This is a genomic window from Pseudocitrobacter sp. 2023LY-00077, assembly GCF_055796175.1.
This window is the reverse complement of sequence record NZ_JBSPEI010000005.1, coordinates 1-57671: the sequence shown is the minus strand read 5'-3', so window position 1 is coordinate 57671 and position 57671 is coordinate 1. Positions and strand designations below refer to the sequence as shown.

Here is a 57671-nt window from a genome sequence, read left to right as displayed (position 1 = left end):
CCGGGGCTTTGCCTTCGTGTTTCGCTTTCCAGTCTTCCGCTTCCGGGATGTTTTTACGTAACCACAGCGCAAAGACGATTGGCACGATGCCGATGAAAAACAGCGCGCGCCAGCCCCAGACGGGCACCACCAGGCTGTAAACCTGTGCCGCGATGACAGCACCGACGGAGAAGCCGGAAATCAGGAAGCCGCTGGCTTTATTACGTAGCTGTTTTGGCCAGCTTTCAATGACATAGGTTGCGCTGGAGCCGTATTCCCCCGCCATCCCCATGCCGATCACAAGACGGGCGATAAACAGGGAGGTGTAGCCCGGCGCAAAGCCGCAGGCGAGCGTTCCCGCCGAGAAGAGAATGATACTGGTGACCATTGCCAGGCGGCGACCATAGCGATCCCCCATTGCGCCAAGCATCAGGCCGCCGAACCAGCGAGAGATAAAGGCGGCGGAGATCAGGCTTGCCGCCTGAACCGTGGTTAAACCGAATTCACCCTGCACTTCGGTTAACACCAGGGCGATTAAGACAAAATCAAAACCATCAAGCAAATACCCCAACCAGGCGGCGGAAAATGCCCGCCATTGTGCCCGGTTGAGATGGCGATACCACGGGATGTTCTGGGTTGTTGTACTCATGGTGAGTCTCCCGCGGTGGGCCAGGCCCACGCGCTTTGGTATGAATGTGTTTGTGCCTGTGTCGGATGGCGGCTGGCGCCTTATCCGACCTACGCGACCTTACTGGACGTAGGTCGGATAAGCGTTAGCGCCATCCGACAAAAACTCAGCCCCGCTCCTGCATCAACTGCTGCGCCAGCGCTTTCAGCTCCGGCAGGTATTTCTCGTCCACCGGGGCAAACGGTTTGCGGCACAGTGGTACGGAGACCACATCCATGTAACGCAGCACCGTTTTCAGCCCACGGAAGACGCCGACTTTGATCAGCAGGTCGATAACCTTGTTACACTCGCGCTGCAACCGCTGCGCCTTCGCGATATCGCCCGCTTTCAGCGCCTGCGCGATCCCCATGTAACGCCAGCCCATGATGTTGTAAGTACTGCCGATCCCGCCATCGGCCCCCGCCAGCAGGCCCGAGGCGAAGATTTCGTCATAACCGTTGTAAAGCACCAGATCCGGATGTTCGCGGCGGATCTGCTCCATCTGATACAGATCGCCCGAGGTTTGTTTCAGCGCGCCGACGCCCGGCAACGTGACCAGCGTATTGATTTGATCCAGCGTCAGTTTTACACCACTCAGCGCCGGAATGTTGTAGACCACCATCGGTAATCCATCAGCCGAGTCGATAATTGCGCGATAGTGATCGCAATGTTCTTCAAAGCTGAACGGATAGTAGAACGGCGTCACCGCAGATACCGCATCGAAGCCATAACGTTTTGCCGCTGCCGCCAACTGCTGGCTTTCCGCCGTGCTCACACAGCCGACGTGGGCGATCAGGGTGATTTTCCCTTTCCCCTCTTCCGCCACAATTTCAAGCACTTCTTCACGCTCGGCGAGGCTTTGAATAAACGCTTCTCCGGTTGAGCCACCCACGTAGACGCCATCAATGCCCTGCGCGATGTTAAAACGTACCAGGCGACGCAGGCTCTCTTTATCAATCTTTTGTTGTGCGTCGAAAGGGGTGAGAAGCGCGGGCATTACGCCCCGTAAGTTGCTAGCCATACATACCTCATAGTGATGTTTAATCGGATTAACTATGTACCTTTATACCTGTTATACCAGATCATTTTTACAGCAGCGTAATACAGAAAGCTTATTGTGCGATCGACTTCACTAATTCGATCGCCGGGATGGGATCACTTACGGGATTTTTTGGCTTTGCCGAAGGCGTGCCAGGTGGCAGAGACGCTGTTGAGGTGGGTTTGCAAAGCGCGATCTGCTTCGTCCGGATCGTGCGCGCGGATAGCGTCAACAATGGCGATATGCTGTTGATAACTCACGCTGTTGTGCTCGTGGAGTTCCTGATCCGCGACTTTCGGGCGGGCGGCAATCAGCCAGTCGAGAAGCGCAACATGAATCGCCATGAAGATCGGGTTGCCGGGAATTTCCGCCAATACGCGATGGAAATCAACGTCCGAGCGGATAAACTGCGCGTTGTCATCCAGCGCCTGGCTGTTGATCTCCAGCGCTTTACTCAGTAGCGCAATTTGTTCATCCGTGGCGTGTTCGGCGGCATAGCGCACCAGGCTTGATTCAAAGAACAGACGCAGTTGTTCGAAGTGGGCGATACCGCCTGGGTGCGAGAGAAAATCTTTCGCCATGCCGGAGAGTTCGCCAATGATGGTGTCCGCTGAAGGGCGCGAGACGCGCGCGCGCTCGCCGTTATTAATCTGCACCAGCCCTTTACGTTTCAGCGCGGCCAGCGCTTCCCGCACCGACGGGCGGCCAACGTTGAAGAATGCCATCAGTTCACGTTCAGACGGTAGCTGTTCCCCTTCGCCAAACTCACGGCGGCGGATCATTTGTTCCAGCTCTTCCTCTACCATTTCAGACAGTTTTTTGCGCGCCAGCGGGCGGCGACGCAGGCTGTTGCCGATGGTGTCGGGTGTTTCTTCTGAGTGAGGATCAAATGCGCTCATAAGTACCGTTTTAGACAGTAAGAAGGGGAAAATCAGCGTTTTTTCATCATAACATAAAAAAGAGGCTGGAATGGCAGGTACGGCCAAATGACCCTACCTTGCGAGGAAGTCCAGGCTATAACATATTCAGCACATACTGGAACCGGCAGGTTGAATTTATCGGTTGCTGTGCGGTGGTATCCACATGAACCAGAATATCGTGTAATTGCCGATCGGTAACCGGGTGTGGGGTTGGTGTCACCGTCACTTTGGCATTATCGCAGCCCGAAGCGGTAAAGGTGATCATTTGCGCCACAAAACGACAATAGGCTCCACGCTCGTCTAACTGACTACCATCGCACAGTTTGCCGTCCTTCATCAGGAAGGTGGAGAGCGTTCTTTCGATCACGCCACCCGTGGATTGCAGTTGCAGCTTAGCAGTGCGAACGACTGAGTTCTCATCCCAGGAAACGTCATAAGGCGTCAGCGGTTCCGACGGGCAGGTAGATTGTACGGTTTGCGGCCCCATATAGGTTTCTGAGCTGTGAGTTGTCGTGCTGTACACCCTCGTCGTAACTAACCACGGACATCCACCAGGACTGCCTGTCACCGTAATTTTTAATGGTATGCTCTGACAATTCCAGCCGCTATCCAGGTTTTCAATACCAGGGCAATTGCTATCACTCACTGTGGTCGAAGATCCGGTGGCTTCCAGCGCTGGAGCAGGAAGATTGCCAGGCCCTGACCATGCACGATTTGGAATGGGCTTAATCATCAAAATCTTGCCAGTCTGGTAATACTCACCGTGGTAGACCCCTTCGGTCGTGAGGACATCCAGAAAAAAATCCATCTGGGTAGCCGACCCCATTGCCGCAATATACACATTCAACGAAAATGATTGCGCCTTTGCACTCAGGCTTACGCCCTGAAATAACACAACCAGCAGGCAAAACAGTAATCGTATTTTTTTCATATTAGAGATACTCAAACGTTGCAGTCAGGCTGGCAGTAAAGTCGCCGGTTGTCACATTACGACCGCTTTTCGCCTGCAACCAGGCATTGAAATTGAGGTTGTTGTTACCGTTGTTCAGGGTAAACTTCGCACCCGTGGTATCGTTGATCAGCACCTGCGTGCCATCCGTTTTTTCCATACCAATTCCTACGCCTGTCGCTCCTGATGACGGGTCCAGCGCCAGAAAACCTGGCTGATCGCTGTCTTCCGTTCCAGTTAGGGTAACTTTTACCTCGTACCCGGATGGCCCCTTACAGTCCCGCAACTGAAAAACAACCGGCACACGGTCCGAATGCCCGGCAACCATCAAATCTTTGTTGCTAACAACGGGGAAATGCACTTCTGCCAGGTTTTCTCCCTGAACCACCAGGGTGCAGGATTTGCTCAGCAGATTGCCGTAAAAATGCAGATTATTATCTACAGCACTGAATGCCCCGCGACTTATCAGCATTAGACTGGCTGCCAGCACATACCCTGCAGGATGAATGTTTTTTGTCTTCATTGATAATCCACCCGTAATGTGGCGTAAGCTGAAAACGTTCCGTCACTCAGTACGGCATCACTCGCTTTCACCGGCACTGCTTCCAGCTTCGGCTTTTTGTCAACGTCAATAGGAAGGGGCGTATTCAACTGAAATCGCTGGCCGTCATGCAGAAGCCCAATGCCGAGGCCAGGAACATCAGTCTCGATTGCCGCATTGTCGTAGCTGGTTTCCGTGCCGGTCCAGGTCAGGGTCATTTCCCAGGCATCATCTCTGGCCTGCGAATCACACGTGATTTCGTATGGCACTTCCTTACGGGCATAATCACCGTTAATACTGTCAATAATCACGTCGCGAAACTCAATTTCAATGGTCTTGTCATCACTGATAGTACAAACCGGCGGTGACACCAGCGAGCCATGAAAAGTGATGTCGGGCGTCGCGCCTTGCGCTAACCCACCGCACCCACAGAGTAAGATAAGAGCGAGTCGTTTCATTGGTAATCCACCACCATCGTCATACTGGCGTTAAATTCCGACGCCATAAGCTGCGCCCCGCTCTGTTTAACCGGCACGGCATTGAGTTTCGGCAAACTGTTATAATCGAACGACGTCCAGTTATTTTCACCAACGGCAAACAGTGAATTATCCGCAGCGTTTTCTATGCGTATTCCGAACCCGTCGATACCCGTACTGAGCACCGTTTCACCATTAATGGTGGTAGTGGTCCCTTTCAGTTGCATCCGCAAGTCATCTGCCAGGCGCCCCGAGCAATCCAGTTTGTATCCGGCTTCCTGGCGATAATTACTGCCATCAATTTGTTTGATGATCACCGAGCCGAATTCCACCGCGCTGCCCTCGACGGAGCAAGGTGGTGGCGCATCCACAAATACCTTCAACACTAAGTCGACAGTTTTGCTCTCTCCACCTATGGCAAGGTTATTCGCGACACTGCCGATCAACAGAAATACACCAGCCCCTGCCAGAAAAAGATCTTTCATATGACTCTCCTGGCATCAGCCTTTGCGGCTTTGCTCTTCGTCCACCTGACAGCTATTGCCATTGCATTTGAAAAACAGCGGCATCCGCGCACCGTAGTCGTTGACATAGGTCAGTACCGGCACGCTGTCCATTTTCACGTTCAGCGGCGCAGAGGTTTTAGGCTCCATCACCAGCGGTGTAAAACCCGCTGCCGCATTACCATTTTTCTGCGCACTGGCATTGCTAACAATGACGTAATACGGCGTCGGGTTGTTGACGGTGAAAGTTTGACCGCTGCGGGTCAAAGTCACCTTATGCTGCCACGGATTTTTCATACTGACGTTTTCCAGCGCTTTAGGGCGCCAGAACAACTTGATGCGCGTCTGCAATGCAATTTGCAGCGTGTTAGGTTTATTGGATTTTGGCGGGATCTCACGCACGTTGAAGTAGAACATACTCTCACGATCGGCAGGCAGCTTGTTGATATCCGGCAGTCCCTGCACCTTCACCTGGCCGTTCATCATCGCATCGATACGCTGCACCGGCGGCAGCACCGCCAGCGGCGAGCTGATTTTGTTGCCCTTTGCGTCCTCGATCCAGCTTTGCGCCAGATAAGGTAGTTTCTGATCATTATTGCGCAGCGTGACGCTGATGGATTTGTCGCTTTCGTTAAACACCAGCCGTGTCCTGTCGGGCGTCACCGAGGCGTGGCTGGAGAAACTGACCGCGGTCGCCAGCAGCGCCAGCACCGGGACAACGGTTTTTGCAGTGTTAGTCAGAAAAAACATGGATCATTCCTTAATCACGTTATTGATTTGCTGAAATTGAGGTTGGTGGTTCCGTTGGCGTCACCTGCTGTGTCTGTTCCTGAAGCACAGGTTTGACGTCCAGCGGAGAAACCGGTGCTACCGCGCCTTTTTGCTGGCAGGGCAGTAACAGACCGTTGAACAGATCGGCAGGTAACGGGTCTGGCAGCGAAATTTCGCAGTGTGTCGCACCGTTCCACGAGACGGTCATGTGCTCGCCCGGTTTCACCCCGGCCAGATAGACGTTGCCGTCATCGTCCACCAGGCCGACCTGCTGTTCGTTGTTATTTTTCACTTCCGCGCCGAATGGCGGATGGCTGCCGTCGTTCAGGCGCAGTACGGCCATCGCTTTTTGTCCGCTGATAACGGCAAATTTACGGTAGCCAATCGCGCCCTCGGTCAGCGTGGCCTGCACCACCGACTGGGTGGCTTCGGCGTTTTCCGGCAGTCTGGTGAGGTCGATATAGGCCTGGTTACGGTAGTAGTTGTTGAGGTCAGAAACGACAGCTTTGCCAAACATGTTGGTATAAACCGCTGCGCCATTACCTTCAACCGGCACGCCTGACACGCCGTCCGCATCAATTAACAGACGCGTACCGCCCAGATTTTGCATGCGGTGCAATGCCCCGCCGTGCGCGGTCAGCGTCGCGCCGCCCTGCAGTGAAATACCAGCAGACTGGTATTCGCCTTCATGGTAGTTGGCGCTTAAATCCACTTTCGCCAGCGATCCGTCATGACTGTAATAGCCATCCACGCTGCCGTGGTTTTCACTGGTGCCGACGTTAATCTGGTAATGCGAGGCATCGTCGATACGGCTGAAATAGCCAACCTGGCTGGAGTCTGAGCCGCTACCGTAGTTGCCGTTATAGCTGACAGTACTGCTGTCGCCCCACGGCATACTTAGCGAGACATACACCCCCTGATCGGTGCTTTTGTCGTATTCGTAGCGGTAGCCGGTCAGGGACACGCTCATGTTACGAATACTGCCCATATTGAAATAGTGGGAAAGCATCACGTTGTAGTTGGTTTGCTCTGGTCGGTCCCAGTAGGTGCGACGGGTATAGTTGAGATAGACAGAAACCGCGGCATCCCTGAAGTTCTGGTTATAGGTAACGGTGTACATCTCTTTATCGTTGCCGGAGCGCACCATGTCAGCATCTTTAGCATCGAGATACTCGCTCATGGTCATGAAGTTTTTTTCAGAGAAGCGGTATCCGGCGAAGGTGACGCGGCTGTCGAGTTCGTCAAAGTCTTTGGCATAGCTCACGCGAAACGAGTTGCCGTCCAGCGTGCGATTGTCGTAAGCGGTGTTGTCATCCAGACGCACATGCGAGTGCGTGACATCAAAGGCCATGGCACCAAGGATTGACAGGTCACGCCCGACGCCGATAGCCGCCGACTGATAGTTCTCATCCGCCAGCGCGCCGCCGTAGAGCGACCAGCCATTGGCAATCCCCCAGGAGGCTTCGCCGCCGGAGAAAAATCCACCGGCAATATCGTGCCCCCACTCCTGAGGTCGGCCCATCATCACTTTATAGCGTACCTGGCCCTGACGGGTCAGGAACGGCATCGAGGCGGTGCTGATATCGTATTCCTGCACCTGACCGTTCTGCTCTTCAATACGTACATGCAGGGTACCGGAAACGGAGTCGCCTAAATCCTGAATACGGAACGGCCCCGCCGGAACCTGGGTTTCATAAATGACGCGGCCCATCTGGCTAACGGTCACTTTCGCCGTAGTGTGCGCTACCCCGGAAATATCGGGGGCGTAGCCGCGCAGATTGGGTGGCAGCATCTGGTCGTCGGTGCTGACGCTGCCGCCGACATAGTTAAAACCGTCGAAAATATCGGAGTTGAGGAAATCTTCCCCCAGCGCGAGCTTGGCTTTCAGTGACGGCAGGGCGCGCCAGGCGTAGTAGCGACTCCACTCCCAGTTTCTTTGTGTGCTGTCACTGTCGCTGTATTCGTCGTCATCGCCGCTGCGGGTATGCTGATAGTCCGCCTGCCAGTCGGCGCGCAGACGCCACGGGCCAAGGTTTGCCCCGACCGTGCCGTTACCGCTGATATCGTTACTGTCATCGCCGCCTTTTTCGTCGTGGCGGGTCTGCGCGTTAATGCTGTAGTCAGCAATCAGGCCTGGAATACCGTCGTCCCAGCGTGAAGGCGGGTCCCAGTCCATATCGCTGTATTCAAGATACGCTTGAGGTAAGGAGATTAATAAAGCGGACTGGCTTAAATCGGCCTTAATGTCCATCCCTTCCAGTTGGCCCGGGCTAAGACATTCACCATTGCGGACCCATTGCAGATTCTTTGCAACGTCTTCTTTCAGCCCAAACTGGGCGACAAGCGCCGGCGTTAAGCAGGCATAGGTTTTACTGGCATCTTTTTCAGAGGCATACCAGAAAATATCGTATTCATCCGGGAGCGGCTGTTTATTTACCTGAACCTGTAAATTATATTTACCCGGCTCGACATAGCCCTGACTGGAAAAACGTTTCAGATCGATTTTCGTGTCGCCTTTTAATTCCAGAAAACGGGAATCAAACTGAATATCATCATCAGCCCAGGCACTGGCATAGCTTCCGGATATCGCTAATGCAATATACCAGGGCAGAACCCGTAAACGGAAAAGAGAATGGTCTGGCATGCACGTATCCATCCGTGATTATAATAGCTTCATCAATATCTATAAAAAAACCCCATAGCGTATCCGCTATGGGGAAATGCCTTAGAGATAGGTGATCTGGAAGGTCGTGTTGGCTTCAAATGCGCCCAGGGTCGGCATTGCGCTTTCGCCCACCAGCCATGCTTTAAAGTTCAGCGTCTGGTTAGGTTTACCTTTAGACGTCGCAGTATCCATAGTCAGCAGTTGTTCGATCGGCATACCGCTTTTGTATGCCGTACCATGTTCGTCACCAATCGCCAGGCTGACATTCTCAAATGGCATACCGGTTTCGGTGCTGAAAATGGTGTAGTTGCTGCTGTTAGCTGCCGCAGTATAGATGGTGCCAGTAAAGGTGGTCTGAGCCTTAGTCTGGGTATCAAAGACGCAGTCCTGCAGGCGGATTTGGAACTCTTTCGGCGTGGTTGAACCACCGTTTTTCAGTTTTTCAGAACCGATATCGCCCATATCGACTTCCAGTTTGTGATCGTCAGGCACGATAGAGCACGGAGAATCTTCGATAGTACCGTAGAAACGTGCGGTACCGTTGTTACCGGCAGCGATGGAAGAAGTTGACGCGAACGCACCCATTACCATTGCCGCTGCAACAGCAGTTTTTACAAACTTACTCATTATTTGTCCTTAAACCATAAATAATTAAATTATAAACGCCGAAAACCTCATATTAATAATGAGGTGAGCGTCTTATAGATGACCATCGAATATGCGTCATTGCTTCCCGCAAAAGTGTGCATAAGATGATATTCTTTGGTGTGTGCGGATAGTGATACTGAAGGGTCAGACACTCAATTTATTTTTAATTAATTTAGAATGTAGAATTTATAATGATATGAATGGCGTGCATGCAAATAGTGCTGATTTAGCCGAAAAATGCGATGCAAACGATAAGGGAGAACGTATGCTATAACAATATTGTATGTTTTCATGCGTGTTCACATCAGGCCGGACAATTAAAATATTGCATAATAATTACCATGGAATATAATATTAGAAAACTGATATTTAATATTAAATAAGGCCTGAAAAAGACGTTATTACAAAAACATGTTAATTAAATATCAATTCCTCCCTCTTTCGATATCAATCCCTGCTGACATAGCCACTTCAGCCAGCGACCAGGGACAATCTCACCCATAAAAAAAGGCCCTTTCGGGCCTTTCGGGATATTTACTTCACGACGCGAAGTGCCGGGCGGCCACCGCGCGGCGGCGGGGTATCGTCCGGATCGGTGTCGTCGTCGTGATCCGGCTTATCGCCGTCGATGACCGACATCACCGTTTCGTTTTCAACGACTTCAAGGTCGTCGTTGTAGCCTTCCGCATCTTCGTCGTAGGCCGTTTCCGGCTCGAACATGGTACCTGCGCCGTTTTCACGCGCGTAGATAGCCAGCACGGCGGCCAGCGGCACGGAAACATTGCGCGGAACGCCGCCGAAACGGGCGTTGAAGCGAACTTCATCGTTCGCCAGCTCCAGGTTGCCCACCGCGCGCGGCGCGATGTTCAGGACTATCTGGCCGTCACGGGCGTACTCCATTGGTACCTGAACGCCTGGCTGCATGACATCAACGACCAAATGCGGCGTAAGCTGGTTGTCCAGCAGCCACTCGTAAAATGCGCGAAGCAGATACGGGCGGCGTGGAGAAAGCTGTGACACATCCATTCAGTTAACCCCGGCCAAGGCGCATTTCGCGCTCGGCTTCCGTTAAGGAGGCAAGGAAAGAATCACGTTCGAAGACACGGGTCATGTAGCCTTTCAGCTCTTTCGCACCCGCACCAGCCATTTCGATACCCATAACCGGCAGACGCCACAGCAGCGGCGCCAGGTAGCAGTCGACCAGGCTGAACTCATCGCTCAGGAAGTACGGCTTTTGGGTGAAGACCGGCGCAATCGCCAGCAGCTCTTCGCGCAGCTGTTTACGTGCAGCGTCAGCCTGAGCCGCAGAGCCCGTCATCACGACGTTCATCAGCGTGTACCAGTCTTTCTCGATACGTTGCATGTACAGACGGCTTTCACCGCGTGCAACCGGGTAAACCGGCATCAGCGGCGGATGCGGGAAACGCTCATCCAGGTATTCCATAATGATGCGGGATTCCCACAGAGTCAGTTCGCGATCTACCAGTGTCGGAACGCTTTGATTCGGGTTGAGGTCAATCAGATCCTGCGGTGGATTGTCCTTTTCCACGTGCTCTATCTCAAAGCTGACACCTTTTTCAGCCAGCACGATGCGGACCTGATGGCTATAAATGTCAGTAGGACCAGAAAACAGCGTCATTACCGAACGTTTGTTGGCAGCGACAGCCATGAAAACCTCCAGGTATATTCAGAATTTTTACTGCTACCAGCCACACGGTGGCTAGCCAGAAGTGTGTCCCCATCCTGCGTTGAGTGGCATTCCTGCTTGCAAACCAAACAAAAATTGAACAATCACCCGCATTTGGGCAGAAAATTGGAGAATAGTTTACCAGATTTTGCACGGCTTGTGGTGAGTCGATTCTGGAAATCCGGAAAAAGAGCCGTGAGATTAGCATTGGCAATGCGATTATGGCGGGGCGCTTCGCTTGCCTACCCTACAAATACGTTCATCGCGTAAGTGTTCAGGCATAAAAAAACCCGCCGAAGCGGGTTTTTGCGCAAATTGTTGTCTGCCGAAGCAGAAACCAATTAACGTTTGGAGAACTGAGGACGACGACGTGCTTTACGCAGGCCGACTTTCTTACGTTCAACCTGACGAGCATCACGAGTAACGAAGCCAGCTTTACGCAGTTCGCCACGCAGGGACTCATCATACTCCATCAGAGCGCGGGTGATACCGTGACGGATCGCACCAGCCTGACCAGAGATACCACCACCTTTAACGGTGATGTACAGATCCAGTTTCTCAACCATGTCGACCAGTTCCAGCGGCTGACGAACTACCATGCGGGCAGTTTCACGACCGAAGTACTGTTCCAGAGAACGTTGGTTGATAACGATTTTGCCGTTGCCCGGTTTGATGAAAACGCGAGCTGCGGAACTTTTGCGGCGACCAGTGCCGTAGTATTGATTTTCAGCCATTGCCTATAATCCCGATTAGATGTCAAGAACTTGCGGTTGCTGTGCCGCGTGGTTGTGCTCGGTACCCGCGTAAACTTTCAGTTTACGGAACATAGCACGACCCAGCGGGCCTTTTGGCAGCATGCCTTTAACCGCGATTTCAATCACGCGCTCAGGACGGCGGGCAATCATCTCTTCAAAGGTCGCTTCTTTGATACCACCGATGTGGCCGGTGTGGTGATAGTACATTTTGTCAGTACGCTTGTTGCCGGTTACAGCAACTTTGTCAGCGTTCAGAACGATGATGTAATCACCGGTATCTACGTGCGGAGTGTATTCCGCTTTATGCTTACCGCGCAGGCGACGAGCCAGTTCAGTAGCCAGACGGCCCAGAGTTTTACCGGTCGCGTCAACAACATACCAGTCACGTTGAACGGTTTCTGGTTTAGCTGTAAAAGTTTTCATTAAAAGCTTACCCAAATAAATAAGTTACACGTTGGTGAACACCCAAACGTTTTGTCAGTTGAGGTTCACACGACATTGTCCAGCAAACCTACCCCTTCGAATAGCCTATGCCGGCACATAGAAAGTTTTGGGAAAAAAACCTTCTTGTAACGTGGGGTCGCAAGATTATAGAGAAGTCGGGGTTAAAGATCGACCCTTATTTGTGATTTTGATGGGGGCGTTTTAATAGGGGGTGTGCGGCCTGATGCCCTCACCCCCAGCCCCTCTCCCACGGGGAGAGGGGCTGATTTATGGCATATGCGGCCGTTTCATATACTCTTCGCTCTGCATCTCCTGCAAACGTGACAGGCAGCGCTGGAACTCAAATTTCAACCGCTCGCCCTGATAAATGTCGTACAGCGGGACTTCCGCGCTCACCACCAGCTTCACATGACGCTCATAGAATTCATCCACCAGCGCAATAAAGCGGCGCGCTTCGCTTTCCATCATTGGCGTCATGACGGGCACATCGAACAGCATCACCGTATGGAACAGGCGGGAGAGCGCGATGTAGTCGTGCTGGCTGCGCGCATCAACGCACAGTGTCGTGAAGGAAACCGCCAGCGTTTGGTTCTCAACGCCTATCGTTGGCAGCTGGCGGTGGTTGATTTCCAACTCTGGCGCACGTTCGCGCTTTGCACCCGCCAACGCCAGCCACAGTTTATCCATCTCGACGCGCGTTTCATCGTTTAAAGGCGAGAGCCACAGATGCGCCTGAGTTAACGTGCGCAAACGGTAATCGACACCCGCATCGACGTTCATGATGTCGCAGTGGGCTTTAATCGCGTCGATGGCCGGCAAGAAGCGCGCGCGTTGTAAACCATTGCGATAAAGCTCATCCGGCGGGATATTCGAGGTAGCGACCAGCGTAATCCCACGCGAGAACAACGCTTTCATCAGGCCGCCGAGCAGCATGGCGTCAGTGATATCCGAGACAAAAAACTCGTCAAAACACAGCACGTCCGTTTCCGCTTTAAAGCGTTCAGCAACGATTTCCAGCGGGTCGCTATGGCCCTGAAGCTGCGTCAGCTCTTCATGCACCCGCAGCATAAAGCGGTGAAAGTGCAGGCGCTGTTTACGTTCGCCCGGCAGGCTGTGATAGAACATGTCCATCAGCCAGGTTTTCCCCCGGCCAACCCCGCCCCACATATATAAGCCGCGAACCGGCGTGTTCGTGTCCGGCTCGCGTTTACCAAGAAATTTTCCGAATTTTGCCATCAGGCCACCGCCGCTTTGGGCTGGCTGCGCACGATTGGCAAGCAGTTCCTGGTAGATGGTATCGAGGCGATTTACCGCCTCACGCTGGACATCATCAGGCTGATGGGTGCCCTCTTCGAGGGCCTGAAGATAACGCGATGTGGGGGACAGGCTTTGCATGATCTAATTGTTATTCCTTTGAAAACCGGTATGTCTTACTTCACGATTGGTGAAAAAAGTGCCGTTCTACACTACGCGATGATACGCCAGGATTCCACTTCTGCGGAATAAGCGGTTATAGTGGCAGTATCTGGTACAGGCAAGGAGCGCCTGGTAACCAATACCCTACGGAACCACAAAACAATGGGAGATGTTCATGACCTGGGAATATGCGCTAATTGGGCTCGTTGTCGGCATTATTATCGGTGCTGTGGCCATGCGTTTCGGTAATCGCAAATTGCGTCAACAACAGGCCCTGCAGTACGAGCTGGAAAAAAATAAAGCCGAACTGGAAGAGTACCGCGAAGAGTTAGTCAGCCATTTTGCGCGCAGTGCGGAATTGCTGAACAATATGGCGGACGACTATCGTCAGCTCTATCAGCACATGGCGAAAAGCTCAAGCAGCCTGCTGCCTGAAATGAGCGCAGAGTCTAATCCGTTCCGCAACCGTCTGGCTGAATCGGAAGCCGGTAACGACCAGGCGCCGGTACAGATGCCGCGTGACTACTCAGAAGGCGCATCCGGCCTGCTGCGTAGCGGTGCAAAACGCGACTAATCCTTTCTGCGAACAATTTATTTCACGGGCGCGCCTGTTGCGCCCGTCACTTCTCTCTGCCCCGACTATATTTAGTCAATATCCACATTGTTACCCCGAGAAAAATTCAATAACATCAGACTGTTTCGGGAAGCATGTCCTTACACCTCAGGTCAGGAGAGCCAGCATCAATGAATAAATCTACTTTGCTGTTGAGTGCGTTAGCGTTAAGTGTCGGCCTGTCCTTTGCCGTGCCTCAGGTGGCCAGCGCGTCGATTCCCACTCAGGTTCCAGGCCAGGGCGCACTGCCAAGCCTCGCGCCGATGCTGGAAAAAGTCTTGCCCGCCGTGGTGAGCGTGCAGGTGGAAGGCACCGCCGCGCCGAGTCAGCGCGTGCCGGAAGAGCTAAAAAAATTCTTTGGTGAAGAAGGCGGCAACGAACCAGCGCAACCGTTCGAAGGTCTGGGTTCTGGCGTCATTATTGATGCGGCGAAAGGCTACGTCTTAACCAACAACCACGTCATCAGCCAGGCGCAAAAAATCAGCATTCAGTTGAATGATGGCCGCGAGTTCGATGCCAAACTGATTGGCAGCGATGACCAAAGCGATATCGCCCTGCTGCAAATTCAGGGCGGCAGCAAACTCACGCAAATCGCCATTGCCGACTCCGATAAACTGCGCGTTGGCGATTTCGCCGTCGCCGTGGGTAACCCCTTCGGGCTGGGGCAAACCGCCACCTCCGGGATCGTGTCGGCGTTAGGCCGCAGCGGGCTGAACCTCGAAGGGCTGGAAAACTTTATTCAGACGGATGCCTCAATTAACCGTGGGAACTCCGGTGGCGCATTGCTGAACCTCAACGGCGAGCTGATCGGCATTAACACCGCGATTCTCGCCCCTGGCGGCGGCAGCGTCGGGATTGGCTTCGCCATCCCCAGCAATATGGCGCAAATCCTCGCGAAACAGCTGATTCAGTTCGGCGAAATCAAACGCGGGCTGCTCGGTATTCGCGGTATGGAAATGAGCGCCGATATCGCTAAAGCGTTTAACCTCAACGTACAGCGCGGGGCGTTTGTCAGCGAAGTGCTGCCTAACTCCGGCTCGGCGAAAGCGGGCATAAAATCAGGCGACGTGATTGTTAGCCTGAACGGAAAAGCGCTGAGCAGCTTTGCCGAACTGCGCTCGCGCATCGCCACCACCGAACCCGGCTCAAAAGTGAAGCTGGGTCTGCTGCGCGATGGCAAACCGCTGGAAGTCGAAGTCACGCTGGATAAAAGCACCTCGGCGACCGCCAGCGCAGAAATGATCGCTCCGCAGCTTCAGGGGGCATCATTAAGCGACGGTCAGTTGAAAGACGGTACCAAAGGCATTGTCATCAGCGACGTGGAAAAAGGCAGCGCAGCGGCGCAGGTTGGCCTGCATAAAGATGATGTCATCATCGGTATTAACCGCCAGCGCACGCAGTCCATCGCGGATATGCGCAAAGTGCTGGAGACCAAACCGTCGGTGATTGCCCTGAACGTGATGCGCGGTGAAGAGAGCATTTATCTCTTACTGCGTTAACCGTCTTACGCTGGACATCGCGCAGCGTGTGATGTCCAGCGAAGTCGTGGTATGCTGCGAACGTTTATTCATCAACGATACCTGATCATGCTTGCAAAGCTTTTACGTTCTGTCGCAATTGGTTTTATTGTCGGTGGCATTTTGCTGGCCGCGATGCCCTCTTTACGCAAGTGGACAACCGCGACCACCACGCTCACCAGCTCGGATGAATCCCCCGCCAGCTATAACCAGGCTGTGCGTCGTGCCGCGCCAGCGGTCGTCAACGTCTATAACCGTGGTCTTAACAGCACCGGGCAGAATCAACTGGAGATCCGCACGCTCGGCTCCGGGGTGATCATGGACGAACGCGGGTATATCGTGACCAACAAGCATGTCATTAACGATGCCGATCAAATCATCGTCGCGTTGCAGGATGGCCGCGTATTTGAAGCGCTGCTGGTCGGCTCCGATACGCTTACCGACCTCGCAGTGCTGAAAATTAACGCCACCGGCGGCCTGCCGGTCATCCCCATCAACCCGAAGCGCGTGCCGCACATTGGCGATGTGGTGCTGGCGATTGGTAACCCTTACAACCTGGGGCAGACCATTACGCAGGGCATCATCAGCGCCACCGGGCGTATCGGCCTGAACCCTACCGGGCGACAGAACTTCCTGCAAACAGATGCCTCCATCAACCACGGCAACTCTGGCGGCGCACTGATTAACTCGCTGGGCGAGCTGATGGGTATCAACACCCTCTCCTTCGATAAGAGTAACGATGGCGAAACGCCGGAAGGCTTAAGCTTCGCCATCCCGTTCCAGCTGGCAACTAAGATCATGGATAAGCTGATCCGCGATGGTCGGGTGATCCGTGGTTACATCGGGATCGGCGGGCGCGAGATCGCCCCACTGCACGCGCAGGGCGGCGGCATGGATCAGATCCAGGGGATCGTGGTTAACGAAGTCACCGCCGGTGGCCCGGCCGCGCAGGCAGGCATTCAGGTCAATGACGTTATCACATCGGTGAACGGTAAACCGGCGCTCTCCGCGCTGGAAACCATGGACCAGGTAGCCGAGATTCGTCCGGGGTCGGACATCCCGGTTGAAGTCATGCGCGACGATAAGAAACTAACGCTGAAGGTGACGATTCAGGAGTATCCGGCGTCAAACTAGCGGACACAAAAAAGGGCCTCGCGGCCCTTTTTTTTCATGCTTTACATCACTTATTCACAAACTCTTCGCCGAGCGTAATATCTTTTCTCAGCGTATCCAGCATACCTTCCAGCGCCTGTTGTTCAAACGCGCTCAGCTTGCCGATAGACTGACGCTCTTCCACACCGTTTTTGCCCAGCAGCAGCGGCTGAGAGAAGAAACGCGCGTACTGACCGTCGCCTTCAACATAGGCGCATTCAACGATGCCTTTCTCACCCTGCAGGGCGCGAACCAGAGAAAGACCTAAACGCGCAGCCGCCTGCCCCATAGACAGGGTTGCGGAGCCGCCACCGGCTTTGGCTTCGACCACTTCCGTACCCGCATTCTGGATACGTTTGGTCAGATCGGCCACTTCCTGATCGCTAAAGGAAACGCCAGGGATCTGCGACAACAGCGGCAGAATGGTCACGCCAGAGTGGCCGCCAATAACCGGCACTTCCACTTCTGTCGCTTTTTTACCTTTCAGCTCCGCCACAAATGTATTTGAGCGGATGATATCCAGCGTCGTGACGCCGAACAGTTTGTTCTTATCGTAAACGCCCGCTTTTTTCAGCACTTCTGCCGCGATGGCAACGGTGGTGTTGACCGGGTTAGTAATAATGCCAATACAGGCTTTTGGGGCGGTTTTCGCCACCTGCTGCACCAGGCTCTTCACGATCCCGGCATTGACGTTAAACAGATCGGAGCGATCCATACCCGGTTTGCGCGCGACGCCCGCGGAGATCAGTACCACATCCGCACCTTCCAGCGCCGGAGAAGCATCTTCACCTGAGAAGCCTGTGATCTTCACGTCGGTCGGGATATGACTGAGATCGACCGCCACGCCTGGCGTAACAGGGGCGATATCATAGAGAGTGAGTTCTGAGCCTGAAGGTAGTTGGGTCTTAAGTAGTAGGGCAAGCGCCTGACCGATACCGCCGGCGGCACCAAGGACTGCAACTTTCATCCGAAACTCCTTATTATGGTTAATGTCATTCAGGGTGACCTGTCATGTACCGCGAAACCGACGCAGGGCACTGCCTGTTATACTCCGTTGCGGCGACCTTAATTCACGGTGTAAATAATTACAATCTAATTACTTACAGAATGAGGGGTATTTAGCAGCCTTGCTACAAAATTGCTCACTCGTTTACCGGGAAAGGCCTTTTTCACGTAACCAAATCCACATCAACTATCCCTTAAACTATAACCAGTGATCTGGTTAAAACAACATCATTTTCATAACATTTAATTTACTTTTAACCTTATTTGCAGGCCGTGATATAGGCATGTTTATTAATAGTAAATTTTGCTAAGATCCGCCCCTTCTCGCGATTATTATCCGCCTTTTTTGCAGATTATTTGCATAAAAATGCATTTATATGCATAATCATGTTAATTTCATCACCATATATGGGTGACTTATGCGAAGTTCGACCAAACAAGAAGAATTAGTGAAAGCGTTCAAAGCGCTATTAAAGGAAGAAAAGTTTAGCTCTCAGGGAGAGATCGTCCAGGCGCTGCAGGAGGAAGGGTTCGAGAATATTAATCAATCCAAAGTCTCCCGCATGCTGACCAAGTTTGGCGCGGTTCGTACCCGCAATGCCAAGATGGAGATGGTCTACTGCCTTCCGGCTGAACTTGGCGTGCCGACAACCTCCAGCCCGCTGAAAAATCTGGTGCTGGATATCGACTACAACGATGCGGTTGTGGTTATCCACACAAGCCCCGGTGCCGCGCAGCTGATTGCCCGCCTGCTCGACTCGCTGGGTAAAGCGGAAGGTATCCTCGGCAGCATCGCCGGTGACGACACCATCTTTACCACCCCTGCCCGTGGCTTTACGGTGAAAGATCTCTACGAGGCCATTCTGGTTCTGTTCGAGCAAGAGCTGTAATCCTCCATCCTCTGGTCATCGGCCAGAGGATAATTCCTTTTTACCGCTTCGTTTCCCCGACGTTCCTCCGCCCCCCATTTTGCATTAAGTGCTAAAAACGGATTAAACACATAGTTTCAGTGAATACCTCCGCGCGAAATCGCACGAAAAATCAAATTCATGCATCCATATGATTTTCTTAGAATTCACTTCACGAAATAGCACTAATACACCATTTTTTATTTCATTTGGTCATAAAAAATAGATTCTTTAAAACAGATTTATGAGTGAAACCATTAGTCTGGTATTAATTTTAGATGTGATTAGTGTATACTTAATTTCGTGATGAGGGTCACAAAACAAAGACCCTCCAAATAATTCGACGAGGTGTAGATCATGAAAATCAAAACAACTGTTGCGGCTCTGAGCATCCTTTCCGTTATCTCTTTTGGCGCTTTCGCCGCTGACTCTATTAATAGCGATCAAGCGCAAAATCGCCAGGCTATCGGCACCGTTTCCGTAGGTGCAGTCGGTTCTTCTCCGATGGATATGCATGAGATGCTGAACAAGAAAGCGGAAGAACAGGGTGCTTCTTCTTACCGCATCATCGAAGCGCGTACCGGTGACCACTGGCACGCAACGGCTGAACTGTACAAATAAGTTTGGCTTATAAAGTAGGTAAGATTCAGGTAAAAAAATTTTCTACAGCGGTCCAGGAAGCCATGTTTTCTCCTCTCACCGCTGTCGCACATGGTGGAGTAAAAATTATGAAAAACGCAATGATCATCGCTTCTTTGGGTCTGGCTTCTGTTCTCTCTTTTGGTGCCAGCGCCGCTGAGCAAATTAGTGCAGAACAAGCACAGAGCCTGCAATCTATGGGCACCGTATCCGTATCCCAGGTCGGGAGTTCACCGATGGATATGAATAGCGCATTATCAGCAAAAGCAGCAAAAGAAGGCGCAAGCGGCTACCGCATTATTGAAGCGCGTACCGGTAATACCTGGCACGCGACCGCAGAATTGTACAAATAAACCCTCGTCGTCTTGTCCGACGACTTGCCCCCGCCATTACGCGGGGGCTTTTTTATGTCCGCGAAAGGTTAAAGCGCAGCATCCCTTCCAGCTCTTCCTCTGCTTCATCAAATAACAGTATCAGCGCACCGTAACGCCGCTTCTGCTTCTCATCCAGATGCAGGAACTCTATCTCCAGCGGCAGCGGTAGCTGGCTGCCGGTCACCACATCCCACAATGAATCGAGATCGTGAACCAACCCACTCTTGAGTGCAAAGAGGCGCGTGAACTCGCGGTAAAAATCACCCTGGTTTTCTATTTCATCAAAATCAAAAGAATAGACTTCCATCACTCGCCCTCAATTTTCCCGCCGCTGTCATCCGCCTCTAAGTATAGCGATAAAAAAACCGACGCTGAGGGCGTCGGCTTTGACAGGAGGGAGAAATGTGCGTGGGCCTGGGTGATTGCTAGCTGTTCGTTAGTGCGCTCTGATACTTATGCAGCATCGCCACCAGCCGACTAACCGGTTCGGTAACCTGCGGCGAGGCGTCCCAGATACGTAATTTTTCCTGATAGATATCTAACTCTTCCAATAGACGCAGGAAGTAGCGACGACGTTTATCATCGTTGCCCGCAGAGATCACGCTGTCCGCCGTGCGTCTGAGCTGGCGGTGAAACTCAGAGAGATCCTGATTCACCGGCACTGGCGCATCGCGCAGACGCTGGTGCGCAATAATCAGCGACAGGGCCAGACGGAATTTAGCGATATCGTCAGGGAATTTATTCAGCAACAGGAAAAGTTGCTGATAGAGCGCCGGTAGATGGTTCTCTTTACGTCGCGCGGAGTTGGTGGTCATCGCCGAAACTGCGGCCGACACAAACTGGTTCAGCAGTACGCGGCCCGTCCGCTCACGCGAGTTATCGCGAATCAGCATGATAACCATCAGCGCCAGGAAGCAGCCCACCAGCTGGCCCAACGCGCTATCGAGAAACTGGCTAAATTCAAATTTCATCGGGTTATCGAGCACGATAATGTTGATGGTACTCGCCAGCGCGCCCAGCGATCCCAGCCGCCGTTTCTGCACCTCGATACCAATAAAGAATGCCAGCACCGCAAGGCTGATGCAGAGTAACAGCATGCTTTGCTGGGTAGATGGGATGATCACCAGGAAGAAAAGCGTTCCCAGCGGCAGCGCCAGCTGCGTGCCGTAAAGGAAGTCGACGGCGACCATTCGAGGGTTTGGCAAACGCATAGCCAGCGAGGTGACCACCGCAATCATCACCATCGCCCCACTGCCGGATGTCCAGCCGGTCCACAGCCAGAAGAGCGTGCCCAGCACGCAGGACACCGTCGTACGCCAGAAGTTAACCATCGCATGGTGGCGTTCGGCAGACTCGGCCTTCACCACCACTTCGTCCTGAAGAATTTCCTCTTCGCGGGCGCTGATTTTGGCGTTGCCAATCACGCCGCGTTTTAGCAGCAGGTAGCGCGTCGCCGTACCCACCCAGCCGTAAATCGTTACCGGCGTGCCGTGTTCACCCGTCCAGGCCATCACCCGACGCATGCGTTTAAGTTGGCGATGCACGTCCTGCACGGTCTCAACCGGCTCAGCGAAGAGTTCGCGATAGTCATCGGTAACCGTTTCCGGACGTGTGTTCTGAATGATGTAGGTTTCACAAGCCTGGGTGATCATGGTCAGGGAGACCGTGTTCAGCGCCTTTAAGCGCCGATTAGCGCGCGACCAGCGGGAAGACTCCATGCTCAGGTTGCTGCGCATCCCACCCAGGGCTGCGGTGCGGCGCACCAGCCCACTCCACGCGCGGTCAACTTCTTCACTGTCACCATGCTTGATGCACAGCTGCATCAGGCGATATTGATCGATAAGCAGGGTATCCAGTTCAAGGTCGATCTCTTTTTTGATCGATCGCGGGGAGAAAAGCAGATCGGCCATGATCGCGCAGACGATACCAATGACGATCTCGCTACAGCGTTCGACCGCAAATTGCGGCGTGAGAAGCGGCTCGGTCTGAATAGTGATAACGATTATCAGCGCCGTGTAGCCCGCCAGCCCCCACGCGTAGGAGTTTTCTACGCGTACCAGCGAGGAGAGCCAGGTACAAAAACCGGCCCAAATACAGCACACCAGAATCATTAACAGCGGCGCGCGGATCATCACAATAATGATGGTTAACGCTGCGATACACCCGATAAAGGTCCCGATGATACGCAGCATCCCGCGGTAGCGGATAGCACCGGAATAGGGCTCGCCACCGGCGGCAAATGCCGGGCCTGCCGCGACGATTGCTGCCGTCAGTACCGCCCAGCGCGGCGTTTCCAGCTCAAAGTGGAAACCGACAAACAGCGCCAGCACAATCGCGCACGCCAGTTTAATGGCAAAGCGGATGTGCTGATTGGCAATGCTAAAAATGCCCATAACGATTAACCGAACTCACGCAGACGCAACGCCAGTTTCTGGAAGAAGGTCATATTCTGCGCGTCCCGGTCTTTTTCACCGGTAATCACTACCGTTGCGGTTGTCCCGGCAGGCCAGATATTGTCCTGCTGTTCATCAAGATGAATACGGACCGGCACACGCTGCGCAAGACGTACCCATTCAAGGTTGGAATCAATGGTTGCCATGCCTTTCGCATCATTGCTGCTGCTGGCGTTGGTCACGCCCGCCGCGATGCTATCTACGGTGCCTTTGATAACACGGTTGCTGCCAAGCGGGGTGACTTCCGCACGATAGCCTTTTCGCACACCTTCCAGCTTGGTTTCTTCCAGGTAGGCCAGCACGTAGAACGAATTCTTTTTCACCAGCGCCACCGCCGTGGAGCCACGGGTAATAAACTCACCGTTAAAGACGTTGAGGTTAGTGACCCAACCGGCGGCAGGCGCGCGAATAACGGTGCGGTCAAGGTCAAGGCGCGCAAGGTCGCGGGTTGCCTGTGCCTTGGCTAACTGATGCTCGACGGTTTGCAGGACGTTATTGGCCTGGTCGATTTCCTCACGCGACATCGCCTGAATGCCTAACTGGTTACGACGCCCGGCTTCGCGACGCTTTTCGCTGGCGAGCGCTTTGTAATACGACACATCAGCTTCAGCTTCTTCCAGCGCTTTCTGGTAACGTGGCTGGTCAATCGTGAACAATACCTGGTCTTTATTAACCAGTTGGTTATCCTTGATATTTACCTGAGTAATCAGCCCGGAGACATCAGGCGCGATGGCGACCACGTCTGCACTAAAGCGCGCATCACGCGTCCATGGCGACTCGGTGTAGTACACCCAGGCGCGGAAAATGGCGACAAAGGCCAGAATAACCAGTATCAGTGTGATGGCTGTACGGGAGATTTTTCTTATTAGCGTTTTCACATCTACCTCAAACGAACAAACGTGATATCAGATAAAAAAGACAGCAATACAATGCAGTATTGAACAGCGCAGGGTGCCAGACAAAGTCATAGATACCGGTTGGAATAAGCAGTCGCCTCACTCCCCAGAAGATGGCGAGCGACAATAGCAACTCAAAGAAGATCGGCGGGAATGACAGGCCGAAAATCACAATGACAGGAAACAGACTCATGTTGACCTTGGTTTAGACTAGCGTGCAGGTGAGAGTGCGCTTTAATTATTCAGCTAACAGTATATTAACGTAACTGTTATGCCGTTATCTATATATTGTGATCTAAATCACTTTTAAGCCAGAGTGAATAATGGAACGACTAAAACGAATGTCGGTGTTTGCGAAAGTGGTCGAGCAAGGCTCGTTCACCGCCGCCGCGAAACAGCTTCAGATGAGCGTCTCTTCCATCAGTCAGACTGTATCAAAGCTGGAAGATGAGTTACAAGTTAAGCTGTTAAACCGCAGCACACGTAGTATAGGTCTCACAGAAGCCGGCAAAATATATTACCAGGGCTGCCGCCGTATGCTATTTGAGGCTCAGGACGTCCACGAACAGCTCTACGCGTTTAACAACACACCTATCGGTACGCTGCGAATCGGGTGTTCTTCAACTATGGCACAAAATGTCCTCGCGCGGATCACCGCAGAGATGTTGAAGGAGTACACCGGCCTGACGGTAAATCTGGTTACGGGTATTCCGGCGCCGGACCTGATTGCCGATGGCCTTGATGTGGTGATCCGCGTCGGCGCGTTGCAGGATTCCAGCCTCTTCTCGCGCCGGTTAGGCTCGATGCCGATGGTTATCTGCGCGGCTAAAAGTTATCTACAACATGCAGGCATTCCTGAGAAACCCGCTGACCTCGCCAACCATTCATGGCTGGAATACAGCGTACGTCCGGACAACGAATTTGAGCTGATCGCCCCCGAAGGCCTGACAACACGCCTGATTCCTGAAGGGCGATTCGTGACTAACGATCCGATGACGCTTAGCCGCTGGCTCTCTGCGGGCGCGGGGATCGCATACGTGCCGCTAATGTGGGTGATTGAAGAGATTAACCGTGGCGAGGTAGAAATTTTACTGCCGCGCTACCAGTCCGATCCGCGTCCGGTTTACGCACTTTATACCGAGAAAGATAAGCTGCCGCTGAAAGTGCAGGTGTGTATTAATTACCTGACCGATTATTTTGTCGAGGTCGCCAGGCTGTATCAGGGGATGCGGGACAAAGATGAGACGGGAGAGCGGTGAAACATATTGCCTGATGGCGCTACGCTTATCAGGCCTACTCGATCGGTAGGCCGGATAAGGCAAAGCCACCATCCGGCAACAACGCGCACAGCACCGTAGGCCGGATAAGGCAAAGCCGCCATCCGGCAACAACGCGCACAACACCGTAGGCCGGATAAGGCGAAGCCGCCATCCGGCAAGGCAAAATTACGCGGTGCCACCCACGGTCAGGTTATCAACCTTCAGCGTCGGCTGACCCACGCCAACCGGCAGGCTCTGCCCCTCTTTACCGCAAACGCCCACGCCGTTATCCAGCTTCAGGTCGTTACCGACCATGGAAATCTGCTGCATGGTTTCAATACCGGAACCAATCAGCGTCGCGCCTTTCACCGGTTTCGTGACTTTACCGTTTTCAATCAGATACGCTTCTGACGTCGAGAAGACGAATTTCCCGGAGGTGATATCCACCTGGCCGCCGCCAAAGTTCGGCGCGTAGATGCCGTACTCAACGGATTCGATAATCTCCTGCGGCGTCGATTTCCCGGCCAGCATATAGGTATTGGTCATACGCGGCATCGGCAGATGCGCATAGGATTCACGACGGCCGTTCCCGGTCGGCGCAACGCCCATCAGACGCGCGTTGAGTTTGTCCTGCATGTAGCCTTTCAGAATGCCATTTTCGATCAGCACATTGTACTGGCCTGGCGTCCCTTCATCATCGATAGCCACGGAGCCACGGCGATCCTGCATGGTGCCGTCATCGACAACCGTACACAGTTCGGAAGCCACCAGCTCGCCCATATGACCGCTGAAAACAGAGGTGCCGCGACGGTTGAAGTCACCTTCCAGACCATGTCCTACCGCTTCATGCAGCAGTACGCCCGGCCAGCCTGCGCCCAGCACCACCGGCAGCGTTCCCGCAGGCGCCGCGACAGCGGAGAGATTCACCAGCGCCATACGCACGGCTTCTTTTGCCCATGCATCCGCGCGCACTTCACCGTGGAGATCCGCCAGGAAGTAGTCGTAGCCAAAGCGACCGCCGCCACCGCTGGCGCCGCGCTCGCGTTTGCCGTTATCGTCAACCTGCACGCTTACCGACAGGCGTACCAGCGGGCGAACGTCCGCCGCCAGCGTACCGTCCGTTGCCGCGACCAGGATCAGCTCATACACGCCGGTCAGGCTGGCAGAGACTTCCTGCACGCGCTTATCTGCCGCGCGCGCGACTTTATCCACGCGACGCAGGATGTCGAGTTTCTCTTCACGGCTCATGCTTTGCAGCGGATCGAGCGACGTATAGAGCGGAGAGTGGTCTACCGCGCCCAGCGTGTGCACCTTGCCGTCACCCGCGTCACGTACGATGGTTCGTGCCGCCTGCGCGCTCTGCTCAAGTGCCAGCAGGCTAATCTGGTCTGCGTAGGCAAACCCGGTTTTTTCACCGCTCACCGCACGCACGCCAACACCCTGGTCGATATTGTAAGAACCATCTTTGATGATGCTGTCTTCTAAAACCCAGGATTCGTGATAGCTCGACTGAAAATAGAGATCGCCATAATCGAGACGGCGCTCGGCGAGTTGACCAAGAATGTCAAACAGGCGCTGATGATTCAGGCCGTTCGCTGCCAGCAATTGTTCACTTACCAGGTTTAGACTCATTATTCGCTACTCGTTAGTTACCGCTAAGATGCCCATGTTAAAAGAGTGAGGCAATTGTGCGACTGCGTCAAATCATTGCTTCGTATCGCTGCGCGCCTGGCGCAGAACTTCATTGATTTGCGGCGAATCGATTGGCCCGGTGATGCGATAACGCAGAATCGATACTTTGCTCCACAGCGGCCCCAGCACTTTACTTGCCGCGAAGACGGCTGCACCGACAATCGGGTTAATGGCAAATGCCGCTGCCACGCCGACGGTTGCAGAAATCTCAGGCGCAACAATCGCTTCCATCGCAAGTTGACGACGGACTAAATCGACCGACCCTTTCATGGCGATGTCCGCTTCCAGGCCATCAACCAGGGTGTCATCCGTGTTCAGCACGCCGTCTTTAATCCAGGCGGTGCTGCGGATGGAGTCGAAATAGAAGCCTTCCGTGAAGGTATCGCTAAAATCAAAGCGCAGTTTACGCAGCAGCGCATCGACGCTCAGCAGGCGCAACAGCTGGCCCGCGTGACCGGTGCTCAAATCGGTAAACTGACCTTTGCCGATGCGCGTTTTCAAAATACCGTTCAGCGACGGTACGTCCGGCTGCCACGGGCTGGCGCGCCAGTGTAAGTCGTAATCCAGGTTAATTGAGGAGTCGCGAATCGGCGTGGCGATACCGAAGAACGCCACCGCATCGTCAATTTTCTTGCCGCGCAGCTTACCTTTCAACGACGTCCGCTGACCGCTCAGGCCATTAACCCACTCGCCGTCGCTGGTCAGACGCGCGAATCCAGTATCCACCAGCCCGTTACTCAGAGTCAGGGTGTCGCCTTTAATGGCAAAATCACCATCGATACGACCATATTTCTGCCCCCACAGCCAGCACTCTGCACAACGAAGCTGAAGATCCGGCCAGCCACTGAAATCGATGCGATTACGGGTGAGCGGGCCTGTCGAAGCAGCCGACGCCTGCGTCAGCGGCGTCGAGGACGGGTTGTAATACAGATAGCGAATCGCCGCCTGCCACGGTGCATTGTCGTGCATGGTCAGCGTGGCATTCACTTCGCGGCCCTGCGCATCAACTTTGGTGCCCTGCGCCGACGGCTGCGAAACAATGCTCAGGTTATTCCACTGCTGCCCGCCTAAGGTCAGCGACGGCGTGCGCAGGGTGACCTGTTTCGGGAAGACGGCGGCAGAGCTCGCATCACTGGCCGCGCCCTGCTGGAACAGCGCCAGCCACTGCGCGCCATCCATCGGCGGGAGATTCAGCTCAACGCCCTGCTGCTGGGGCAACGGCGGATTAGTACGGCTGTCGCTTGCCCAAATTGCGCGATCCAGCGTCAGTTTCTGGTTGAGCAACCAACGGCTATTGAGATGATTATTACTTCCCACTTTGCCGGTTAAATCGAAACTTTTCAGGTTGCCATCAACGTCAATTTTCACCGGGAGCGGCTCACCGGCGGCTTTATCTACCGGCGCAGGTAAGTGACTACTCACATTTTTCAGGTCAGCGGTGACGCCCACTTTGTACGTGGGGCTACCGCGATACGGCAGCTCAATAGCGACTTTCCCCTGCCACGGCACGCTGCCGCTGATTTCGTCGTTGATAGCTTTCGGCAGCACGCCCGTGCGCGACGGTTGCCAGTTGGCGTCCATGTTGACGTCAACCTGATACGATTTCTCACCTTCACGGGTGTTGAAATCAACCTTCAGCGGCTGATTAAACCAGGTCGCGGTCATCGGCTGGCTCTGCAAATCGCCGTTGGAGAAGCTAAATTTGCCGCTCAGGTTCTGCAACGTGCTGTCGAGCGGTTTGATAAACAGGCTGTTGTTATTGAGCGCCACATCGCCAGTCGCATGCACCAGCTCGCCATTGAGGGGAATATCAAGTTGTAAGCGAGCGCTCACATTCCCATCAAGCTGGAGTTCATCCAGCGTCGCGCCTAACGATTCTTTCAGCGGTGTTTCATTGAAATACGGCCCAACCGCCTTACCCGGTCCGTTGATGTCGGCATCAATCAGCAGCTTCTCTTTGGCGTAGTCCGGGATCATGGCGTTAAGGTTAGTCGCCGTGACGCCGCCCAGTGCCACTTTGTCGGCCTTCATCCACAAGCCATCGTTGAGGAAGTCGAGATGAATGTCGAGGTCGGTCAGCGCGGGCCAGTCAGGCTGGAAGGCAAAGGTGGCATTGCGCAGCGGCACCGACACTTCAAACTGCCCTTCGTTATGCTTGTACGGGAAGAGATGCGGATTACCGCCATACACCAGCGTCGCGTTATCAGCCTGGCCGCCTTTAATCGCGCCGCTGAGATAATCGACCAGCTCTTTTCCCATCAAATTTTCCGGGAAATAGCGCCAGGCCTGGCCGCCATCGTCGGTGCTGATGCCCGCCAGAATGCCCAGCCAGGGCTGGTCGTCTTTCGGCTGCAGGTAACGGAAACCGCCTGCGGCGCGGACGGCTTTGGCTTCAACATCGATATGACGGCCATCCAGCATGAAGCCTTTGTCGTTATTCAGCCAGTTGAGCGTAGCGGTACCTTTGGCAATCTCCAGCGGCGCGCGGAAGACCGTTTCATACGGCATCGTCGCCTGCTGCATGTTCACTTTCAATGCGCCGTTTTCAACGCTACCGGACAGCTCGCCAGAAACATTCTCCGCGCCGGGTAGCAGCTTCCACTGCTTCCACGCTAAATCATTCCACGTAGCCTGAAAACGGGTTTGCTCCGTGGCCTGAAGCGGAATATCGAGCCCCAACGAGTCAATCGTGCCGTTCGGCTGCGTGGTGCGCCAGATTTCGCCAAGCGTCGGGGAGAGTTTGTCAGCAATCGGTAACAGGCCGTTGAGCCCGGCAAGGGAAAGATGACTGGCACGAATGCGCAGTTCATCGCTGCGCACGCTGTTTTTGCCGCCCACTTCCTGCTCGGGGATCCACGCCAGCGCCAGCGCACCGCGCGGCCATGGCGTGCCATCCATGGTGATGCGCGTATCGGGAATGCGGAATTCCCAACCGGCTTTTTCACGCGAGAGGTGCGCCGTCAGGTTATCCACGGCGAGCTGGTGATCGTCTTTATCGCCTTTCCAGCTCGCGCCACCTTTTTTCAACCAGACGTCGCCGCTGGCAATTTCGCCTTTATCGACAGTCGCCCAGGCTTCAAGACTGAAGCGCGCGCTGGTGAGCGCGATATTGTCCTGCATCCATTTGCCAAGCCAGGGTTTGACGTCGATGTCATCCGCCTGTAGCCACAGCTTGCCTTTGTTCAGCAGGCCGTTTTCATCACGCAGATCCATACGCACTTTCATCACCCCGTGCTGCCCGGTGAGGCTGGTCAGGCTCAGCTCACCTTCCGCGCGGTGACGATTTTTACCGTTCAGCCAGGTGAGCTGCGGGATCGCCAGCTCGGCCCGCTGGCCGGAAAGGGTCAGGAAACTCAGGTGGCTGTCGCGCAGGGTGAACTGGTCAAACTGGCGCAGGAAGAGATCGCCGATGCGATCGCCTTCCATGCTGTCGCTGCTGTCATTGCTTTGCAGCGGCGAATTGGTGTGAATGTTGAGCTGCCAGAACGTGAGATCGCGGAACTGCCAGCGCATATGCAGCAGGCTCTGCCAGACGTCCAGCGCCAGCGAGACGCGTTTAATCGACATCTCGCCGCCGTCGTTATCCAGCACGGCTTTAATATCGCGTACTTCAAGCGTGGGGCCGAAGTTTTCCCAGCTGGCCTGAATTTTCGAGGCTTCCACCGGTTGCCCCACCGCCGAGGAGATTTTCGCGAAGATTTGCGGGCGCCATTCGTCCAGATGCGGCAGCACGAGGCGCAGGCCACTCACCAGCAGCGCAGCAATGACAATCAATGTTGCCACGGTGAGCAGTAATATCCCCGGCAATCGCCTCACGCTTCTCTCCTTGTGCCTGGCAGGCTGCTTTACATCATAACCACATCAAACTGCTCTGGATTGTAGAGCGGTTCAATTTGTACTTTTACCTGCTTGCCGACGAAGATTTCAACTTCCGCCAGCGCGTGCGACTCATCGCCTTTCAGGGTTTCCGCCACCGACGGTGACGCATACACCAGGAAACGATCGGAATCATACGCATGATGCACGCGCACAATTTCACGCATGATTTCATAACATACTGTCTCAACGGTTTTCACCGTTCCGCGTCCATGACACGTCGGGCACTGATTGCAAAGCACATGCTCCACGCTTTCACGGGTGCGCTTACGGGTCATCTCCACCAGCCCAAGCTGAGAGAAGCCATTAATGCTGGTTTTCACGCGATCTTTGCTCAGTGCCTGCTCCAGCGAGTGCAGCACGCGACGGCGGTGATCTTCATTATTCATATCGATAAAGTCGATGATAATAATGCCGCCCAGATTACGCAGGCGCAGCTGGCGCGCGATAGCCTGGGTCGCTTCAATGTTGGTATTGAAGATAGTGTCGTCGAGATTACGGTGACCGACAAACGCGCCGGTGTTGATATCCACGGTGGTCATCGCTTCGGTCTGATCGATAATCAGATAGCCGCCCGATTTCAGTTCAACTTTACGTTCCAGCGCGCGCTGAATTTCATTTTCGACGTCAAAGAGATCGAAAATCGGCTGATGGCCGGTGTAGTGCTCCAGCTTACTGGTCATTTCCGGAATGTATTCGGCGGTAAATTCCAGCAGTGCTTCATAAGTCAGACGCGAATCAACGCGAATGCGGTCAAGCTGGGCATCGGCGAAATCACGCAGCACACGCTGCGCCAGCGCCAGTTCACCGTACATCTGATAACGCGTCTGATGGCGTTTTTTACGCTCCATCACTTTGGTCCACACGCGTTTGAGGTACGCGGCGTCAGAGGCTAAATCCTCTTCACACACGCCCTCTGCCGCCGTACGAATGATAAACCCGCCCTGCTCGTCGCAGTATTCCGCCACCACCTTTTTCAGGCGTTCACGTTCGGCTTCACTTTCAATACGTTGGGAGACGCCGACGTGGGACGCGCCAGGCATAAAGACCAGATAACGGGAAGGGAGCGTGATATCGGTTGTCAGACGCGCGCCTTTGGTACCGAGCGGATCTTTCACCACCTGTACCATGAGGTCCTGCCCCTGACGCACCAGCTCAGAAATGTCGCGCACGGTGAACTGTTTTTGTTCCTCGCCCGCCACGCACTCGGTGTGCGGCATGATATCGGAGGCGTGAAGGAATGCGGCCTTATCCAGACCAATATCTACAAATGCCGCCTGCATCCCTGGCAATACCCGACTGACACGACCCTTGTAGATATTGCCTACTATTCCGCGTCGCGCTTCACGCTCAATATGAATTTCCTGCAAAATGCCGCCATCGATATACGCCACACGCGTTTCGGATGGCGTCACATTTACTAATAATTCAGCCGTCATGTTTATCCCTTTCCTCACGTAGTGAGTTAAAGTTACTGAGCAACTCATACGTTTCCACCAGCGGTAAGCCGACTACGGCGTGATAGCTGCCATTTATCTTCCTGACAAAACAGCCACCCAACCCTTGAATACCGTATGCACCTGCTTTATCTAAAGGTTCACCGCTGGCAACGTAGCCTGCGATATCGTGTTCGGAAAGTACTCTGAACGTCACATCGGTGACCACCAGCGCGTCGAGCGTGTTCTGGCGGTCTGCCAGCGCGACGGCGGTCATCACCTGATGCGTTTCCCCTGAAAGCTTGCCCAGCATCTCTGCCGCATGGGCGGCATCACGCGGTTTCTCCAGCACTTCGCCATTGAGGATAACTATAGTATCCGCGCCCAGAACCGGGAGGTCTTGATTGACCATCGCCACCCCGGCCTGTGCTTTTTCTCGCGCCAGCCGCGTCACGTATTGCTGCGCGCTTTCCTGCGGACGGCGCTGCTCTTCAATGCCTGGAACGATTTTTTCAAACGCCACACCCAGTTGGGTGAGCAGTTCCTGGCGACGCGGGGAGCCTGAAGCGAGATAAATTTTCATAACGACCTTTATTGCACGGCGAATTGCTGACGAACTTTGCGCATCAGGAGGAAGATCCACGGCCAGAGTACGCCATTGACTACACTACTCCAGAATACTTCCGGTCGGAAAGAGACGTTGATCACTAAAAACTCTGACCAGAAAACAATAATATCCGTGGCAAGCGATAACAGAATGACGACCAGCGCCTGCTGCCAGAGCGCCAGATTACGAAACAGCTGATACTTGAGCACCACCAGATACGCCACGATACTCAACGACAGCGCGCGCACGCCGAGCGTTGAACCGCTGATGAGATCCAGAATCGCGCCCATCACAAAACCCGTACCGACATTCACCCGATGCGGCAGCGCCAGTGACCAGTAAAGCAGGATGAGCAGAACCCAGTTGGGCCGGAAAACAATAATGTTGTCCGGCCAGGGCATCACTTGTAGCAGCAGTGCGATAAGAAACGAGAGCCAGATTACCCAGCGTCCCTGGCTACGGTAACTTGCCACTATGGCCCTCCCTGAGGGGAGAGCTCAGTAGGCTGGGTTTCCGCAGGCGAGGTTGCAAGCCCCGTGGCAGGCGCAGGAACCGGCGTTGGCGGCCCCATGGAATCCGGGGATGGCAACACCTGCGGCATCATCTGCATCAGACGTTCGTTAGCCACGCGATGCACATCTTCCGGCGTCATCGGGTTCGCGCCGTTACGATCGGCGCCCCACAGCAGCAGCAGATAGCGCAGACGCTGCAAGCCGGCGGTTGGACGCGCCTGAATCACGGTGTACGCGCGCTGGGTATCGAGCTTCACGGAGGAGACTACCGCAACCGGATACCCTTCCGGGAAACGACCGCCGAGGCCTGACGTCACCAGCACGTCGCCGACGCGGATATCCGTGTTGGCAGGCAGGTGTTCAAGCTGGAGATCGTCGGTGCAGCCGTTACCGGCGGCAATCACGCGGATGTCGTTACGTAGCACCTGAATCGGCAGCGCATGTGTAGCATCGCAAATCAACAAGACGCGGCTGGTCAGTTTGGCGACGGCCACCACCTGACCGACAACGCCTTTGTCGCTGATGACCGGCTGGCCTTCATAGACGCCATTGACGCTGCCTTTGTCGATAACCACCTGATCGCTGTACGGATCGTTAACGGTGGAGATCACCTGCGTCACCATTTTCTGCTCATCCTGACGCAGCGGCGAACCCAGCAATTCACGTAAACGGGCGTTTTCTTGTTTGTACTGACCCAGCATCAGCAGGTCGCTGTTTTTCAGCAGCAGTTCCTGGCGAAGTGCCCGGTTTTCAAGTTCGAGTTGGTCACGTGAGGCCAGCGTTTGCGACACGCTGTCGAGTAATTCACGGGGACCATTGGAGACAAAATAGAAAGGACTGACGGCGGTATCCATGTACGTTCGGATTTGACTGAACGTACCGAGGCGGCTGTCGGCGATGATAACGCCAAGCGCGATCAGAACCGCCAGGATAAGGCGAATCTGTAGCGACGGGCCACGGCTAAAAATGGGCTTCATAGGCTATGCGTATTCTCGTGTCAGTAAAATCAAGGGTAGCCCGAAAGCTACCCCGGACTCAGGCTGACTACTCTTCGCTAAACAAGTCGCCGCCGTGCATATCGATCATTTCCAGCGCTTTGCCGCCACCGCGCGCCACACAGGTCAGCGGATCTTCAGCAACAACGACAGGAATGCCCGTTTCTTCCATTAACAGGCGGTCAAGGTTACGCAGCAGCGCACCACCACCGGTCAGAACCATACCGCGTTCGGAGATGTCGGACGCCAGTTCCGGCGGACACTGTTCCAGTGCAACCATGACGGCGCTTACGATACCGGTCAGCGGCTCTTGCAGCGCTTCGAGGATTTCGTTGGAGTTCAGGGTGAAACCGCGTGGTACGCCTTCAGCCAGGTTACGGCCACGTACTTCGATTTCACGCACTTCGTCGCCCGGGTAAGCGGAGCCGATTTCGTGCTTGATGCGCTCTGCGGTAGCTTCACCGATCAGAGAGCCGTAGTTACGACGCACGTAGTTAATGATAGCTTCATCGAAACGGTCGCCGCCGATACGTACGGAAGAGGAGTAAACCACGCCGTTCAGGGAGATAACCGCCACTTCAGTGGTACCACCACCGATATCAACCACCATAGAACCGGTCGCTTCGGAAACCGGCAGGCCAGCGCCGATTGCCGCAGCCATCGGTTCTTCAATCAGGAACACTTCACGCGCGCCTGCGCCCTGTGCGGATTCACGAATCGCACGACGCTCAACCTGCGTGGCGCCAACCGGCACACAAACCAGTACGCGCGGGCTCGGACGCATGAAGCTGTTGCTGTGCACTTGTTTAATAAAGTGCTGCAACATTTTTTCGGTAACGAAGAAGTCAGCGATAACGCCGTCTTTCATCGGGCGGATGGCTGCGATGTTGCCAGGCGTACGACCCAGCATCTGTTTGGCGTCATGACCGACGGCAGCGACGCTTTTCGGAGAACCAGCACGATCCTGACGAATGGCCACCACGGAAGGCTCATTCAATACGATGCCTTGTCCTTTTACGTAAATCAGGGTATTCGCAGTACCCAGGTCAATGGACAGGTCATTGGAAAACATGCCACGAAATTTTTTCAACATACTAAGGGATAATCCTGAAAGCTGGGGCGGAAAACAAAATCCGCTTACTTTACCAACCACACGCAGCAGCGACAAGGCGCAAAAATCATCTGCAACGGTGAAAATTAGTGCAGTTCGTTTCCTCTGTTACAAATCCAACCTGGCTCCATCAGCGTCGGGAGTCATTAACCGTATCCCAATCTGGACTTGCAACCTGTTTCAAAGGTCGTCGACTTGCATGATGCGACATATACCCGGCGAGCAGACACGCACACCCCCGAATAAACCGCGCGCATTATTCTACGTGATAAACACGCTAAACAGCAGGTCAAACAGAGTATCTTTGCGAATATTTTTTCACATTCGTGTCAAGTGGTTGTGAGGCGGCAAAAAAATCACCTTGCCCGCCGGAAACGCCACACTCTGTCAGTACCTGCCATTCACTACGGCTCCGGATGCCCGGCGCAAAAACCTGCATGGTTGTGCCTTTCGTGGCTTCAACCAGGCTTTGCACCAGCAACTGGTTTTGACTCCGCTTCTCAATATTGCGCACCAGGCTTGGGTCAAGCTTGATGAGTTCAACCTCAAGTTGCTTGATCCAACTGGTGCTCACCAGGGTTAAACCTGCCTGTATAACGGCGATCCTGGCCCCTAATGCGTTAATCAAACGCACGACGGGCTGCAAACGGCTGATATGTTGACAAACATCCGCCTCTGCAAGTTCAAAAATAATCCGTTTGCGTTGCGATTTTTCGCATTGCATTAAAGCATCACGCAGCCAGCGCTGAAAGCGCGGGCGAATGAGTGACTCAACCGACACCTGCAACGCCAGGTTTTCCTCCGGCCAGAAATTCAGGAACGGCAGCACGCGGTTTATCTGCAAGCGGTCGTACTCTTCCATCAGGCCGAACTCCAGCACCATAGGCAGATACTCTGCGGCAATCACCTCTTCAGTGCCGTCATAGATGCGGCAAATCAGCTCCCGGTGATGCACGCGGCCATTAAGCGTGACCGCCGGTTTCTGATACAGACGCGGGCCGCCGCGTCGTAACATCTGTTCGATGAGCGTACGCCAGCGCACATTCCCGCGCCCTTTCTCCGGCAGCGAGTCATCGTAAATCGCCCAGCTATTGCTGCCCTGCAACACCGCGTTGCGCACGGCGGCTTCCGCGTGCTCCATCACCTGCTGGCTGGTTTGCCCGCTACGCCAGGCGCAGATGCCAATGTGCATCATGTCATCGCGGTCGAGAATTTTGGTTATCGGCAGCGCATCCGCCGCCTTGAGCAGTTGCCCGGCGATACTGTCGGCTTCTTTCAGGGTGCGATGCGGCAACAATACAGTAAAGTCGCTGCGGTGGTATCGCGCCAGTAATGCGCCGGGATAACGCATCATAAAGGTGGAAAGCAGGTTAATGAGCATGAAGAGGTGCTCTTCAGCCGCTTCATTGCCCCAGCGGTCGCGCAATAAATCGAGGTCCGGCAGACGAATCATCATCACAATGCCGTGCGCGCCGACGTTTTCCTGATCGTCCAGCAGCGTCGCCAGTTGATTATCAAAGAAGAGACGGTTGCTGAGGCCGGTTTTATTATCCTGCGCGGCATAGGCGCGAATCAACGTATCCATTCGGCTGCGCTGCTCACCGGCAAACTGAATTTCTGACAGCAGCACGTCCATCGCGCTACTGGTGCGGGCGGGCCATTCGTGAACGCTGCCTTTCACTTTCGCGCCGCGCTCGCCGTTCAGGATGCGAATGGCCCGCGATTCCAGCAGTTCTTGTCCCGCCAGTTGACGACGCAGCCAGCGCACAGCGATAAACACCATCAATACCATAAAGGCGATGGTTAGCGTCAGCGGCAGTGTGGTCATCAGCGAACGGAAGTAGTTCGCCATCGGATCCTGATACTCCAGCTTAATTTGCATGCCAGGATGCTTAACAGAATCAATCACTACTTCGCGATAGCGATAATAGCTGCCCACCGGGCGGTAGCTGCTTTTGCGCGCATGATGGTAGATGTTTTTCCCATCCTGGAGGAAATCGACACGCACCACATCCACGGGTGCCAGCATTTCATCAAGCTGCGGACCCAGTTGCTCGAAAGGCGTGGTCAGCAGGCGATTATCCAGCACCGTGGCGACCGCCTCAACGCGGCTCTTCACTTTATATTGAATGCCGTTATAAAAACTCAGCGACGAGCCAATCAACGTCACCAGGATAGTCAACCCGGTCAGCAGCGTAAAAAAAGCGGAAAATTTCGTCGTTAATCGCATCCCTGATTTAACTCCGTTGGTTAATCGTCACCCGACAAATCGCCCGGCCCCGGCTGCCCGCTCCATCAAAAGTGAGCACTAACATATCAAATGAACCCGGCATACTACCAAATCAGGGGTTTCTGGCAATTTATTGCGCCAAATCGACATAGAATTGTGTGTAGCGAGTATAGTTCTGAGAGAAATTTTACCAAACATCGAGCCATTGAGGACGGGTTATGCAGGCATTAATCTTAGAACAGCAGGACGGAAAAACCCTTGCATCGGTACAACGCATCGACGACAGCCTGTTGCCGCAAGGGGATGTCACCGTAGATATTCAGTGGTCCAGCCTGAACTATAAAGACGCGCTGGCAATCACCGGGAAAGGCAAAATTATCCGCAACTTCCCTATGGTGCCCGGTATTGATTTCGCCGGTACGGTACACGCCAGCGACGACGCACGTTTTCAACCAGGCCAGCCCGTGCTGCTGACCGGCTGGGGCATGGGCGAAAACCACTGGGGCGGTTTGTCTGAGCGCGCACGCGTGAAGGGTGACTGGCTGGTGCCAATGCCAAATGGGCTCGATGGCCGTAAAGCGATGATTATCGGCACCGCCGGTTTCACTGCCATGCTGTGCGTGATGGCGCTGGAAGACGCGGGCGTTCGTCCGCAAGACGGTGAAATTGTGGTTACCGGCGCCAGCGGCGGCGTAGGCAGCACCGCGGTCGCGCTACTGCATAAACTGGGTTATCAGGTGGCCGCTGTTTCAGGTCGCGAAAGCACCCACGATTACCTGCGCCAGCTGGGCGCAAACCGAATTCTGGCGCGTGATGAATTCGCAGAAACGCGCCCGCTGGAAAAACAGGTCTGGGCCGGGGCCGTCGATACCGTCGGCGATAAAGTGCTGGCGAAAGTACTGGCGCAAATGAACTACGGCGGCTGCGTGGCGGCCTGCGGCCTGGCGGGCGGTTTCGCCCTGCCGACCACCGTGATGCCGTTTATTCTGCGCAACGTCCGTTTGCAGGGCGTCGATTCAGTGATGACCCCGATTGCGCGCCGTACCGCCGCGTGGGAGCGTCTGGTGAAAGATCTGCCAGAATCGTTCTACGCCCAGAGTGCGACGGAAATCACCCTTGATAAAGCACCGCAGTTTGCCGAAGCGATTATCAACAATCAGGCGCAGGGCCGTACGCTGGTAAAAATCGCCTAATCTTCAAATTTTCGTGACATATTCGCGCGAATAACGCCTCTCCGTCATGCTTAGTACAAATGACGGAGAGGTGAAATAACGTGAAAAAATTAACCGAAGCCGACGTGACCGCAGAGTCCGTCTTTATGATGCAGCGCCGCCAGGTGCTGAAGATGTTAGGAATCAGCACCGCGGCCATTGCGCTCCCTGCCCAGGCGGGCCTCAGCGACTGGTTTAAAGGCAACGATCGCCCTCCCGCGCCTTCCGGTAAACCGCTCGATTTCAGCAAACCCGCCGAATGGCAAAACAAACTCACCTTAACGCCGGAAGATAAAGTCACCGGTTACAACAACTTTTATGAGTTCGGCCTCGATAAAGCCGACCCGGCTGCCAACGCAGGCAGTTTGCCGACCGATCCCTGGAAACTGACGATCGATGGCGAAGTGGCAAAACCGCTGACGCTCGATCACGATGACCTCACCCGCCGCTTTCCACTGGAAGAGCGTATTTACCGGATGCGTTGCGTGGAGGCCTGGTCGATGGTCGTGCCGTGGGTAGGCTTTCCTTTACATAAACTGTTATCGCTGGTTGAGCCCACCAGCAATGCAAAATATGTGGCCTTCCAAACTCTGTACGCACCTGATGTGATGCCCGGACAAAAAGACCGCTTCATCGGCGGCGGGCTGAAATATCCCTATGTTGAAGGGCTGCGCCTGGATGAAGCGATGCATCCCCTCACCATGCTGACCGTCGGCGTGTATGGCAAAGCGCTGCCGCCGCAAAACGGCGCGCCCATTCGCCTCACTGTGCCGTGGAAGTATGGCTTTAAGGGCATCAAATCGATTGTCTCAATTAAGCTCACCCGTGAACGCCCGCCAACCACATGGAACCTCGCCGCAGCCGATGAATACGGGTTTTATGCCAACGTGAACCCGCACGTCGATCATCCGCGCTGGTCGCAGGCGAGTGAACGCTTTATTGGTTCCGGTGGGATTCTGGATGTGAAACGTCAGCCGACGCTGCTGTTTAATGGCTATGCCGACCAGGTGGCCTCACTCTATCGTGGGCTGGATTTGCGGGAGAATTTTTAATGCGTTTAACCGTTACACACATTCGCTGGCTGAAACTTTGCCTGCATCTTGCGGCATTTTTGCCGTTTGTCTGGCTCTTTTGGGCCGCCTCTTCCGGGCAACTCAGCGCCGACCCGGCAAAAGATATCCAGCACTTCACCGGTAGGATGGCTCTGAAATTACTGTTGGCGACCTTGTTGGTTTCCCCGCTGGCGCGCTACGCTAAACAGCCATTATTGATACGCACCCGCCGCCTGTTGGGGTTATGGTGTTTTGCATGGGCGACGTTACATTTATGTAGCTACGCGCTGCTGGAGCTCGGTATCAACAACCTGGCGCTACTGGGCCAGGAGCTGGTGATGCGCCCCTATTTGCTGCTCGGCTTCGCCAGTTGGCTGATTTTACTGGCGCTGGCGATAACCTCGACCCAGTACATGCAGCGAAAACTGGGCCGACGCTGGCAGTTATTGCACAACTTCGTCTATCTGGTGGCGATCCTCGCACCGATTCATTATCTGTGGTCGGTAAAAATTTTATCGCCGCAGCCGCTGCTTTATGCCGTGTGCGCAGTCGCGCTTTTAGCATGGCGTTATAAGAAGTTCCGCCAGTGGTGGCGCTAGCTACGAGATATGTGCGGTTTACCGCAAATTACTGAACTCCGTCCTGACTTTACACGAATGCGGTTGATAATCTTCCCTGATAAGACCAGTATTTAGCTGCCAAATGCTACGAAATAGTTATAATGTGCGACTTCAGTTTTCCTGACAGGGGTTTTAAGCCTCTGAAAAGGTGACAATCGCGCATCGAAGGTATATTTTGTTTTTTACCGGAGAATTGCAGGAGATAGCAGCACAATGGCAGACAAGTTTCGCATTTTGCTTTTAAACGGCCCGAACCTGAATATGCTCGGCACCCGTGAACCCGAGAAGTACGGAACGCTGACGCTTGCGCAAATCGTAAACGGTTTACAGCGTGAAGCGGAAGCACTGAACGTTGAGCTGGATCATCTGCAATCCAACGCGGAGTACGCACTCATCGACCGAATTCATCAGGCTAAAGACACTGTCGACTATATCCTGATTAATCCGGCCGCGTTTACGCACACAAGCGTTGCCCTTCGAGATGCGCTGCTGGCGGTAAGTATCCCGTTTATCGAGATTCACCTCAGCAATGTGCATGCGCGCGAACCGTTTCGCCATCATTCGTATCTGTCTGATGTCTCCGCTGGCGTTATTTGCGGGTTAGGCGCAGATGGTTATTCATACGCGTTACAGACGGCGGTAAAACGCCTGTCACAATCACACTAAACAAAGAGTACGGAACCCACTCATGGATATTCGTAAGATTAAAAAACTGATCGAGCTGGTCGAAGAGTCTGGCATTTCTGAACTGGAAATTTCTGAAGGCGAAGAGTCAGTACGCATTAGCCGTGCTACCGCCCCAGCCAGTTTCCCGATGATGCAGCAGGCTTATGCTGCTCCGGTAATGCAAGCTCAACAGGCTCCAGCCGCCGCTCCGGCAGCAACAGAAGCCGCAGCGCCTGCTAAAGCGGAAATCAGTGGTCACATCGTACGTTCCCCGATGGTTGGTACTTTCTACCGTACACCAGGCCCGGAAGCGAAAGCTTTCGTGGAAGTGGGTCAGAAAGTTAACGTGGGCGACACCCTGTGCATCGTAGAAGCGATGAAAATGATGAACCAGATCGAAGCTGATAAAGCTGGCGTAGTGAAAGCCGTTCTGGTCGAAAGCGGGCAACCGGTTGAATTTGACGAGCCGCTGGTCATCATCGAGTAACGAGGCGAAGATGCTGGATAAAATTGTCATCGCTAACCGTGGCGAGATCGCACTGCGTATTCTTCGTGCCTGTAAAGAACTGGGCATCAAGACCGTCGCTGTGCACTCCACCGCGGACCGCGATTTAAAGCACGTATTGCTGGCGGATGAGACGGTCTGTATTGGCCCGGCTCCGTCCGTAAAAAGCTACCTGAACATCCCGGCGATCATCAGCGCGGCTGAGATCACTGGCGCAGTAGCGATTCACCCTGGTTATGGTTTTCTCTCCGAGAACGCCAACTTTGCTGAGCAGGTTGAACGTTCTGGCTTTATCTTCATCGGGCCGAAAGCCGATACTATCCGCCTGATGGGCGATAAAGTGTCTGCGATCACCGCGATGAAAAAAGCAGGCGTCCCGACCGTACCAGGCTCCGATGGCCCACTGGGCGACGACATGGACGCTAACCGCGCGCATGCCAAACGTATCGGCTACCCGGTAATCATCAAAGCCTCTGGCGGCGGTGGCGGTCGTGGTATGCGCGTTGTGCGCAACGATGCCGACCTGGCGCAGTCCATCTCCATGACCAAAGCAGAAGCCAAAGCGGCGTTCAGCAATGACATGGTGTACATGGAAAAATATCTGGAAAACCCACGCCACGTGGAAATCCAGGTACTGGCTGATGGTCAGGGTAATGCTATCTATCTGGCGGAACGTGACTGCTCCATGCAGCGTCGCCACCAGAAAGTTGTCGAAGAAGCGCCAGCACCGGGCATCACGCCGGAACTGCGTCGCTACATCGGCGAGCGTTGCGCCAAAGCCTGTGTTGATATCGGCTATCGCGGGGCGGGTACTTTCGAGTTCCTGTTCGAAAACGGCGAGTTCTACTTCATTGAAATGAACACCCGTATTCAGGTTGAACACCCGGTTACCGAAATGATCACCGGCGTTGACCTGATCAAAGAGCAGCTGCGCATCGCCGCAGGTCAACCGCTCTCTATCAAGCAGGACGAAGTGCAGGTTCGCGGCCATGCGGTGGAATGCCGTATCAACGCCGAAGACCCGGATACCTTCCTGCCGAGCCCGGGTAAAATCACGCGCTTCCACGCGCCGGGCGGCTTTGGCGTTCGTTGGGAATCTCATATCTACGCGGGCTACACGGTACCGCCGTACTATGACTCAATGATCGGCAAACTGATTTGTTACGGTGAAACCCGCGACGTGGCGATTTCCCGTATGAAAAACGCATTGCAGGAACTGATCATCGACGGTATCAAAACCAACGTTGATTTGCAGATCCGCATCATGAATGACGAGAACTTCCAGCACGGTGGCACTAACATCCACTATCTGGAGAAAAAACTCGGTCTTCAGGAAAAATAAGCCTGCGTTGATTGAAAAAGGCCGGATATTCCGGCCTTTTGTTTTTTCCCCTCCCGCTCGCCCTCATGTACAATCCCCGCTTTCTTCATCCACAAGGGACAAAAAATGGACACGCGTTTTGTTCAGGCCCATAAAGAGGCGCGCTGGGCGCTGTGGCTGACCCTTCTTTATCTTGCTGCGTGGTTAGTGGCTGCTTACTTACCTGATTCGGCAATCGGTGTTACCGGCCTGCCGCACTGGTTTGAGATGGCCTGTCTGCTGGTCCCGCTGATTTTTATTGTGCTGTGCTGGGCAATGGTGAAACTGATTTACCGCGATATTCCGCTGGAGGATGACGATGCAGCTTGAAGTGATTCTTCCGCTTATCGCCTACCTGGTGGTGGTATTTGGCCTGTCGGTTTACGCAATGCGCAAACGGACCACGGGGACATTCCTCAACGAGTACTTCCTCGGTAGCCGCTCGATGGGCGGGATTGTGCTGGCGATGACGCTCACGGCCACCTATATCAGCGCCAGCTCGTTTATTGGCGGGCCGGGTGCGGCGTATAAATATGGCCTCGGCTGGGTACTGCTGGCGATGATTCAGCTGCCTGCTGTCTGGCTGTCGCTGGGGATTCTGGGCAAGAAATTCGCCATTCTGGCGCGACGCTATAATGCCGTCACGCTCAACGATATGCTGTTTGCCCGTTATCAAAGCCGCCTGCTGGTGTGGCTGGCAAGCCTGAGTCTGCTTATCGCATTCGTCGGCGCAATGACCGTGCAGTTCATCGGCGGTGCGCGTCTGCTGGAAACGGCAGCGGGAATTCCTTACGAAACCGGCCTGCTGATTTTCGGCATCAGTATTGCGCTCTATACCGCTTTTGGCGGCTTCCGCGCCAGCGTACTCAACGACACAATGCAGGGGCTGGTGATGCTGGTTGGCACCATCGTGCTGCTGGTCGGTATCGTTCACGCGGCGGGCGGCCTGACAAATGCGGTTGAAACACTGCAAACCATTGACCCGAAACTGGTCAGCCCGGAAGGCGCGGAAGATATCCTGTCGCCAACCTTTATGACTTCATTCTGGGTGCTGGTGTGCTTCGGGGTGATTGGCCTGCCGCACACGGCAGTGCGCTGCATCTCCTACAAAGACAGTAAAGCCGTGCACCGCGGGATTATCATCGGCACCATCGTTGTCGCCATCCTGATGTTTGGTATGCACCTGGCCGGCGCGCTGGGGCGCGCGGTGATCCCGGACTTAACCGTGCCGGATTTGGTTATCCCCACGCTGATGGTTAAAGTGCTGCCGCCGTTCGCCGCCGGGATCTTCCTTGCCGCACCGATGGCCGCCATTATGTCGACGATCAACGCCCAGTTACTGCAAAGTTCCGCTACGATCATTAAAGATCTCTACCTGAATCTGCGCCCGGAGCAGTTGCAGAATGAGCGACGCCTGAAGCGGATGTCGGCGGCGATTACCCTGATTCTGGGCGCGCTGCTGCTGCTGGCGGCATGGCGTCCACCTGAGATGATCATCTGGCTGAATCTGCTGGCCTTTGGCGGCCTGGAAGCCGTGTTCCTGTGGCCGCTGGTGCTGGGGCTTTACTGGGAACGCGCTAACGCCTCAGGCGCGCTGAGCGCGATGATCGTGGGCGGCGTGCTGTATGCCGTACTCGCGACGTTTAATATTCAGTACCTGGGCTTCCACCCGATTGTGCCTTCGTTACTGCTGAGTTTGCTGGCGTTTTTGGTCGGGAACCGTTTCGGTTCATCCGCACCACAAACTGTCGTACTGTCTACTGATAAATAAAGAGTTTTGCCATGCCATGGATCCAACTGAAACTGAACACCAGCGGCGCGAACGCTGAGGACTTAAGCGATGCGCTGATGGAAACGGGCGCCGTCTCCATCACCTTCCAGGACACCCACGATACACCGGTATTTGAGCCGCTGCCGGGCGAAACCCGTCTGTGGGGCGATACGGACGTTATCGGCCTGTTCGACGCAGAAACCGACATGAAAGAGGTGGTTGCCGCCCTGGAACTGCATCCGCTACTGGGCGCCGGTTTTGCCCATAAAATCGAGCAACTGGAAGACAAAGACTGGGAACGCGAGTGGATGGATAACTTCCACCCGATGCGTTTCGGCGAGCGCCTGTGGATTTGCCCAAGCTGGCGTGATGTGCCGGATGCTAACGCGGTTAACGTGATGCTCGACCCTGGCCTGGCGTTTGGTACCGGGACACACCCGACAACCTCCCTGTGCTTGCAGTGGCTCGACGGGCTCGATTTGGCGGGCAAAACCGTTATCGATTTCGGCTGCGGCTCCGGCATTCTGGCCATCGCGGCGTTGAAGCTCGGCGCGGCAAAAGCCATCGGTATTGATATCGACCCGCAGGCAATTCAGGCCAGCCGCGATAACGCCGAACGTAACGGTGTCTCTGAGCGTCTGGAGCTTTATCTGCCGCAAGACCAGCCAGACGCCATGAAAGCGGATGTGGTGGTCGCTAACATCCTCGCCGGCCCGTTACGCGAGCTGGCCCCGTTAATCAGCGTGCTGCCCGTTACAGGCGGCCTGCTGGGCCTTTCCGGTATTCTGGCCAGCCAGGCGGAAAGCGTATGCGAAGCTTACGCTGACCTTTTCGACCTCGACGCGGTGGTCGAGAAAGAAGAATGGTGCCGCATCACCGGCCGTAAGAAGTAAGCCTTCAGGCGGCCTGTCCGGGCCGCCTGCTCCCCCTCATTCCTGCTGACAATGGCAATAAATGCGATCCAGATCGCACTATAGCACCCTCTTTTTGCTCATAAAAACAGCGTTTTGTGTCGTGATTGCCCGATGAGAAGTAAGAAAAAACGAGAAGTTTTACCTTTTTATCGTTGAGCACAAAATATCCATCTCGAATTAATTTCATGATTATTAAAGACATTTATTTTTTGACTATCCTTTGAGCTGCGATTCATTGATCTACAACATCTGATTGCTCAAAGTTTGGCCTTTCATCTCGTCCAAAAAATGCGTAATATACGCCGCCTTGCAGTCACAGTATGGTCATTTCTTAACTCATGCGCATCGGACACTATCAGCTCAGAAATCGCCTGATCGCAGCGCCAATGGCTGGCATCACTGACAGACCATTCCGGACGCTGTGCTATGAGATGGGAGCAGGTTTAACCGTTTCCGAGATGATGTCCTCTAACCCGCAGGTTTGGGAGAGTGATAAGTCTCGCTTACGGATGGTGCACGTTGATGAACCAGGTATCCGAACCGTGCAAATCGCCGGTAGCGATCCTGAAGAGATGGCATGGGCCGCACGCATTAATGTGGAAAGCGGCGCCCAAATTATTGATATCAATATGGGCTGTCCAGCAAAGAAAGTGAATCGCAAGCTCGCGGGCTCAGCCCTACTGCAGTATCCGGACCAGGTGCAGTCTATCCTGACCGCGGTCGTGAAGGCAGTGGACGTTCCCGTAACACTCAAAATTCGCACTGGCAGGGCTCCTGAGCACCGTAACTGTGAAGAAATTGCCCAACTGGCTGAAGATTGTGGCATTCAGGCCCTGACGATTCACGGACGCACACGCGCCTGTTTGTTTAATGGTGAAGCTGAGTACGACAGTATTCGGGCAGTTAAGCAGAAAGTTTCCATTCCGGTTATCGCGAATGGCGACATTACTGACCCGCTTAAAGCCAGAGCTGTACTGGACTATACGGGGGCTGATGCCCTGATGATAGGCCGCGCAGCTCAGGGAAGACCCTGGATCTTTCGGGAAATCCAGCATTATCTGGACACTGGGGAGCTGCTGCCCCCTCTGCCTCTGGCAGAGATTAAGCGCTTACTTTGTGCGCATGTTCGGGAGTTGCACGACTTTTATGGTCAGGCAAAAGGGTACCGAATTGCACGCAAACACGTCTCCTGGTATCTCCAGGAGCACGCTCCAGATGACCAGTTTCGGCGCACATTCAACGCCATTGAGGATGCCAGCGAACAGCTGGAGGCGTTGGAGGCATACTTCGAAAATTTTGCGTAATAGAAATAAAGAGCTGACAGAACTATGTTCGAACAACGCGTAAATTCTGACGTACTGACCGTTTCAACCGTTAACTCTCAGGATCAGGTAACTCAAAAGCCCCTGCGTGACTCGGTTAAACAGGCACTGAAGAACTATTTTGCTCAACTGAATGGTCAGGATGTTAATGATCTGTATGAGCTGGTACTGGCTGAAGTAGAACAGCCCCTGTTGGACATGGTGATGCAATACACCCGCGGTAACCAAACCCGTGCTGCTCTCATGATGGGGATCAACCGCGGTACGCTGCGTAAAAAACTGAAAAAATACGGCATGAACTAAGTTTCATTCATGACGGATAAAAAGGCGCTACTCGGCATGGGGACGCGCCTTTTTTATTGTCTGTAAAACCGCTCTTCCCCCGCTTTCCTGCCCTTCATTTTCGTGTATATTGCTGCCATTCACGTTACCAATACCAGGGTTGGCTCATGATTCGCAAATACGGTTGGCTTGTCGTTTTCGCGCTGTTTATGTTCTTCTTCGATGCGGTGGTGATGCAGTGGATAGAGCTGCTGGCAACGGAAACGGACAAGTGTAGAAACATGAACTCGGTCAATCCGTTAAAGCTGGTGAACTGTAGCGAACTGGAGTAAGCCTGATTACGCGTAACACGCAGGATAATCGCTTACGACGGTATTATCCTGCAATTCCTTCCGGCACAATGTATTCATCAACATTATAATTACTTGCCAGCATACGTAACGTATTATCCACCAGCGCGGGGGCTTGCGAGAATAAATCGTAATGCGACTGATTCATCAACCAGTTTTTAACAATCCCGCTAAAACAACCATGCAGAATGATTAATATTACGTCTAAGTCCAGACTGGGCGAGAGCTGCCCTTGCGCGATGGCCTGAATCAATAAGCTACGCATCTGCGGATGGCTGAATCCAATCTTTTCACGAATATATTGTTCCGAAAGCATTTCTTCGTGGAATTCACATTTATGATACAGAATTTGCATTAATGCCCGCTGACGGGGATTAGTCGCAATATATTGCAATCCCAGTATAAGTTTTTCACGCATCAACCTGAGTGGGTTGTTCTGCCACTCTGCGGTAAGGTCAAGGGTGATCAGTTCGCTCAGTGCCGGTTGCTGGAGCCAGATTTCATTGAACAGCTGTACTTTGTTCTCAAAGTGCCAGTAGATGGCGCCACGTGTGACCTGGGCGGCATCGGCGATATCGTTCAGCGTGGTATTGGTCACGCCACGCGCAGCAAACTGCGCGATCGCCGTTTCGAGCAGAAGCTGGCGGGTTTTAAGCGCCTCTGCTTTGGTTTTTTTCGCCATGGCGTAACCCTGCATAGAAGAAAAGATGAATATGACGATAATGACACTATTTTATCTTTAATTCATCCTGAAGAATTAAAAACCGTGGTGACAACAAATATAATCACAATAAATAAATTAATATTATTATATTCATCAATCATATGTAATTACAGCCCACGGCGTTACGTTATATTTAGAAACACTCCGCCAATAAAAAACACACTTATCTTATCTCTCTTTTATGTTTGCGTGCCTTTCGAACGGTGAATAAATAACTATTACTTACATAGCCACCTTATTATTTGTAGGATAGCAAACTATTTATTTTCTCGGTCTCTGTTTTCTCTATTACCCCGCAACGGTAAATAGCGAGCTTCAGTTTATAAGGAACTGCAATGACGAAATACGCCAGGTTTTCACTCCTGCCCACCTTCATCATCCTTTCGGCTACGTTACTTGCCGGTTGTAACGATCAGGATGGGAAGCAAGCCCAGCCCCAGCAACCGCAGGTTACCGTTCACATTGTAAAAACGGCGCCGCTGTCGGTGACCACTGAACTGCCGGGCCGTACATCTGCATTCCGCATCGCCCAGGTACGCCCGCAGGTCAGCGGCATCATCCTGCAACGCCACTTCACGGAAGGCAGCGACGTTGAAGCGGGGCAATCGCTGTACCAGATTGACCCGGCAACCTATCAGGCTGATTACGACAGCGCGAAGGCCGAACTGGGGAAAAGTGAAGCTGCCGCGCAGATTGCCCACCTGACGGTGAAACGTTATGTACCGCTGGTGGGAACCAAATACATCAGCCAGCAAGAGTATGACCAGGCCATTGCCGACGCGCGTCAGGCGGATGCGGTGGTCGTTGCCGCCAAAGCATCGGTGGAGAGCGCGCGTATCAATCTGGCTTATACCAAAGTCACGTCACCCATCAGCGGACGTATTGGTAAATCCAATGTGACGGAAGGCGCGCTGGTGACAAACGGGCAAACCACCGAGCTGGCAACCGTACAACAGTTAGACCCTATCTATGTCGACGTAACACAGTCCAGCAGCGACTTTATGCGCCTGAAACAGTCCGTCGAGCAGGGTAATCTGCAAAAAGAGAATACCGCCAGCAATGTGGAGTTGCTGATGGAGAATGGCCAGCCTTATCCGCTGAAAGGCACCCTGCAGTTCTCCGACGTCACCGTCGATGAAAGCACCGGTTCTATTACTCTGCGCGCCGTCTTCCCGAACCCGCAGCACACATTGCTGCCCGGAATGTTTGTGCGGGCCCGCGTCGATGAAGGCGTGCAGCCAGATGCCATGCTGGTGCCGCAACAGGGCGTCACGCGTACGCCGCGCGGTGATTCCACCGTACTGGTCGTAAACAACGAAAGCACCGCCGAAACCCGCAACGTCATCGCCACACAGGCCATTGGCGACCAATGGTTGATTAGCGACGGGCTGAAAACGGGCGACAAGGTGATTGTCAGCGGTTTACAGAAAGTGCATCCCGGCGCGAAGGTCATCGCCGTTAGCGATGAATCAACCCCGCCAGCGGCGCAGTAAGGTATCCCTACGAAATGGCTAACTTTTTTATCAAGCGTCCGATTTTCGCCTGGGTGCTGGCTATCATTCTGATGATGGCCGGCGGGCTGGCGATTTTACAGCTGCCGGTTGCGCAGTATCCCACCATCGCGCCACCGGCAGTCTCCGTTTCCGCTAACTATCCGGGCGCAGATGCGCAAACTGTGCAGGATACGGTGACGCAGGTTATCGAACAGAACATGAACGGCATCGATAACCTGATGTACATGTCATCCACCAGCGACTCCGCAGGAAGCGTGACGATCACCCTGACCTTCCAGTCGGGAACCGACCCGGATATCGCGCAGGTGCAGGTGCAGAACAAGCTCCAGCTCGCCACGCCGTTGCTGCCGCAGGAAGTGCAGCAACAGGGGATCAGCGTTGAGAAGTCGAGCAGCAGCTTCCTCATGGTGGCTGGTTTTGTCTCCGACAACCCCGCCACCACTCAGGATGATATTTCTGACTATGTGGCATCTAACGTTAAGGACACCATCAGCCGCCTTAACGGCGTGGGCGATGTACAGCTGTTCGGTGCACAGTACGCCATGCGCATCTGGCTGGACGCCAACCTGCTAAACAAATATCGCCTTACGCCGGTAGATGTTATTAACCAACTGAAAGTGCAGAACGACCAGATTGCCGCCGGTCAGCTTGGCGGAACGCCTGCGTTACCGGGGCAACAGCTTAACGCCTCTATCATTGCGCAAACGCGTCTGAAAGATCCGGTTGAGTTCGGGAACGTTACGCTGCGCGTTAATACTGACGGCTCCGTGGTGCATCTGAAAGATGTCGCGCGCATCGAGCTTGGCGGTGAAAACTACAACGTGGTGGCGCGGATTAACGGCAACCCGGCATCAGGTCTCGGTATCAAGCTGGCGACGGGCGCCAATGCACTGGATACAGCGAAAGCCATTAAAGAGAAGCTGGCAGAGCTACAGCCTTTCTTCCCGCAGGGGATGAAAGTGGTTTACCCGTACGACACCACACCGTTTGTCAAAATCTCCATCAATGAGGTGGTGAAGACTCTGTTCGAAGCGATCGTACTGGTCTTCCTCGTGATGTATCTGTTCTTACAGAACATCCGTGCGACACTTATCCCGACGATTGCCGTGCCAGTTGTGCTACTGGGGACGTTCGCCATTCTGTCCGCCTTCGGTTACTCCATTAACACCCTGACAATGTTTGGGATGGTGCTCGCCATCGGCCTGCTGGTCGATGATGCCATCGTGGTGGTGGAGAACGTCGAGCGCGTAATGGCTGAAGAACATCTGCCGCCAAAGGAAGCGACAGAAAAATCGATGTCACAAATTCAGGGTGCGCTGGTCGGGATCGCCATGGTGCTGTCGGCGGTATTTATCCCGATGGCCTTCTTTGGTGGCTCTACCGGGGCGATTTATCGTCAGTTTTCCATCACCATCGTCTCGGCGATGGCGCTGTCGGTGCTGGTTGCATTAATTCTGACCCCGGCGCTATGCGCCACCATCCTGAAACCGATGTCGCCAGAGCAGCATGCCCACAGAGGCGGTTTCTTTGGCTGGTTTAACAATCTGTTCGAACGAAGCGTAGGGCATTATACCGACAGCGTGAGCCGGATTCTGGGTTCAACCGGTCGTTACCTGCTGATCTTTGTTCTGATTGTGGTCGGGATGGTGATACTCGCCTTACGGCTGCCCACCTCTTTCCTGCCCGATGAAGACCAGGGGGTCTTCATGACCATCGTGCAACTTCCCGCGGGAGCGACGCAGGAACGTACGCAAAAAGTGCTCGATCAGGTAACGCATTATTACCTGAACAACGAAAAAGCGGATGTCGAAAGCGTGTTTACCGTGAACGGCTTCAGCTTTAGCGGCCAGGCGCAAAACGCGGGGATGGCGTTTGTCAGCCTGAAACCCTGGGAGCAGCGTGAAGGGAAAGAGTCGAAGGTTACCGCCATTTTGAGCCGCGCCAATGCGGCATTCGAACAGATTACCGATGGCTTTGTGCGCGGCTTTAACATGCCACCCATTCTTGAGCTGGGTACGGCCACCGGCTTCGACTTTGAACTTATCGACAAGGGCGGGCTCGGCCATCAGGCATTGACGGCCGCGCGTAACGAATTGCTGGGCAAAACGATGCAGCACCCGGATGTCCTGGAAGGCGTACGACCTAACGGCCTGGAAGACACGGTACAGTTTAAGCTCGATGTCGATCAGGAAAAGGCGCAGGCGCTGGGCGTATCGCTTTCAGACATCAACGAAACCATTTCGGCCTCGCTGGGCGGTTATTACGTTAACGACTTTATTGACCGGGGACGCGTGAAAAAAGTCTACGTGCAGGCCGATGCGAAGTACCGCATGCTGCCGGAAGATATCAATAATCTGTACGTACGTAGCGCCAGTGGCGAAATGGTGCCGTTCTCCACCTTCAGCTCGGCGCACTGGTCTCACGGTTCCCCACGTCTGGAGCGTTATAACGGGCTGCCTTCAATGGAAATTCAGGGCGAATCCGCCCCGGGTAAAAGTACCGGTGAAGCAATGGCGCTGATGGAGCATTTAGCGTCGACGCTGCCAGTGGGCATTGGTTACGACTGGACGGGGATGTCCTACCAGGAGCGGCTGTCAGGTAACCAGGCACCGGCCCTGATCGGCATCTCTTTCGTCATCGTCTTCCTCTGCCTGGCCGCGCTCTACGAGAGCTGGTCGATTCCATTCTCTGTGATGCTGGTTGTACCGCTGGGGATCGTCGGCGTGTTGTTGGCTGCCACGCTCTTTGGCCAGAAAAATGACGTCTACTTTATGGTTGGCCTGCTCACCACCATTGGTCTCTCGGCTAAGAACGCCATTCTGATCGTGGAGTTTGCCAAAGATTTGATGGAGAAAGAGGGCAAAGGCATCATCGAAGCAATGTTGATGTCGGTGCGAATGCGTCTGCGTCCTATCCTGATGACATCGCTCGCGTTTATCCTCGGCGTATTGCCGCTGGCAATCAGCAACGGCGCCGGGAGCGGCGCGCAGAATGCGGTGGGTATTGGTGTGATGGGCGGGATGGTTTCCGCGACATTGTTAGCCATCTTCTTCGTTCCCGTCTTCTTTGTGGTGATTCGTCGTCGCTTCAAAGGTAAAGACGAGTAAGGCTGAAACATAAAGGCGTCTTCGGACGCCTTTTTTATGCAGTCCGAAGGCTATAATAATTAATAAGATAGTGATTCGTTCTTTCTTAAAACCAATCTATAAAATTCTTCTCTCTTCATTATTTTTACAATTCACATGAATTGACATTATTCCGCACGATGGTCTTTTTATCGCCAGTGATAAAATAGCCTCGAGCTCGTTAATAAGGGATTTAACTTATTAAACGAAGGCGTGATTATTGAGGTAACACCATGAAAAGATTAATTTCTGTCGCACTGCTTACCGCGCTGCTGGCAGGTTGTGCTCACGATTCTCCCTGCGTACCGGTCTATGATGACCAGGGACGTCTGGTTCATACCAATACCTGCATGAAAGGCACCACTCAGGATAACTGGGAGACTGCCGGCGCCGTCGCTGTGGGGACTGCCGCCGTGGCTGGCCTGACGATGGGGATCATCGCCCTGTCCAAATAATGCTTTCCGCGCGCGGCCCTGGCCGCGCGTTTGCCTTACTGTGGTGCAATTTTTTTACGCTCCCGCCGTTATATAAATAAATACATATAGAAGTTAATCACATCCTGCTGTCTTAAATATTGCTGCGTTGCAATTATTCGTGTTGATTTTCACATATTCAATTCATCCTACAGTTTGCTTATATTCACGGCCAAAACTGTTAGCGAACTGTTGCCATTAAAAAGAAAATATTTTGCGCCAAAATGTGGCTTACGTTGTAATTTCGCACTATTTCGGGGCGCTGATTTTATTTTTTCCTGTCTACACTCAGACATATTGCGCTGTAACTACCTCGCGCAAACCTGGCACTACCTTTGCTTAGTAAAAAGTAGAGCCATCACGACAGACAGGTTCAGGCGTTTCCCAAACGTCACTTATAACGATAATTTTCCGCCACACAGGATGCATTATGAAAAAGATAATGATAGCCAGCCTCGCCGCTGCCGGCGCGCTGTTTGCGGTTGTGAATCAGGCACATGCAGGTACCACATTTGATGCAGTTAAGAAAAAGGGGTTCGTCCAGTGTGGGATCAGTGACGGCCTGCCCGGTTTCTCTTACGCCGATGCCGATGGCAAATTTAGCGGTATCGACGTAGATGTCTGTCGCGGGGTCGCTGCAGCCGTCTTTGGTGATGCCAGCAAAGTAAAATATACCCCGCTCACTGCCAAAGAACGCTTCACTGCGCTGCAATCGGGTGAAGTGGACCTGCTCTCCCGTAATACCACCTGGACCTCCTCGCGCGATGCTGGCATGGGTATGTCGTTCACCGGCGTAACCTATTACGACGGCATTGGCTTCCTGACCCATAACAAAGCCGACCTGAAAAGCGCGAAAGAGCTGGATGGTGCGACGGTTTGTATCCAGGCAGGCACCGATACGGAACTGAACGTGGCCGACTACTTCAAAGCCAACAACATGAAGTACACACCGGTGACCTTTGACCGCTCTGATGAATCGGCAAAAGCCCTGGAGTCAGGCCGCTGCGATACGCTGGCCTCTGATCAGTCACAACTTTATGCACTGCGCATCAAGCTGGGTAACCCGGCGGAGTGGATTGTACTGCCTGAGGTTATCTCAAAAGAGCCGCTCGGGCCGGTTGTGCGCCGTGGAGATGACGAATGGTTCTCCGTCGTTCGCTGGACGCTTTTCGCCATGCTGAACGCCGAAGAGATGGGTATCAACTCGAAGAACGTCGACGAGAAAGCGGCCAGCCCTGCTACGCCGGATATGGCGCACCTGTTAGGCAAAGAGGGTGATTACGGTAAGGATCTTAAGCTCGATAACAAATGGGCTTACAACATTGTGAAACAGGTCGGCAACTACGGCGAGATCTTCGAGCGCAATGTCGGATCGGAAAGCCCGCTGAAGATCAAACGCGGGCAAAACAACCTCTGGAACAACGGCGGGATTCAGTACGCTCCGCCAGTACGCTAAGCACGGCAGTAACGGGCGCTGCGCTGCGGCGCCCACATTTTCGTTCTGGTTCTGAGGTTTTTTATGCGCCATCGTCACCCAACCGTAAAGGGAGCCCTCTCCTTTTCTAACCCCACGGTTCGTGCCTGGCTGTTTCAAATTATCGCCGTAGTGACGCTTGTCGCTATTGCCATCTATTTGATACACAACACGATTACCAACCTGAATAACCGCGGTATCACCTCAGGCTTCGCTTTTCTCGATCGCAGCGCCGGGTTTGGTATCGTCCAACATCTCATTGATTATCAGCAGGGTGATACCTATGGCCGGGTGTTTCTGGTCGGGCTGCTGAACACACTGCTGGTTTCAGCCCTCTGTATTGTCTTCGCCTCGATACTCGGTTTTTTCCTCGGGCTGGCGCGTTTGTCGGATAACTGGTTGCTGCGCAAACTCTCTACGATCTACATCGAGACGTTCCGTAATATTCCCCCGCTGCTGCAAATCTTCTTCTGGTACTTTGCCGTACTGCGCAACCTGCCGGGGCCGCGTCAAGCGGTTAACGCCTTTGACCTGCTGTTTCTCAGCAATCGTGGGCTTTATATTCCTGCACCGCAGTTAGGGGAAGGGCTGCTGGCGTTTCTGGCGGCCATTATTGTCGCCATCGCCGTCTCCATCGGGCTGTATCGCTATAACACATTACGTCAGATCAAAACGGGGCAACTCCGCCGTACCTGGCCTGCTTCGCTGGCACTCATTATTGGCTTACCGCTTCTGGCTCACGCGCTGTTTGGCGCGGCATTACACTGGGATGTGCCCGAACTGCGTGGGTTTAACTTCCGCGGTGGCATGGCGCTTATCCCGGAGCTGGCAGCGCTCACCCTGGCGCTCTCTGTGTATACGTCGGCGTTTATCGCGGAAATTATTCGTGCGGGTATTCAGGCAGTGCCCTATGGTCAGCACGAAGCGGCGCGTTCACTGGGTCTGCCGAATCCGGTCACGCTGCGCCAGGTGATCATCCCGCAGGCGCTGCGGGTCATCATTCCGCCGCTCACCAGCCAGTATCTGAATATTGTGAAGAACTCCTCTTTAGCGGCAGCGATTGGTTATCCCGATATGGTGTCTCTGTTTGCCGGAACGGTACTCAACCAGACCGGACAGGCGATTGAAACCATCGCCATTACTATGTCGGTTTACCTGATTATCAGCCTGACGATCTCCCTGCTGATGAACCTCTATAACCGCCGCATCGCCCTGGTCGAGCGTTAAGGAGCCATGATGACAAAAGCACTGTTATCGCATCCGGTCCCGCCCACGCCAGCTTCATCCTGGCGACCGCTGGTCTGGATGCGCAAAAACCTGTTCTCCAGCTGGCTGAATAGCCTGCTTACGCTGTTCTGTCTGTGGCTGATGTGGCAGTTAATTCCGCCGCTGCTGAACTGGGCATTTTTGCAGGCCAACTGGGTTGGCACGACACGCGCCGATTGTACGAAAGCCGGGGCGTGTTGGGTGTTTATCCACCAACGTTTTGGTCAGTTTATGTATGGCCTCTATCCGCACGATCAGCGCTGGCGAATTAATCTGGCGTTGCTGATTGGCCTGTTCTCCATTGCGCTGATGTTCTGGCGCAACCTGCCACAGCGCGGGCGCTACATTGCTGGCTGGGCGGTTATCTACCCGCTGATTGTTTGGGGGCTACTGTACGGCGGGATTTTCGGACTGGATCGCGTCGAGACGCGCCAGTGGGGCGGGTTGACGCTGACGCTGATTATCGCCTCAGTTGGCATCGCGGGGGCACTGCCGCTCGGGATCCTCCTTGCGTTAGGCCGACGCTCGACGATGCCGGTAGTGCGTATTCTGTCGGTAATTTTTATCGAGTTTTGGCGCGGAGTGCCGCTTATTACGGTTCTGTTTATGTCTTCGGTCATGCTGCCGCTCTTTATGGCGGAAGGCACCAGTATCGATAAGCTGATTCGCGCGTTGGTCGGTGTGATCCTGTTCCAGTCAGCCTACGTCGCGGAAGTGGTACGCGGCGGGCTTCAGGCGCTGCCAAAGGGGCAATATGAAGCGGCGGAGTCGCTGGCGCTGGGTTACTGGAGGATGCAGGGACTGGTCATTCTTCCACAGGCGCTGAAACTGGTGATTCCGGGTCTGGTAAACACCATCATTGCGTTGTTTAAGGATACCAGCCTGGTGATCATCATCGGTCTGTTTGATCTCTTCAGCAGCGTACAACAAGCGACCGTCGATCCCGCCTGGCTGGGGATGTCGACCGAAGGATATGTCTTCGCTGCACTGATCTACTGGATCTTCTGTTTTAGCATGTCGCGCTATAGCCAGTACCTGGAAAAGCGCTTCCACACCGGGCGTACACCGCACTGAGGAATCTATGAGCCAAATTTTGATGCAGCCCGCCGACGCGATGATTACGCTGGAAAATGTGAATAAGTGGTACGGGCAATTCCATGTTTTAAAAGACATTAATCTGAGCGTGAGGCCAGGTGAGCGTATTGTATTATGCGGTCCTTCGGGCTCCGGGAAATCAACGACTATTCGCTGTATCAACCACCTGGAGGAACATCAGCAAGGACGGATTATTGTCGATGGGATCGAGCTGAACGACGATCTGCGTAATATTGAGAAAGTACGCCAGGAAGTGGGCATGGTGTTCCAGCACTTTAATTTATTCCCGCATCTGACCGTTCTGCAAAACTGTACGCTAGCGCCCATTTGGGTGCATAAAATGCCAAAGAAAGAGGCAGAAGCGCTGGCGATGCATTATCTTGAACGCGTGAGAATTGCCGAGCATGCACATAAGTTTCCCGGGCAAATTTCCGGCGGGCAGCAGCAGCGTGTCGCGATTGCCCGTTCTCTGTGCATGAAACCCAAGATTATGCTGTTTGATGAACCGACATCGGCGCTCGATCCGGAGATGGTTAAAGAGGTGCTGGATACGATGATTGGACTGGCGCAGTCGGGTATGACGATGCTGTGTGTCACGCATGAGATGGGTTTCGCGCGTACCGTCGCTGATCGGGTGATATTTATGGATCGCGGAGAGATTGTTGAGCAGGCCGCGCCGGATGAGTTTTTTGCACACCCGAAATCCGAGCGTACACGCGCATTTTTATCGCAGGTAATCCATTAATTGGTATTTTTAGGCCGGATAAGGCGCAGCCTCTATCCGGCATGTTTTTTCGCCACAACGCAAAAAGGCCATCCTTTTGGATGGCCTTTTGCTTAATTTGATGTCTGGCAGTTCCCTACTCTCGCATGGGGAGACCCCACACTACCATCGGCGCTACGGCGTTTCACTTCTGAGTTCGGCATGGGGTCAGGTGGGACCACCGCGCTACTGCCGCCAGACAAATTCTTTTCTAATCTGCCGAACTTTAACCGAAAAAGTGGTGCTGATACCCAGAGTCGAACTGGGGACCTCACCCTTACCAAGGGTGCGCTCTACCAACTGAGCCATATCAGCACGCTAAATTTGATGCCTGGCAGTTCCCTACTCTCGCATGGGGAGACCCCACACTACCATCGGCGCTACGGCGTTTCACTTCTGAGTTCGGCATGGGGTCAGGTGGGACCACCGCGCTAGTGCCGCCAGGCAAA

At 53.9% G+C, this 57671-nt stretch carries 55 protein-coding genes, 1 tRNA gene and 2 rRNA genes (1 of these 58 running past the window's edge); 26 read left to right on the top strand and 32 right to left on the bottom strand.

Features of this window, described 5'->3' with window-relative positions; genetic code table 11:
* The 15 genes from ACWWFX_RS08200 to zapE all read right to left on the bottom strand — a co-directional run.
* Positions 1 to 628, bottom strand: the start of a protein-coding gene (locus tag ACWWFX_RS08200) for a sialate:H+ symport family MFS transporter (protein WP_473223569.1). It extends 863 nt beyond the left edge of the window; the window shows 628 of its 1491 coding nt (coding positions 1-628); the start codon lies at positions 626 to 628; its stop codon lies off the left edge, out of view.
* A gap of 145 nt (positions 629 to 773) precedes the next feature.
* Positions 774 to 1667: an N-acetylneuraminate lyase gene (nanA, locus tag ACWWFX_RS08195; protein ID WP_473223568.1), complete on the bottom strand. Its 894-nt coding sequence runs from the start codon at positions 1665 to 1667 to the stop codon at positions 774 to 776.
* Between the two features lie 134 nt (positions 1668 to 1801).
* Complete coding sequence (nanR, locus tag ACWWFX_RS08190) at positions 1802 to 2584, bottom strand: transcriptional regulator NanR (protein WP_473223567.1); 783 nt, start codon at positions 2582 to 2584, stop codon at positions 1802 to 1804.
* Positions 2585 to 2699: 115 nt separating this feature from the next.
* Complete coding sequence (locus ACWWFX_RS08185) at positions 2700 to 3536, bottom strand: StfH/YfcO family fimbrial adhesin (RefSeq protein ID WP_473223566.1); 837 nt, start codon at positions 3534 to 3536, stop codon at positions 2700 to 2702.
* A gap of 1 nt (position 3537) precedes the next feature.
* Positions 3538 to 4026, bottom strand: coding sequence for a fimbrial protein (locus tag ACWWFX_RS08180; RefSeq protein WP_473223660.1), 489 nt, complete (start codon positions 4024 to 4026; stop codon positions 3538 to 3540).
* 47 nt (positions 4027 to 4073) lie between these two features.
* Complete coding sequence (locus tag ACWWFX_RS08175; RefSeq protein WP_473223565.1) at positions 4074 to 4553, bottom strand: fimbrial protein; 480 nt, start codon at positions 4551 to 4553, stop codon at positions 4074 to 4076.
* Positions 4550 to 5056, bottom strand: coding sequence for a fimbrial protein (locus ACWWFX_RS08170; protein WP_473223564.1), 507 nt, complete (start codon positions 5054 to 5056; stop codon positions 4550 to 4552). Before ACWWFX_RS08170 ends, ACWWFX_RS08175 begins: the two co-directional genes overlap by 4 nt.
* A gap of 15 nt (positions 5057 to 5071) precedes the next feature.
* Positions 5072 to 5824 carry a fimbria/pilus periplasmic chaperone gene (locus tag ACWWFX_RS08165; protein WP_473223563.1) on the bottom strand — a complete coding sequence of 251 codons (753 nt, stop codon included), beginning with the start codon at positions 5822 to 5824 and terminating at the stop codon, positions 5072 to 5074.
* A 19-nt stretch (positions 5825 to 5843) separates the two neighbouring features.
* On the bottom strand, positions 5844 to 8489 hold the full coding sequence (locus ACWWFX_RS08160) for a fimbrial biogenesis outer membrane usher protein (protein ID WP_473223562.1): 2646 nt from the start codon (positions 8487 to 8489) through the stop codon (positions 5844 to 5846).
* Between the two features lie 81 nt (positions 8490 to 8570).
* Entirely contained in the window at positions 8571 to 9137 is a 567-nt protein-coding gene (locus ACWWFX_RS08155) for a fimbrial protein (protein ID WP_276221022.1), read from the bottom strand.
* 555 nt (positions 9138 to 9692) lie between these two features.
* Complete coding sequence (gene sspB, locus ACWWFX_RS08150) at positions 9693 to 10184, bottom strand: ClpXP protease specificity-enhancing factor (RefSeq protein ID WP_015962806.1); 492 nt, start codon at positions 10182 to 10184, stop codon at positions 9693 to 9695.
* A gap of 4 nt (positions 10185 to 10188) precedes the next feature.
* On the bottom strand, positions 10189 to 10827 hold the full coding sequence (sspA, locus tag ACWWFX_RS08145) for a stringent starvation protein SspA (protein ID WP_015962805.1): 639 nt from the start codon (positions 10825 to 10827) through the stop codon (positions 10189 to 10191).
* 359 nt (positions 10828 to 11186) lie between these two features.
* On the bottom strand, positions 11187 to 11579 hold the full coding sequence (gene rpsI, locus ACWWFX_RS08140) for a 30S ribosomal protein S9 (protein WP_000829815.1): 393 nt from the start codon (positions 11577 to 11579) through the stop codon (positions 11187 to 11189).
* Positions 11580 to 11594: 15 nt separating this feature from the next.
* Positions 11595 to 12023: a 50S ribosomal protein L13 gene (gene rplM, locus ACWWFX_RS08135; protein WP_015962804.1), complete on the bottom strand. Its 429-nt coding sequence runs from the start codon at positions 12021 to 12023 to the stop codon at positions 11595 to 11597.
* 288 nt (positions 12024 to 12311) lie between these two features.
* Positions 12312 to 13439, bottom strand: coding sequence for a cell division protein ZapE (gene zapE / locus ACWWFX_RS08130; RefSeq protein ID WP_473223561.1), 1128 nt, complete (start codon positions 13437 to 13439; stop codon positions 12312 to 12314).
* 196 nt (positions 13440 to 13635) lie between these two features.
* Between zapE and zapG the strand changes: the two genes are divergently transcribed.
* The 3 genes from zapG (at position 13636) to degS (ending at position 16724) form a co-directional block, all read left to right on the top strand.
* Complete coding sequence (zapG, locus tag ACWWFX_RS08125; protein WP_015962802.1) at positions 13636 to 14034, top strand: Z-ring associated protein ZapG; 399 nt, start codon at positions 13636 to 13638, stop codon at positions 14032 to 14034.
* 170 nt (positions 14035 to 14204) lie between these two features.
* Positions 14205 to 15572 (top strand): serine endoprotease DegQ, encoded by a 1368-nt coding sequence (gene degQ / locus ACWWFX_RS08120; RefSeq protein ID WP_473223560.1) that lies wholly within the window; start codon positions 14205 to 14207, stop codon positions 15570 to 15572.
* An 87-nt stretch (positions 15573 to 15659) separates the two neighbouring features.
* Positions 15660 to 16724, top strand: a complete 1065-nt coding sequence (gene degS, locus ACWWFX_RS08115; protein WP_231826096.1) for an outer membrane-stress sensor serine endopeptidase DegS — start codon at positions 15660 to 15662, stop codon at positions 16722 to 16724.
* A gap of 46 nt (positions 16725 to 16770) precedes the next feature.
* Here degS and mdh read toward each other — a convergent pair whose 3' ends face one another.
* Positions 16771 to 17709 carry a malate dehydrogenase gene (gene mdh / locus ACWWFX_RS08110; RefSeq protein WP_473223559.1) on the bottom strand — a complete coding sequence of 313 codons (939 nt, stop codon included), beginning with the start codon at positions 17707 to 17709 and terminating at the stop codon, positions 16771 to 16773.
* Between the two features lie 457 nt (positions 17710 to 18166).
* Between mdh and argR the strand changes: the two genes are divergently transcribed.
* The 3 genes from argR to yhcN (ACWWFX_RS08095) all read left to right on the top strand — a co-directional run bounded on the left by argR (position 18167) and on the right by yhcN (ACWWFX_RS08095) (position 19647).
* Positions 18167 to 18637 carry a transcriptional regulator ArgR gene (gene argR, locus ACWWFX_RS08105; RefSeq protein ID WP_015962796.1) on the top strand — a complete coding sequence of 157 codons (471 nt, stop codon included), beginning with the start codon at positions 18167 to 18169 and terminating at the stop codon, positions 18635 to 18637.
* 375 nt (positions 18638 to 19012) lie between these two features.
* Complete coding sequence (yhcN, locus tag ACWWFX_RS08100; RefSeq protein WP_015962795.1) at positions 19013 to 19276, top strand: peroxide/acid stress response protein YhcN; 264 nt, start codon at positions 19013 to 19015, stop codon at positions 19274 to 19276.
* Between the two features lie 107 nt (positions 19277 to 19383).
* Positions 19384 to 19647 (top strand): peroxide/acid stress response protein YhcN, encoded by a 264-nt coding sequence (gene yhcN / locus ACWWFX_RS08095; RefSeq protein ID WP_276221043.1) that lies wholly within the window; start codon positions 19384 to 19386, stop codon positions 19645 to 19647.
* Between the two features lie 52 nt (positions 19648 to 19699).
* On the opposite strand, the gene ACWWFX_RS08090 is transcribed toward yhcN (ACWWFX_RS08095), so the two are convergent.
* The 4 genes from ACWWFX_RS08090 to aaeX form a co-directional block, all read right to left on the bottom strand.
* Entirely contained in the window at positions 19700 to 19975 is a 276-nt protein-coding gene (locus tag ACWWFX_RS08090; RefSeq protein WP_276221045.1) for a barstar family protein, read from the bottom strand.
* 118 nt (positions 19976 to 20093) lie between these two features.
* On the bottom strand, positions 20094 to 22061 hold the full coding sequence (gene aaeB / locus ACWWFX_RS08085) for a p-hydroxybenzoic acid efflux pump subunit AaeB (RefSeq protein WP_473223558.1): 1968 nt from the start codon (positions 22059 to 22061) through the stop codon (positions 20094 to 20096).
* Positions 22062 to 22066: 5 nt separating this feature from the next.
* Positions 22067 to 22999, bottom strand: coding sequence for a p-hydroxybenzoic acid efflux pump subunit AaeA (aaeA, locus tag ACWWFX_RS08080; RefSeq protein WP_276221049.1), 933 nt, complete (start codon positions 22997 to 22999; stop codon positions 22067 to 22069).
* Positions 23000 to 23006: 7 nt separating this feature from the next.
* The gene (aaeX, locus tag ACWWFX_RS08075) at positions 23007 to 23210 is read right to left on the bottom strand and encodes a p-hydroxybenzoic acid efflux pump operon protein AaeX (protein ID WP_015962790.1); all 204 of its coding nucleotides are present in this window, start codon (positions 23208 to 23210) and stop codon (positions 23007 to 23009) included.
* Between the two features lie 130 nt (positions 23211 to 23340).
* Between aaeX and aaeR the strand changes: the two genes are divergently transcribed.
* Entirely contained in the window at positions 23341 to 24276 is a 936-nt protein-coding gene (gene aaeR, locus ACWWFX_RS08070; protein ID WP_276221052.1) for an HTH-type transcriptional activator AaeR, read from the top strand.
* A gap of 186 nt (positions 24277 to 24462) precedes the next feature.
* Here aaeR and tldD read toward each other — a convergent pair whose 3' ends face one another.
* From tldD to csrD, 8 genes are all read right to left on the bottom strand, one after another.
* Positions 24463 to 25908, bottom strand: a complete 1446-nt coding sequence (gene tldD / locus ACWWFX_RS08065; protein ID WP_473223557.1) for a metalloprotease TldD — start codon at positions 25906 to 25908, stop codon at positions 24463 to 24465.
* Between the two features lie 72 nt (positions 25909 to 25980).
* Positions 25981 to 29784, bottom strand: a complete 3804-nt coding sequence (yhdP, locus tag ACWWFX_RS08060; RefSeq protein WP_327621857.1) for an AsmA2 domain-containing protein YhdP — start codon at positions 29782 to 29784, stop codon at positions 25981 to 25983.
* Positions 29785 to 29813: 29 nt separating this feature from the next.
* Complete coding sequence (rng, locus tag ACWWFX_RS08055; RefSeq protein ID WP_015962786.1) at positions 29814 to 31283, bottom strand: ribonuclease G; 1470 nt, start codon at positions 31281 to 31283, stop codon at positions 29814 to 29816.
* Entirely contained in the window at positions 31273 to 31863 is a 591-nt protein-coding gene (locus tag ACWWFX_RS08050) for a Maf family protein (RefSeq protein WP_149464034.1), read from the bottom strand. The genes rng and ACWWFX_RS08050 overlap by 11 nt, the downstream gene beginning before the upstream one ends.
* Positions 31864 to 31871: 8 nt before the next feature.
* Complete coding sequence (mreD, locus tag ACWWFX_RS08045; protein WP_015962784.1) at positions 31872 to 32360, bottom strand: rod shape-determining protein MreD; 489 nt, start codon at positions 32358 to 32360, stop codon at positions 31872 to 31874.
* Entirely contained in the window at positions 32360 to 33376 is a 1017-nt protein-coding gene (gene mreC / locus ACWWFX_RS08040; RefSeq protein ID WP_276221060.1) for a rod shape-determining protein MreC, read from the bottom strand. The genes mreD and mreC overlap by 1 nt, the downstream gene beginning before the upstream one ends.
* A gap of 67 nt (positions 33377 to 33443) precedes the next feature.
* Positions 33444 to 34487, bottom strand: a complete 1044-nt coding sequence (mreB, locus tag ACWWFX_RS08035) for a rod shape-determining protein MreB (protein WP_000913396.1) — start codon at positions 34485 to 34487, stop codon at positions 33444 to 33446.
* A gap of 307 nt (positions 34488 to 34794) precedes the next feature.
* Positions 34795 to 36735: an RNase E specificity factor CsrD gene (csrD, locus tag ACWWFX_RS08030; protein ID WP_456146589.1), complete on the bottom strand. Its 1941-nt coding sequence runs from the start codon at positions 36733 to 36735 to the stop codon at positions 34795 to 34797.
* Positions 36736 to 36953: 218 nt separating this feature from the next.
* Here csrD and acuI point away from each other — a divergent pair, with 218 nt between their 5' ends.
* The 12 genes from acuI (at position 36954) to ACWWFX_RS07970 (ending at position 46770) form a co-directional block, all read left to right on the top strand.
* A complete protein-coding gene (acuI, locus tag ACWWFX_RS08025) occupies positions 36954 to 37928 on the top strand; it encodes an acrylyl-CoA reductase (NADPH) (protein ID WP_473223556.1) in 975 nt (324 codons plus the stop codon).
* An 80-nt stretch (positions 37929 to 38008) separates the two neighbouring features.
* Positions 38009 to 38998: a protein-methionine-sulfoxide reductase catalytic subunit MsrP gene (msrP, locus tag ACWWFX_RS08020; RefSeq protein ID WP_456146590.1), complete on the top strand. Its 990-nt coding sequence runs from the start codon at positions 38009 to 38011 to the stop codon at positions 38996 to 38998.
* A complete protein-coding gene (gene msrQ, locus ACWWFX_RS08015) occupies positions 38998 to 39597 on the top strand; it encodes a protein-methionine-sulfoxide reductase heme-binding subunit MsrQ (RefSeq protein WP_276221074.1) in 600 nt (199 codons plus the stop codon). The genes msrP and msrQ overlap by 1 nt, the downstream gene beginning before the upstream one ends.
* A 234-nt stretch (positions 39598 to 39831) precedes the next feature.
* On the top strand, positions 39832 to 40284 hold the full coding sequence (aroQ, locus tag ACWWFX_RS08010; protein ID WP_015962778.1) for a type II 3-dehydroquinate dehydratase: 453 nt from the start codon (positions 39832 to 39834) through the stop codon (positions 40282 to 40284).
* Positions 40285 to 40306: 22 nt separating this feature from the next.
* Positions 40307 to 40771 (top strand): acetyl-CoA carboxylase biotin carboxyl carrier protein, encoded by a 465-nt coding sequence (gene accB, locus ACWWFX_RS08005; RefSeq protein WP_456146591.1) that lies wholly within the window; start codon positions 40307 to 40309, stop codon positions 40769 to 40771.
* Positions 40772 to 40781: 10 nt separating this feature from the next.
* Positions 40782 to 42131, top strand: coding sequence for an acetyl-CoA carboxylase biotin carboxylase subunit (gene accC / locus ACWWFX_RS08000; RefSeq protein ID WP_276221078.1), 1350 nt, complete (start codon positions 40782 to 40784; stop codon positions 42129 to 42131).
* Positions 42132 to 42236: 105 nt separating this feature from the next.
* Positions 42237 to 42479, top strand: coding sequence for a YhdT family protein (locus ACWWFX_RS07995; RefSeq protein WP_149464043.1), 243 nt, complete (start codon positions 42237 to 42239; stop codon positions 42477 to 42479).
* Positions 42469 to 43920 carry a sodium/pantothenate symporter gene (panF, locus tag ACWWFX_RS07990; protein WP_473223555.1) on the top strand — a complete coding sequence of 484 codons (1452 nt, stop codon included), beginning with the start codon at positions 42469 to 42471 and terminating at the stop codon, positions 43918 to 43920. Before ACWWFX_RS07995 ends, panF begins: the two co-directional genes overlap by 11 nt.
* Before the next feature lie 11 nt (positions 43921 to 43931).
* Positions 43932 to 44813, top strand: a complete 882-nt coding sequence (gene prmA, locus ACWWFX_RS07985; RefSeq protein ID WP_015962773.1) for a 50S ribosomal protein L11 methyltransferase — start codon at positions 43932 to 43934, stop codon at positions 44811 to 44813.
* 359 nt (positions 44814 to 45172) lie between these two features.
* The gene (gene dusB, locus ACWWFX_RS07980) at positions 45173 to 46138 is read left to right on the top strand and encodes a tRNA dihydrouridine synthase DusB (RefSeq protein WP_473223554.1); all 966 of its coding nucleotides are present in this window, start codon (positions 45173 to 45175) and stop codon (positions 46136 to 46138) included.
* 24 nt (positions 46139 to 46162) lie between these two features.
* Positions 46163 to 46459, top strand: coding sequence for a DNA-binding transcriptional regulator Fis (fis, locus tag ACWWFX_RS07975; protein WP_000462905.1), 297 nt, complete (start codon positions 46163 to 46165; stop codon positions 46457 to 46459).
* 146 nt (positions 46460 to 46605) lie between these two features.
* Positions 46606 to 46770: a DUF2556 family protein gene (locus ACWWFX_RS07970; protein WP_149464046.1), complete on the top strand. Its 165-nt coding sequence runs from the start codon at positions 46606 to 46608 to the stop codon at positions 46768 to 46770.
* 43 nt (positions 46771 to 46813) lie between these two features.
* Here ACWWFX_RS07970 and envR read toward each other — a convergent pair whose 3' ends face one another.
* A complete protein-coding gene (envR, locus tag ACWWFX_RS07965) occupies positions 46814 to 47470 on the bottom strand; it encodes an acrEF/envCD operon transcriptional regulator (RefSeq protein ID WP_473223553.1) in 657 nt (218 codons plus the stop codon).
* Between the two features lie 377 nt (positions 47471 to 47847).
* On the opposite strand from envR, the gene ACWWFX_RS07960 reads away from it, so the two are divergent.
* The 7 genes from ACWWFX_RS07960 to ACWWFX_RS07930 all read left to right on the top strand — a co-directional run bounded on the left by ACWWFX_RS07960 (position 47848) and on the right by ACWWFX_RS07930 (position 57204).
* On the top strand, positions 47848 to 49005 hold the full coding sequence (locus ACWWFX_RS07960) for an efflux RND transporter periplasmic adaptor subunit (protein ID WP_473223552.1): 1158 nt from the start codon (positions 47848 to 47850) through the stop codon (positions 49003 to 49005).
* A 14-nt stretch (positions 49006 to 49019) separates the two neighbouring features.
* Positions 49020 to 52133 carry an efflux RND transporter permease subunit gene (locus tag ACWWFX_RS07955; RefSeq protein WP_473223551.1) on the top strand — a complete coding sequence of 1038 codons (3114 nt, stop codon included), beginning with the start codon at positions 49020 to 49022 and terminating at the stop codon, positions 52131 to 52133.
* Between the two features lie 251 nt (positions 52134 to 52384).
* Positions 52385 to 52606 (top strand): lipoprotein, encoded by a 222-nt coding sequence (locus tag ACWWFX_RS07950; RefSeq protein ID WP_015962767.1) that lies wholly within the window; start codon positions 52385 to 52387, stop codon positions 52604 to 52606.
* Between the two features lie 448 nt (positions 52607 to 53054).
* A complete protein-coding gene (locus tag ACWWFX_RS07945; protein ID WP_015962766.1) occupies positions 53055 to 54080 on the top strand; it encodes an amino acid ABC transporter substrate-binding protein in 1026 nt (341 codons plus the stop codon).
* A 63-nt stretch (positions 54081 to 54143) separates the two neighbouring features.
* Positions 54144 to 55325 carry an amino acid ABC transporter permease gene (locus tag ACWWFX_RS07940; RefSeq protein ID WP_231826072.1) on the top strand — a complete coding sequence of 394 codons (1182 nt, stop codon included), beginning with the start codon at positions 54144 to 54146 and terminating at the stop codon, positions 55323 to 55325.
* A gap of 9 nt (positions 55326 to 55334) precedes the next feature.
* The gene (locus ACWWFX_RS07935) at positions 55335 to 56438 is read left to right on the top strand and encodes an amino acid ABC transporter permease (protein WP_473223659.1); all 1104 of its coding nucleotides are present in this window, start codon (positions 55335 to 55337) and stop codon (positions 56436 to 56438) included.
* Positions 56439 to 56445: 7 nt separating this feature from the next.
* Positions 56446 to 57204: an amino acid ABC transporter ATP-binding protein gene (locus ACWWFX_RS07930; RefSeq protein ID WP_473223550.1), complete on the top strand. Its 759-nt coding sequence runs from the start codon at positions 56446 to 56448 to the stop codon at positions 57202 to 57204.
* Positions 57205 to 57306: 102 nt separating this feature from the next.
* On the opposite strand, the gene rrf (ACWWFX_RS07925) is transcribed toward ACWWFX_RS07930, so the two are convergent.
* From rrf (ACWWFX_RS07925) to rrf (ACWWFX_RS07915), 3 genes are all read right to left on the bottom strand, one after another.
* A 5S ribosomal RNA gene (rrf, locus tag ACWWFX_RS07925) occupies positions 57307 to 57422 on the bottom strand.
* Between the two features lie 39 nt (positions 57423 to 57461).
* Positions 57462 to 57537, bottom strand: a tRNA-Thr gene (locus tag ACWWFX_RS07920).
* A gap of 14 nt (positions 57538 to 57551) precedes the next feature.
* Positions 57552 to 57667, bottom strand: a 5S ribosomal RNA gene (gene rrf, locus ACWWFX_RS07915).
* Positions 57668 to 57671 lie beyond the last annotated feature (4 nt).

Excerpts from the sequence above, each read along its gene's own strand:
- nanA (WP_473223568.1), bottom strand. The coding sequence starts at position 1,667 with ATGGCTAGCAACTTACGGGGCGTAATGCCCGCGCTTCTCACCCCTTTC.
- nanR (WP_473223567.1), bottom strand. The coding sequence starts at position 2,584 with ATGAGCGCATTTGATCCTCACTCAGAAGAAACACCCGACACCATCGGC.
- ACWWFX_RS08185 (WP_473223566.1), bottom strand. The coding sequence starts at position 3,536 with ATGAAAAAAATACGATTACTGTTTTGCCTGCTGGTTGTGTTATTTCAG.
- ACWWFX_RS08180 (WP_473223660.1), bottom strand. The coding sequence starts at position 4,026 with ATGCTGATAAGTCGCGGGGCATTCAGTGCTGTAGATAATAATCTGCAT.
- ACWWFX_RS08175 (WP_473223565.1), bottom strand. The coding sequence starts at position 4,553 with ATGAAACGACTCGCTCTTATCTTACTCTGTGGGTGCGGTGGGTTAGCG.
- ACWWFX_RS08170 (WP_473223564.1), bottom strand. The coding sequence starts at position 5,056 with ATGAAAGATCTTTTTCTGGCAGGGGCTGGTGTATTTCTGTTGATCGGC.
- ACWWFX_RS08165 (WP_473223563.1), bottom strand. The coding sequence starts at position 5,824 with ATGTTTTTTCTGACTAACACTGCAAAAACCGTTGTCCCGGTGCTGGCG.
- ACWWFX_RS08160 (WP_473223562.1), bottom strand. The coding sequence starts at position 8,489 with ATGCCAGACCATTCTCTTTTCCGTTTACGGGTTCTGCCCTGGTATATT.
- ACWWFX_RS08155 (WP_276221022.1), bottom strand. The coding sequence starts at position 9,137 with ATGAGTAAGTTTGTAAAAACTGCTGTTGCAGCGGCAATGGTAATGGGT.
- sspB (WP_015962806.1), bottom strand. The coding sequence starts at position 10,184 with ATGGATGTGTCACAGCTTTCTCCACGCCGCCCGTATCTGCTTCGCGCA.
- sspA (WP_015962805.1), bottom strand. The coding sequence starts at position 10,827 with ATGGCTGTCGCTGCCAACAAACGTTCGGTAATGACGCTGTTTTCTGGT.
- rpsI (WP_000829815.1), bottom strand. The coding sequence starts at position 11,579 with ATGGCTGAAAATCAATACTACGGCACTGGTCGCCGCAAAAGTTCCGCA.
- rplM (WP_015962804.1), bottom strand. The coding sequence starts at position 12,023 with ATGAAAACTTTTACAGCTAAACCAGAAACCGTTCAACGTGACTGGTAT.
- zapE (WP_473223561.1), bottom strand. The coding sequence starts at position 13,439 with ATGCAAAGCCTGTCCCCCACATCGCGTTATCTTCAGGCCCTCGAAGAG.
- zapG (WP_015962802.1), top strand. The coding sequence starts at position 13,636 with ATGACCTGGGAATATGCGCTAATTGGGCTCGTTGTCGGCATTATTATC.
- degQ (WP_473223560.1), top strand. The coding sequence starts at position 14,205 with ATGAATAAATCTACTTTGCTGTTGAGTGCGTTAGCGTTAAGTGTCGGC.
- degS (WP_231826096.1), top strand. The coding sequence starts at position 15,660 with ATGCTTGCAAAGCTTTTACGTTCTGTCGCAATTGGTTTTATTGTCGGT.
- mdh (WP_473223559.1), bottom strand. The coding sequence starts at position 17,709 with ATGAAAGTTGCAGTCCTTGGTGCCGCCGGCGGTATCGGTCAGGCGCTT.
- argR (WP_015962796.1), top strand. The coding sequence starts at position 18,167 with ATGCGAAGTTCGACCAAACAAGAAGAATTAGTGAAAGCGTTCAAAGCG.
- yhcN (WP_015962795.1), top strand. The coding sequence starts at position 19,013 with ATGAAAATCAAAACAACTGTTGCGGCTCTGAGCATCCTTTCCGTTATC.
- yhcN (WP_276221043.1), top strand. The coding sequence starts at position 19,384 with ATGAAAAACGCAATGATCATCGCTTCTTTGGGTCTGGCTTCTGTTCTC.
- ACWWFX_RS08090 (WP_276221045.1), bottom strand. The coding sequence starts at position 19,975 with ATGGAAGTCTATTCTTTTGATTTTGATGAAATAGAAAACCAGGGTGAT.
- aaeB (WP_473223558.1), bottom strand. The coding sequence starts at position 22,061 with ATGGGCATTTTTAGCATTGCCAATCAGCACATCCGCTTTGCCATTAAA.
- aaeX (WP_015962790.1), bottom strand. The coding sequence starts at position 23,210 with ATGAGTCTGTTTCCTGTCATTGTGATTTTCGGCCTGTCATTCCCGCCG.
- aaeR (WP_276221052.1), top strand. The coding sequence starts at position 23,341 with ATGGAACGACTAAAACGAATGTCGGTGTTTGCGAAAGTGGTCGAGCAA.
- tldD (WP_473223557.1), bottom strand. The coding sequence starts at position 25,908 with ATGAGTCTAAACCTGGTAAGTGAACAATTGCTGGCAGCGAACGGCCTG.
- rng (WP_015962786.1), bottom strand. The coding sequence starts at position 31,283 with ATGACGGCTGAATTATTAGTAAATGTGACGCCATCCGAAACGCGTGTG.
- ACWWFX_RS08050 (WP_149464034.1), bottom strand. The coding sequence starts at position 31,863 with ATGAAAATTTATCTCGCTTCAGGCTCCCCGCGTCGCCAGGAACTGCTC.
- mreC (WP_276221060.1), bottom strand. The coding sequence starts at position 33,376 with ATGAAGCCCATTTTTAGCCGTGGCCCGTCGCTACAGATTCGCCTTATC.
- mreB (WP_000913396.1), bottom strand. The coding sequence starts at position 34,487 with ATGTTGAAAAAATTTCGTGGCATGTTTTCCAATGACCTGTCCATTGAC.
- csrD (WP_456146589.1), bottom strand. The coding sequence starts at position 36,735 with ATGCGATTAACGACGAAATTTTCCGCTTTTTTTACGCTGCTGACCGGG.
- acuI (WP_473223556.1), top strand. The coding sequence starts at position 36,954 with ATGCAGGCATTAATCTTAGAACAGCAGGACGGAAAAACCCTTGCATCG.
- msrQ (WP_276221074.1), top strand. The coding sequence starts at position 38,998 with ATGCGTTTAACCGTTACACACATTCGCTGGCTGAAACTTTGCCTGCAT.
- aroQ (WP_015962778.1), top strand. The coding sequence starts at position 39,832 with ATGGCAGACAAGTTTCGCATTTTGCTTTTAAACGGCCCGAACCTGAAT.
- accB (WP_456146591.1), top strand. The coding sequence starts at position 40,307 with ATGGATATTCGTAAGATTAAAAAACTGATCGAGCTGGTCGAAGAGTCT.
- accC (WP_276221078.1), top strand. The coding sequence starts at position 40,782 with ATGCTGGATAAAATTGTCATCGCTAACCGTGGCGAGATCGCACTGCGT.
- ACWWFX_RS07995 (WP_149464043.1), top strand. The coding sequence starts at position 42,237 with ATGGACACGCGTTTTGTTCAGGCCCATAAAGAGGCGCGCTGGGCGCTG.
- panF (WP_473223555.1), top strand. The coding sequence starts at position 42,469 with ATGCAGCTTGAAGTGATTCTTCCGCTTATCGCCTACCTGGTGGTGGTA.
- prmA (WP_015962773.1), top strand. The coding sequence starts at position 43,932 with ATGCCATGGATCCAACTGAAACTGAACACCAGCGGCGCGAACGCTGAG.
- dusB (WP_473223554.1), top strand. The coding sequence starts at position 45,173 with ATGCGCATCGGACACTATCAGCTCAGAAATCGCCTGATCGCAGCGCCA.
- fis (WP_000462905.1), top strand. The coding sequence starts at position 46,163 with ATGTTCGAACAACGCGTAAATTCTGACGTACTGACCGTTTCAACCGTT.
- ACWWFX_RS07970 (WP_149464046.1), top strand. The coding sequence starts at position 46,606 with ATGATTCGCAAATACGGTTGGCTTGTCGTTTTCGCGCTGTTTATGTTC.
- envR (WP_473223553.1), bottom strand. The coding sequence starts at position 47,470 with ATGGCGAAAAAAACCAAAGCAGAGGCGCTTAAAACCCGCCAGCTTCTG.
- ACWWFX_RS07960 (WP_473223552.1), top strand. The coding sequence starts at position 47,848 with ATGACGAAATACGCCAGGTTTTCACTCCTGCCCACCTTCATCATCCTT.
- ACWWFX_RS07955 (WP_473223551.1), top strand. The coding sequence starts at position 49,020 with ATGGCTAACTTTTTTATCAAGCGTCCGATTTTCGCCTGGGTGCTGGCT.
- ACWWFX_RS07950 (WP_015962767.1), top strand. The coding sequence starts at position 52,385 with ATGAAAAGATTAATTTCTGTCGCACTGCTTACCGCGCTGCTGGCAGGT.
- ACWWFX_RS07945 (WP_015962766.1), top strand. The coding sequence starts at position 53,055 with ATGAAAAAGATAATGATAGCCAGCCTCGCCGCTGCCGGCGCGCTGTTT.
- ACWWFX_RS07940 (WP_231826072.1), top strand. The coding sequence starts at position 54,144 with ATGCGCCATCGTCACCCAACCGTAAAGGGAGCCCTCTCCTTTTCTAAC.
- ACWWFX_RS07935 (WP_473223659.1), top strand. The coding sequence starts at position 55,335 with ATGACAAAAGCACTGTTATCGCATCCGGTCCCGCCCACGCCAGCTTCA.
- ACWWFX_RS07930 (WP_473223550.1), top strand. The coding sequence starts at position 56,446 with ATGAGCCAAATTTTGATGCAGCCCGCCGACGCGATGATTACGCTGGAA.